The 57,671-nt window shown below is 46.9% G+C and carries 39 protein-coding genes and 1 pseudogene (2 of these 40 running past the window's edge); 10 read left to right on the forward strand and 30 right to left on the reverse strand.

Annotated elements, in window-relative coordinates:
• The 4 genes from FDP09_RS22910 to FDP09_RS22925 all read right to left on the reverse strand — a co-directional run.
• Positions 1-350, reverse strand: partial view of a sulfatase-like hydrolase/transferase gene (locus tag FDP09_RS22910; RefSeq protein WP_137404762.1) — the start only. Its footprint begins 1,333 nt before the window's first position; 350 of the gene's 1,683 nt are visible here — the first part of the coding sequence; it begins with the start codon at positions 348-350; its stop codon lies beyond the left edge, outside the window.
• A 113-nt stretch (positions 351-463) separates the two neighbouring features.
• Positions 464-2,839 carry an arylsulfatase gene (locus FDP09_RS22915; RefSeq protein WP_137404763.1) on the reverse strand — a complete coding sequence of 792 codons (2,376 nt, stop codon included), beginning with the start codon at positions 2,837-2,839 and terminating at the stop codon, positions 464-466.
• A gap of 27 nt (positions 2,840-2,866) precedes the next feature.
• The gene (locus tag FDP09_RS22920; RefSeq protein ID WP_137404764.1) at positions 2,867-4,441 is read right to left on the reverse strand and encodes an arylsulfatase; all 1,575 of its coding nucleotides are present in this window, start codon (positions 4,439-4,441) and stop codon (positions 2,867-2,869) included.
• Between the two features lie 44 nt (positions 4,442-4,485).
• Entirely contained in the window at positions 4,486-6,822 is a 2,337-nt protein-coding gene (locus FDP09_RS22925; RefSeq protein WP_137404765.1) for an arylsulfatase, read from the reverse strand.
• A gap of 1,188 nt (positions 6,823-8,010) precedes the next feature.
• Here FDP09_RS22925 and FDP09_RS22935 point away from each other — a divergent pair.
• From FDP09_RS22935 to FDP09_RS22960, 6 genes are all read left to right on the forward strand, one after another.
• Entirely contained in the window at positions 8,011-8,415 is a 405-nt protein-coding gene (locus FDP09_RS22935; protein WP_187328761.1) for a DUF1254 domain-containing protein, read from the forward strand.
• Positions 8,416-8,458: 43 nt separating this feature from the next.
• Positions 8,459-9,538, forward strand: a complete 1,080-nt coding sequence (locus FDP09_RS22940; RefSeq protein ID WP_222840312.1) for a DUF1254 domain-containing protein — start codon at positions 8,459-8,461, stop codon at positions 9,536-9,538.
• Positions 9,539-9,585: 47 nt separating this feature from the next.
• Entirely contained in the window at positions 9,586-10,758 is a 1,173-nt protein-coding gene (locus FDP09_RS22945) for a DUF1254 domain-containing protein (protein ID WP_137404769.1), read from the forward strand.
• A 302-nt stretch (positions 10,759-11,060) separates the two neighbouring features.
• The gene (locus FDP09_RS22950) at positions 11,061-12,704 is read left to right on the forward strand and encodes a tetratricopeptide repeat protein (protein WP_137404770.1); all 1,644 of its coding nucleotides are present in this window, start codon (positions 11,061-11,063) and stop codon (positions 12,702-12,704) included.
• A 192-nt stretch (positions 12,705-12,896) separates the two neighbouring features.
• Complete coding sequence (locus FDP09_RS22955; RefSeq protein WP_137404771.1) at positions 12,897-13,982, forward strand: phytase; 1,086 nt, start codon at positions 12,897-12,899, stop codon at positions 13,980-13,982.
• Between the two features lie 18 nt (positions 13,983-14,000).
• Positions 14,001-16,781 (forward strand): TonB-dependent receptor, encoded by a 2,781-nt coding sequence (locus tag FDP09_RS22960; protein WP_137404772.1) that lies wholly within the window; start codon positions 14,001-14,003, stop codon positions 16,779-16,781.
• A gap of 147 nt (positions 16,782-16,928) precedes the next feature.
• Here FDP09_RS22960 and FDP09_RS22965 read toward each other — a convergent pair whose 3' ends face one another.
• From FDP09_RS22965 to FDP09_RS23010, 10 genes are all read right to left on the reverse strand, one after another.
• Positions 16,929-17,924: an ABC transporter permease gene (locus FDP09_RS22965; protein WP_229683454.1), complete on the reverse strand. Its 996-nt coding sequence runs from the start codon at positions 17,922-17,924 to the stop codon at positions 16,929-16,931.
• A gap of 5 nt (positions 17,925-17,929) precedes the next feature.
• Positions 17,930-18,868 (reverse strand): ABC transporter ATP-binding protein, encoded by a 939-nt coding sequence (locus tag FDP09_RS22970; RefSeq protein WP_229683455.1) that lies wholly within the window; start codon positions 18,866-18,868, stop codon positions 17,930-17,932.
• Positions 18,869-18,906: 38 nt separating this feature from the next.
• Positions 18,907-19,761 carry a COG1470 family protein gene (locus FDP09_RS22975; RefSeq protein WP_137404775.1) on the reverse strand — a complete coding sequence of 285 codons (855 nt, stop codon included), beginning with the start codon at positions 19,759-19,761 and terminating at the stop codon, positions 18,907-18,909.
• A 282-nt stretch (positions 19,762-20,043) separates the two neighbouring features.
• On the reverse strand, positions 20,044-21,093 hold the full coding sequence (locus tag FDP09_RS22980; protein ID WP_137404776.1) for a hypothetical protein: 1,050 nt from the start codon (positions 21,091-21,093) through the stop codon (positions 20,044-20,046).
• A gap of 142 nt (positions 21,094-21,235) precedes the next feature.
• Positions 21,236-22,264 carry a PorP/SprF family type IX secretion system membrane protein gene (locus FDP09_RS22985; RefSeq protein ID WP_137404777.1) on the reverse strand — a complete coding sequence of 343 codons (1,029 nt, stop codon included), beginning with the start codon at positions 22,262-22,264 and terminating at the stop codon, positions 21,236-21,238.
• Entirely contained in the window at positions 22,261-28,851 is a 6,591-nt protein-coding gene (locus tag FDP09_RS22990; RefSeq protein WP_137404778.1) for an MBG domain-containing protein, read from the reverse strand. The genes FDP09_RS22985 and FDP09_RS22990 overlap by 4 nt, the downstream gene beginning before the upstream one ends.
• Positions 28,852-29,009: 158 nt before the next feature.
• Positions 29,010-29,564, reverse strand: a complete 555-nt coding sequence (locus tag FDP09_RS22995) for a phage tail protein (RefSeq protein ID WP_308421155.1) — start codon at positions 29,562-29,564, stop codon at positions 29,010-29,012.
• Between the two features lie 54 nt (positions 29,565-29,618).
• Complete coding sequence (locus FDP09_RS23000) at positions 29,619-30,062, reverse strand: hypothetical protein (protein ID WP_137404780.1); 444 nt, start codon at positions 30,060-30,062, stop codon at positions 29,619-29,621.
• A gap of 51 nt (positions 30,063-30,113) precedes the next feature.
• Complete coding sequence (locus FDP09_RS23005) at positions 30,114-31,016, reverse strand: type 1 periplasmic-binding domain-containing protein (protein WP_137404781.1); 903 nt, start codon at positions 31,014-31,016, stop codon at positions 30,114-30,116.
• Positions 31,017-31,213: 197 nt separating this feature from the next.
• Complete coding sequence (locus tag FDP09_RS23010; RefSeq protein WP_137404782.1) at positions 31,214-32,077, reverse strand: follicular epithelium yolk protein subunit; 864 nt, start codon at positions 32,075-32,077, stop codon at positions 31,214-31,216.
• A 90-nt stretch (positions 32,078-32,167) separates the two neighbouring features.
• Between FDP09_RS23010 and FDP09_RS23015 the strand changes: the two genes are divergently transcribed.
• The gene (locus FDP09_RS23015) at positions 32,168-32,602 is read left to right on the forward strand and encodes a hypothetical protein (RefSeq protein WP_137404783.1); all 435 of its coding nucleotides are present in this window, start codon (positions 32,168-32,170) and stop codon (positions 32,600-32,602) included.
• A 145-nt stretch (positions 32,603-32,747) separates the two neighbouring features.
• Here FDP09_RS23015 and FDP09_RS23020 read toward each other — a convergent pair whose 3' ends face one another.
• The 4 genes from FDP09_RS23020 to FDP09_RS23035 form a co-directional block, all read right to left on the reverse strand.
• A complete protein-coding gene (locus FDP09_RS23020) occupies positions 32,748-33,449 on the reverse strand; it encodes a response regulator transcription factor (RefSeq protein ID WP_137404784.1) in 702 nt (233 codons plus the stop codon).
• Entirely contained in the window at positions 33,415-34,212 is a 798-nt protein-coding gene (locus FDP09_RS23025; RefSeq protein WP_137404785.1) for a sensor histidine kinase, read from the reverse strand. Before FDP09_RS23025 ends, FDP09_RS23020 begins: the two co-directional genes overlap by 35 nt.
• On the reverse strand, positions 34,191-34,814 hold the full coding sequence (locus FDP09_RS23030) for a hypothetical protein (RefSeq protein ID WP_137404786.1): 624 nt from the start codon (positions 34,812-34,814) through the stop codon (positions 34,191-34,193). Before FDP09_RS23030 ends, FDP09_RS23025 begins: the two co-directional genes overlap by 22 nt.
• A gap of 188 nt (positions 34,815-35,002) precedes the next feature.
• Positions 35,003-35,332, reverse strand: a complete 330-nt coding sequence (locus FDP09_RS23035; protein WP_137404787.1) for a hypothetical protein — start codon at positions 35,330-35,332, stop codon at positions 35,003-35,005.
• Positions 35,333-35,834: 502 nt separating this feature from the next.
• Between FDP09_RS23035 and FDP09_RS23040 the strand changes: the two genes are divergently transcribed.
• Positions 35,835-38,888: a beta-L-arabinofuranosidase domain-containing protein gene (locus FDP09_RS23040; protein WP_137404788.1), complete on the forward strand. Its 3,054-nt coding sequence runs from the start codon at positions 35,835-35,837 to the stop codon at positions 38,886-38,888.
• A gap of 57 nt (positions 38,889-38,945) precedes the next feature.
• Here FDP09_RS23040 and FDP09_RS23045 read toward each other — a convergent pair whose 3' ends face one another.
• Both FDP09_RS23045 and FDP09_RS23055 read right to left on the reverse strand, forming a co-directional pair.
• Positions 38,946-39,410, reverse strand: a complete 465-nt coding sequence (locus FDP09_RS23045) for a DUF4625 domain-containing protein (protein ID WP_137404789.1) — start codon at positions 39,408-39,410, stop codon at positions 38,946-38,948.
• 18 nt (positions 39,411-39,428) lie between these two features.
• Positions 39,429-41,672: pseudogene (locus FDP09_RS23055) on the reverse strand (TonB-dependent receptor).
• A 344-nt stretch (positions 41,673-42,016) separates the two neighbouring features.
• On the opposite strand from FDP09_RS23055, the gene FDP09_RS23060 reads away from it, so the two are divergent.
• Positions 42,017-42,787 carry a DUF4625 domain-containing protein gene (locus FDP09_RS23060; protein ID WP_137404792.1) on the forward strand — a complete coding sequence of 257 codons (771 nt, stop codon included), beginning with the start codon at positions 42,017-42,019 and terminating at the stop codon, positions 42,785-42,787.
• A gap of 124 nt (positions 42,788-42,911) precedes the next feature.
• On the opposite strand, the gene FDP09_RS23065 is transcribed toward FDP09_RS23060, so the two are convergent.
• From FDP09_RS23065 to FDP09_RS23110, 10 genes are all read right to left on the reverse strand, one after another.
• On the reverse strand, positions 42,912-43,346 hold the full coding sequence (locus tag FDP09_RS23065; protein ID WP_137404793.1) for a DUF3299 domain-containing protein: 435 nt from the start codon (positions 43,344-43,346) through the stop codon (positions 42,912-42,914).
• The gene (locus FDP09_RS23070; RefSeq protein WP_137404794.1) at positions 43,339-44,676 is read right to left on the reverse strand and encodes an ABC transporter permease; all 1,338 of its coding nucleotides are present in this window, start codon (positions 44,674-44,676) and stop codon (positions 43,339-43,341) included. The genes FDP09_RS23065 and FDP09_RS23070 overlap by 8 nt, the downstream gene beginning before the upstream one ends.
• Positions 44,677-44,681: 5 nt before the next feature.
• A complete protein-coding gene (locus tag FDP09_RS23075; RefSeq protein ID WP_137404795.1) occupies positions 44,682-45,338 on the reverse strand; it encodes an ABC transporter ATP-binding protein in 657 nt (218 codons plus the stop codon).
• Between the two features lie 604 nt (positions 45,339-45,942).
• Positions 45,943-46,803, reverse strand: coding sequence for a hypothetical protein (locus tag FDP09_RS23080; protein WP_137404796.1), 861 nt, complete (start codon positions 46,801-46,803; stop codon positions 45,943-45,945).
• Between the two features lie 32 nt (positions 46,804-46,835).
• Positions 46,836-47,345, reverse strand: coding sequence for a hypothetical protein (locus tag FDP09_RS23085; RefSeq protein WP_137404797.1), 510 nt, complete (start codon positions 47,343-47,345; stop codon positions 46,836-46,838).
• A gap of 644 nt (positions 47,346-47,989) precedes the next feature.
• A complete protein-coding gene (locus FDP09_RS23090; protein WP_137404798.1) occupies positions 47,990-48,727 on the reverse strand; it encodes a class I SAM-dependent methyltransferase in 738 nt (245 codons plus the stop codon).
• A gap of 211 nt (positions 48,728-48,938) precedes the next feature.
• Positions 48,939-50,609 carry a RagB/SusD family nutrient uptake outer membrane protein gene (locus tag FDP09_RS23095; protein ID WP_137404799.1) on the reverse strand — a complete coding sequence of 557 codons (1,671 nt, stop codon included), beginning with the start codon at positions 50,607-50,609 and terminating at the stop codon, positions 48,939-48,941.
• A gap of 12 nt (positions 50,610-50,621) precedes the next feature.
• On the reverse strand, positions 50,622-54,041 hold the full coding sequence (locus FDP09_RS23100) for a SusC/RagA family TonB-linked outer membrane protein (RefSeq protein ID WP_137404800.1): 3,420 nt from the start codon (positions 54,039-54,041) through the stop codon (positions 50,622-50,624).
• 110 nt (positions 54,042-54,151) lie between these two features.
• Entirely contained in the window at positions 54,152-55,144 is a 993-nt protein-coding gene (locus FDP09_RS23105) for a FecR family protein (RefSeq protein ID WP_137404801.1), read from the reverse strand.
• 91 nt (positions 55,145-55,235) lie between these two features.
• Positions 55,236-55,799, reverse strand: a complete 564-nt coding sequence (locus FDP09_RS23110) for an RNA polymerase sigma factor (RefSeq protein ID WP_137404802.1) — start codon at positions 55,797-55,799, stop codon at positions 55,236-55,238.
• A gap of 343 nt (positions 55,800-56,142) precedes the next feature.
• On the opposite strand from FDP09_RS23110, the gene FDP09_RS23115 reads away from it, so the two are divergent.
• Positions 56,143-57,671, forward strand: partial view of a TonB-dependent receptor gene (locus tag FDP09_RS23115; protein WP_137404803.1) — the 5' portion only. 844 nt of this gene lie beyond the right edge of the window; the window shows 1,529 of its 2,373 coding nt (coding positions 1-1,529); its start codon is at positions 56,143-56,145; the stop codon falls past the right edge of the window.

Below are 57,671 nucleotides of genomic sequence, written 5' to 3' on the forward strand. Positions count from 1 at the left end.
TTGCCTACGGCAACACCACCACCATTGAAACCAAAGTCCATATAGCCGACATCATCGGTTAGGAAAAATAGGATATTTGGCTTTTCCCCCGTGCGTTTTTCAAATTCGGCAAGCTTTTTCCGTGCCTCATCAACCTCGTCTTGATGAATAATAACCGGCTCCATGTTGTCAGCAATCTGTGTGGCCTGAACATGGAGGTACTGGTTGGGGTGCGAAAAGCCAGGTGCCGTGGTCGCACCATCGGTTGACCCTCTCGGATTTGCAGGCTGATTGGCAAATTTGTTGTCCTGTGCCGTTACTGAAAGTGCCATACATCCCACCAAAGCTGTAAGCAAGTATGATTTTTTCATTTTGATCGTGTTTTTGGATTAAATCATGTTTATTTAAATGTCTTTTCTATTAAAAAGGACTTAACTAAAGAGGGAGGTGATTTCCTTCTTTAATTAAGTCTTCTACTATTCTATTAATTAAAATCTACCGCCACCTGTTGAATTTCCCCTGTGAATTTGAATGGCGTTTGGTAATCTTTGGATACCGGAGTACCCGTATCCATTCCTACATCCAGCGTTTCATCCAAAGAAAAGCGGTTAGGTACCGTTCTCGGTATGTTGCCTTGGGCTACCGAGTTTCCATCTACTAGAAGTTCTATCGCTGCTCCTTTGCCCATACCGCCACCTGAATAGTTGAATTTCAGTGTGATCGTGTGTTTTCCAGCTTTTAAAGTTTCGCCTTCTATTGAGGTGATATCTTCTTGCAGCCAGTTGTAAGTAAATTTAGGTTTACCTGCATCCATCATCAATCCCCATCCGGCATAAAGCCCGCCTTGGGTAATGATTATCCCTTCTGTATTGGCGTCGCCTATCTCTACGTCAGCAGTCAACGTGAAAGTTCTGTTCTTAAAGTTGGGCGCGCTTCCTTCCGGCAGGCGAATCATACCCGGATAGTACACAAAGTGGTCAACGCCTTCTGATGGGCCGGATGGTCTTCCCGTCAGTTGTGCACTAAAACGTTCTGCTCCCCTATCGTCCAAAGGAAGAACATCGTGGGCCTTGGCTTCTTTCATAAATAAGGCCTTCAGTTCTTCTACTTTTTCAGGATGTTCGGCAGCTATATCGTTGTTTTCTGTAAAGTCTTCACGGATGTTGTACAGTTCCCATACATCATTCTCAAAAGTCAAATTATCTGGTCGATCATCAGACCAAGGGGTAAGGCCATGGGCTGTAGCAGCTACCCATCCGTCATGGTACACCGCCCGACTTCCCCCCATCTCGAAGTACTGTGTTTTGTGCGTTTCCTCTGCATCGGGGTTATCGAAGGTGTACATCATACTGGTACCGGACATTGGGGTTTGTTTTACCCCCTTCACTACTTTGGGCTGAGGAATGCCACAAGCTTCCAAGATGGTAGGCACGATATCGGTACAATGCGAGAACTGCGAACGTATGGCCCCTTTGTCCTTTATTACTTTAGGCCAGGAAATCACCAATCCGTTTCGGGTTCCTCCGAAGTGGGAAGCCATACGTTTGGCAAACTTCATAGGGGAATTCATGGCCATCGCCCACCCAACGGGATAAAGATTATACGTATCGATCGTTCCGATTTCATCCATACGGCTTAATGCGTCCTTCACCACATCCGGACGGTAGCTGTTGAAGTCTGCTGCTATCTCGTTCAATGTTCCTGTAAAGCCACCTTCTGCAGAAGCGCCATTGTCGCCCACGGCATAAATAACCAAGGTATTTTCTTTCTGACCTAAATCTTCAACAGCACGTAGCATACGGCCAATTTCATAATCGGTATAAGCCAGAAAAGCAGCATACACTTCCATCATACGGGCATATACTTTCTGCTGGTCGGGGCTTAATGCGTCCCAAACCCCCACTTCTTCCGGTATTGGGTTGTATTGGGCATTTTCAGGAATAATGCCTTCCGCCTTCATGCGCTTAAAGGTGTTTTCACTTACCTTGTTCCAACCTTCGTCAAATTCACCTTTGAACTTGTCGCGCCATTCCTTCGGAGCATGATGAGGTGCATGGGTAGCCCCAGGAGCGAAGTACACAAAGAAAGGCTTGTTAGGAGCAGTGGACTTTTGGTTACGGATCCAGTTGATGGCACGGTCTGCCATGTCTTTGTTCAGGTGGTAATCCGGATCGTCCGTAGGCGGTAATATCGGTCTGGTATTTTCAATTAATGGTGGTGCATATTGATTACAGTCTCCACCGTTGAAACCAAAGAAATACTCAAAACCCATACCTGTCGGCCATTGATCGAAAGGCCCTGCTTGAGAGGTTTCGTAATCGGGCGTATTATGGTTTTTACCAAACCATGAGGTGTTATAACCATTGTCCTTAAGGATTTGTCCGATGGTAGCAGAGTTGTCTGGCATAATGGAGTTGTAGCCCGGGAATCCCGTAGCAATCTCTGAAATCACACCAAACCCAGCTTCGTGATGGTTTTTACCCGTTAAAATAGAGGCACGCGTAGGTGAACACAGTGCTGTGGTATGCCATTGGTTGTAACGCAAACCGTCCTCTGCCAAGGCATCTAAATGAGGCGTTGGTATGGGGCCACCAAAGGTGGACGATGCTCCAAACCCCACATCATCCAACATAATAAGAATGACGTTTGGAGCATCTTCTTTCGCCTTACGTGTAATAGGGAAATCAGCTTCTGAATTTTTATACGTTTCAGCGATTTTTCCATCAAACTCTCCCGGCCGCCGATCTGGAATGACTTCTCCAGGCTTCGCGGACTCATCAACTTGACGCTCTTCCTGAGGCTGGCAAGCGGCAACTAATACAGCTGCCGCTAGGGATAGGTTTAGAATGAGTTTCTTCATCGTCAATTAGCGATTATGGTCATGTTATTATTGTCCAGGTTTTTTCAACCCAATATCTTTCATAGGATACTTTTGATAAGTAGCCAAGTGGTCTCTTATATACCCTAACATCACCGGTAAACCCCACTCAAAATAGCGATGCCCTGTACTTACTTGCTCTTTGGGTGACACATATAGATTGTACACCCAAGGGGCCATACCTGTTTGCTGCACCACTGATTGATCGAGATTTTTACGAGGTGCAGAGGTTTCGAACACCTTCATATGCATTTTGTACTCCATCCATCGCGCAGCCATAAAGTTGGTCTCCGAATACATAAACACCGCATTCCTATTGGAATCACCTTCACCGGCCAATAAAAATGACGTTTGATCTACTCCATCGATGTAATTACTACTTGGAATTTTGTCATAAGCCCCCGCTAGGGCAATGGAAGTATTGAACAAATCACAAAGATCAAATAAGCCATCGCTTATGCGCCCAGGTTCGATCATCCCTTTCCAATATGCAATGCCTGGTACGCGCACGCCACCTTCCCAGGTCGTCCCTTTTCCACCTCTGAATGGTGTAAACCCACCATCAGGCCAAGTATCTTCATTTGGACCATTATCTGAAGTAAGGAAGACAAAAGTATTTTCATCAATATCCAACTCTTCCAGTAGTTGCGTGAGCCTGCCGACAATATCATCCACTTCCATAATCGCATCCTTATAAGGAAATGCAGCTGGACTTTTTCCCTTAAACTCCTCGGAAACATAATTGTCATTGTGGACTTTGGAAAAGGAGTGGATTAAATAAAAAGGTTGGTCCTCCTCTACAGCCCTTCTGATAAAATCCTCGCTATAATCAGCAAAAATCTGATCTACTTTAGACAACTCTTCAATTGTCGTAATCGGAGCGACTTCCTTGTTTTCTTCCCCTTTTTTGCCCTTAACTACTGCTTCATTAACCATAGCTTTTACGGCTGCCAACCTTTCCGGCTTATTGATCAAATCAGGATAAATCCATTCGTTTACAAACTGTGAATATTCGGATTGCACCGCTGCAAACCCCAACCATTCATCGTAGCCCACTTCATTGGGCATGCTTCCTTTGGTTTCTCCCAAGTGCCACTTTCCTGAAATAGCCGTTTTATAACCGTTTTCAGATAAAATTTTAGCGGCTGTATTTTCAGATTCCCAAGGATTTACTTTCGGGTTTTCTCCGGTCAATGTCGGCCGTGTAAGTCCTGAACGCGCAGGAATTCTTCCAGTCATCAGTGCGGCCCGAGTCGGGGTACAGGTTGGCTGGGCATAGGCTGAAGTGAGTCGCAAACCTTCATTTGCCAGCTTGTTCATATTAGGTGTAGGTGCCCCAATGGCCGTTCCGCCACCATAAACGCCAATATCTCCGTATCCCATATCATCGATCAGGATAATGAGGATGTTGGGCTTCTTGTTGAGCTTCTCTAACTTTGACTCAGCCTCCTTTTGTTGGTCTGGATGAGGAATCGCAGGTTCAAGGTACTCTTTGACCCGAACTGTCCTGTTAAAATAATCGTCTTGGCCTTGCACAGCCACACCGCCGAAAAGTAACAAGAATATGATGCTGATTTTTTTCATAATGCTATTTTTTTAAAAACTTAATGGTTGACTAAAGATGTAACTTAAGGTTTCAATTCAATATTCACTTCCGCTATTCGTCCCTGGAATTCATTGACAGAATAGTTCTTGATAACCGGCGAGCCGGTATCTACCCCCACGCCAAAAGTATCAATTCCGAAACGTGCCGGAACGGTAGCCTCCAATCGGCCTTCGGCTACTTTTTCATTGTTTATATAGAGAAGCACATTGGCTCCCTTTCCAGGACCACCGCCATCGTATTGAAAATCCACTTTTACGGCAGCTAGACCATCAGGAAGTTTTTTGCTTGATTTGATGTCTGTTACCTCCGCTTCAAAATAGTTATATGTAAAAGTTGGATAGCCATCTTTGACGTGCAGCGCATATCCGGCACTGGATCCACCGATGGCGTTGATTACTCCATCCTTATGTCCGGATGCCGTTTCCACCATGGCTTCCATATTCCAAGAAGTGTTTTTGGTATTGGGAGCCACCGTTTCGGGAAGACGTACCGCCCCTTCGTAGAACGTAAAAGAAGTCCTGTCTTCAATCAGCGAGGGTTTTGGCACGGTGAGCCGTTGGGCACCTCTGTCGTCCAATGGATAGACTTGATACTTTTGTGCCTCCTCTTCCCACAAGGCCTTTAGTTCTTCCAATTTCTCTGGATATTCATTGGCCACATTTTCTGCTTCTGAAAAATCCTCCTCTACATGATACAGCTCCCATGTCTCATGCTCAAATCCAGGCGCCAAATCCATCCTCCAGGGCTTGGTATGCTGATGAGCGGCTACCCACCCCTCATGATATAGTGCCCTGTTTGCCAAAATTTCAAAATACTGTGTCGTGCGAATCTCTGGGACATCAGCTTCGGTAAAAGTGGCCATGAAGGACTTACCGTCCATTGGCTTTTGTTTTACCCCATCAATGTATTCGGGAGCTTCCATGCCGGTGGCCTCCAATATCGTCGGCATCACGTCAATGACATGTAAAAACTGGGAGCGAATGCTCCCTTTGTCTTTAATGACTTTGGGCCAACTCACCACCATCGGATTTCTTGACCCCCCAAAGTGAGAGGCTACTTGTTTTGCCCAGGGAAATGGGGTATTCATCGCCAATCCCCACCCCACTGGCACGTGTGGCTCTGATCCTGGTTCACCTATTTCATCAGCTCTTTCCAAGTTTTCCTCCAAGGTACTCTGGATACCATTCAATGCCTTTATTTCATTTAACGTCCCTTCCAGGCCTCCTTCCGTACTGGCACCGTTGTCTCCCACAATATATATCACCAGGGTATTTTCTGCATCCGGCAACTCCCCTATTGCTTGTAACAAACGACCGATTTCATGATCTGTGTAGGCCATGTATCCCGCATAGTTTTCCTGTAACAGCGCATAAAATTTCTGCTCGTTGTCCGATAGAGATGCCCAAGGCTTTATGTTTTCATTACGTGGAGATAGCTTGGCATCTGCCGGAATGATGCCAATTTCTTTTTGACGGGCATAGGTGATCTCCCGTTCCTTGTCCCAGCCATGATCAAACTTCCCCTTAAACTTGTCGCGCCATTCTTTTGGCGTATGGTGGGGAGCATGGATGGCTCCCGGAGCAAAATACATGAACACGGGCTTGTCCGGAGAGATGGACTTTTGAAGCTTCATCCAGTCGATGGCTTTGTCCGTCATATCGGCCATAAAGTGATAGCCTTCCGCTGGAGTAGTCTCTGGCTCTACCGGCAAGGTATTTTCAAAAATCACCGGATTGTACTGGTCTGTTTCCCCCGCATTGAATCCATAGAAGTAGTCAAAGCCCATTCCTGTGGGCCATCTTTCAAAAGGCCCTGCAGGCGAAGTTTCCCAATCCGGCGTATTATGGTTCTTCCCAAACCATGCGGTGTTCATCCCATTGTACTTGATCACCTTACTGATGGGCGTGGTACTTCTCGGAATAAGTGATGTATAGCCTGGAAAACCTGTGGACCACTCGGGTAAAAAACCACTGGATGCATTATGGTGGTTTCTTCCGGTAAGAAATGCAGCGCGGGTGGCCGCACAAACCGCCGTGGTATGAAACCGGTTATATCGCAAACCTTCCCCGGCCAAGGAATCCAAATGTGGGGTCGGCACCGACCCTCCAAAAGTGCTCGTCATCCCAAAACCCACATCATCCAGCATGATAACCACTACATTGGGAGCGCCTTCCTTTGGCTCCACATATTCGGGCCAATCCATCTTGGAGTCCTTATAGGTTCGTCCTATTTCGCCGTGAAATTCAGGGTCATTATAAGGAAGTTTGTTTTGTTGGGGATTTCCAGTCTGCCCAAACACAAAATGGCTTCCGACCAAAAACAGCATCAATAATAAAAAACGGGGAATTGATTTTTCCATGATCAAAAGGGTTATTTTCTGGTCAAACAATAAACGCATAGCATGATTTCGCTACTTTAAAGTTACGTTTTTGCGTATCAAAGCCTTAAAAATCAATTTTGCAATTGCACAGTATTATAAATATTAACAAAGCTATGTAAAAAGCGGTTTTCGTTGAAAAGAAGATAATATTCCTCACTGGTCAAACCTATTCTGCCCCATATCGCTGCACGTCCTGATTAGGGATCAAGCGAAAAAGTTGGGGGGGGCTGCCAATTTACTTTATGTAAAAACAACCGAACCATAAAAATGCCACAAAGGCACCTAGTGCCGTCAAAAGGAAGCGACACCTTTTGTGGACTCAATAGGGTTCATAATCCTGGCTCAACCTTTTAGTTAAGAAATATGCCACTACATGGAACAATGAAATTAATTTATCCAAAAGAAACTTATTAATTGGATCCGCCTTGCAAGTATTGGGCGTTAAGAAATTTAAATGCGGGCGGGCAATAAGACAGGCTTGTTTGACGAAATGCTGCCCAAGGAAAAAATATAGAACTCGTATTTTCCAGATACACTAACTAAACGGCCTTGAAAGCGGGTTGAAAGATTACACTCGAAAGCTAGCCGCAGAGGAGCGACATGGTCATTACCATGGATGAAGCACGTGGTAAATTGCTTATACAACGTTTATTGAAGCAAAAGATTTTAGGATCGAAAAGCGATTTTGAGAGTACATTATTTGACAACTTTTATAATAATTGGCCAGAGGAGAGCCGATCATGCGCGAGGAGCACTTCCTTAATGTTAAATTGTAACTAAATAGCTTAGAGGATTTATGGCAAGGGCCAATACTACTGGAAAACAGTTTTTATGAAACAGCCTATTGGGTTCACTTCCTAATAGATGAAAACTACTTTACCGTAAAAGTCATCTTTGCCGGAGAGTCGGCCCCTTTGACACCAGAAGACCTCAATAGTGGAGAATATGTATATATCCTTGCCAGGACAAGGATTTCGGACGACTTAGAAGAAACCAAAAGGGCCCAAAAAAGCATGGTCATCGATGCCAAATCAGCTGTTCCCTACGAAGGAAAAGGCTATAAGCCAGAGGAGGTGGAAGCCTATCGAAATAAGCTGATCAAAGACGTCACCGAAGACCACTTGGAAATCGTTGGTGCCATAAGGATTTGGAGAAAAACCATCCGATGTGGACAAGGTAAATTACCTTCACTGCGCCGCGATGGGCTGGGGAGGCTTACCTCCAAAATACGCCCAATACACTGCTTTGATAAAAGGCCAAGGCGCTGGAGAGAAAAACCAAACGCTTACTTTTCCCAAACCCGATTTGGATTATGAGAAAGGAGGGTTCTTTTCCATTACCACCTATAATTCAGAATCGTGGATCGGCGAAGAAAACTTCTATATCAGTATGGACAGAATGAAGGACAACGGGGACGGTACCATGACCGTAGATTTTAATTCGGATACCCCTTATTCAGTCACGGTCTCTGAAGGCTGGAATGGAACATTACGGCTTTACCTTCCTGTGGACGCAGAGAAGACCATTGAGGAGATCAATCATTTTGTGAACATTCCAATCACTAAGAAATAATAATGGATTTAAGCAGCGCTAACCAATTGTAAACGACATCATGATGAAAAAAACATTATTGTTTTTGTATTGTACCACTGCATTGGTACTGACGAATTGCAATCAAAAGAAAAAAGAAAACAGTACTGGAGAAGCTTCAGAAAGCAAAACGGAGAACTCCTCTGTCAGCGTAACCAAAGAGAACTTTGCCCTGGCCATGTGTGATCTGGCCATGCAGAAGGAATTTGTCCAAGGTGCTGACAACACTTGGAACCACCACCGAAAGCCCATGCCATTAGATGAGCAACCAGCACCTTTAATGAACAGGGACACCAATTATTCCTTTGCGATCCTCGATGGAAGGGGTGATATCGCCATTACCTTGCCCGAGACGGATGGTCGCTACATGTCCTTGCACATCATGCAACACGACCATGTGACCTACAAGGTTTACTACGGGCCAGGAAGATACGTGATCCCAGCAAATGAGACCACTGACTTTTTCTATGCCAATGTACGTACCCAAATCGACGCCAGCGATCCTGAGGATGTCAAAAAAGTAAATGAATACCAAGACCAATTGAAAATTGAATTTCTGAACGGCTATGAACCTGAATCATTTCAGGTGACCAACTGGAACATGGACGAGTTCAAACAACAACTCAACCATTATGTAAAAATCGCTCAGAAAGAAGGGGTACTTGGAACAATGGGAACCGTGGAGAACCCTGTTTCCACAGAAGATAAAAACAGAGGTGTGGCCATCGCTACCGGCCTCCTGCCTGACAAAGATGCCGTTTATTTTACCGAGCAATACGATGTAGAAAGGGACAAAACCTACAAAGTGACCTATCAAGTCCCTGAAATGAGGGATCCTGATCTTGCATTTTATTCGATCACGATTTACGGTGCCGACCAACATCTGAAGACCGATAAGGGATCCATCATCAGCAATGACAAGATCACACTCAATCCAGATGGCAATAGCTTTGACCTGTATTATGTGCCGCAGGACCAGTTTGATGAAGCGGACTATGCCAATAAGGTACTGGTACCGTCCAAGCCATTTTGGATTTGCTTCCGGGTTTACATGCCCAAGGAGTCTGTCGTCAACGGAAGCTTTTCACTGCCGGATTTAAAATAACACAGCATTGGTCTTTAAATAAAAATCACTAAAGCGGTAATATTATCATGAAAAAATTAAGTCTCCTATTGATATTTTGTCTATCAACCTTATTGATAGCATGCAATGGAAAGAAAAAGAACGAAAAGGAATCAAGCAAAGAGAATACAGAGGTAACTGCCACTTCCAAAGCCAAAAATGATGTGGACACTGGAGTAGGTAAAAACGGAGAAGCCTCGTCAGTTAACCCTGCTTTTGTAGATCAAGGGGGAGAGGAGGTAAACATGGAGAATGTAATTCGAGCCGAAACAGCCAAGTACCTCGCTGCCGAAACCATGATCAGCGGACCAAACAAATTCCGCCACGAGCGAAATGGAATAGACCTGGATAATCAAACAGTCATCCGGTCAAACTTTGACGCCATTTATTCCTATGCGGTGTACGATGTGTCGGGAGGGTTGGAAATCTCGGTGCCTGAATATGACTTGTACCAAATTGTGCAGGTGCTGGATGAAAATTCTGTGACCATCGGTGTGGTGTATCCAGGAGAAACCAAATCGTTCACAAAGGATGACCTGAGCTATGGTGACCATGTGTACCTCTTTATGCGGACCAGACCAAGGACCTATGATGAAAAGGGCATGGAAGAAATGCGTAAGCGTCAAGATGCGGTAACAGTAGAGGCAGGCTCGGCCAATCCTTATGGATCGGAAGTGAAATACGATGTAGAATCCTTCAATAAACTCCGTGGCGAGCTGATCAAAAGGGCCATTACAGAAGGGGTGATCGAAGAAGGCTTTATTGATGATATCGATGATATCAAAACCCCTCAATATCAAATGATCAATACTGCTGGTTGGGCGGGGCTACCTGCCAAACACGCCTATTATTTTGTCGTTTTGCCTGGTGATGAAGGAGCGAAAAACGGCGAGCACAGTTCTGTGACATTTGAAAAGCCTGATTTGCAATATGACCGTTCTGCTTATTGGTCAATTACCATCTATAATGAGCAAGGCTGGGTGGTCACCAATCCGTTCAATACCAACTCAACAAAAGCAGTCCCCAATGAAGACGGAACCATCACCCTTAATTTTAACGGAGGGGAAGATGCCATTAACAACATTAAGGTTCCCAAAAACTGGAATGCATTATTCAGGTGTTACCTTCCGGCATCCGTACCGAGTATCATAGAATACAGGAAGGATTTTGTAAAGAATCATAAGGTACTGACGGTAAAATAATTAATAAAACCTGCTTTGTGCATTAGGCTATCGAAAAACCTGATGCATAAAGCGGGTCAACTCCCCTTTCTGAATAACATTGATCCATGATTTGCGAAATCATGTTGATCAAGTTGACCATGTTGCCACTGCACTTTTTTTAGGCACTCGTCCACCATCCCACCCCAGTCCAAGCCATTATCCAGCTTAACAGCACCACATTAAGCCACACTTTCCCTGGTCAGCCAAAAGGCAACAACATTAACAAAAAAGAAACTTTCCCTTAACCTGCTTCTTACCTATAACCCGGACATTTGTGGGTTATGGCATATTTGGTTCGAATCATACTATCTGTTTTTGTATTTATCGCGATCATGGGAAGGCCGGCGGTGGGCCAGACCGAAAAGGAACTCGTCAAAAAACTGGATACCGCCCGATCACTCACCAAAAGTGAACCAGAAAAGGCCTTTACGCTGGCAACAGCCGTAGTGGAGGAGAGTTCCCAACTGCAAGAGAAGCTACTTTTGGGCAAGGCACAATTGATCCGTGGAAAGATACTCTTACAATTTGGCCTCTTCCAGCCTGCCACTGAGGCGTTTTATGAAGCAGAGCACCTCTTCGAAGACCTAGGACAGCTATTATTACTGGCCCAGGCAAACAATGCATTGGGAGAAGTATATTATAAAATCAAAACACCGGAAGAAGCCCTCGCCCGTCATGAAAAAGCGCTCAAACTCTTCCAAAAAAAACATGACCGGGAAGGCGAGGCGGAGACAAAGGGCTTCATCGGGGGGATGTACGAGAAAATGGGCAATTACCCTAGGGCATTGGACTACCAGTGGGAAGCCCTGGAGCTCTTTGAAATCCTGGGGCTAAAAGGCCATTTGGCCTTTGTGAGGGAAAACATAGGGAGCATCCATGAAGACCTGGAGCGATTTGACTCCGCTTATTACAATTTTCACAAAGCCTATCTGCTCAATACTGAAATCGGGGACAGCCTCCGCTTGGTAGGCAATTTAAACAACTTGGGAGATGTGTTCCGCAAAACCCAGAGACCGGAAAAAGGCCTTGCCTATTCCAAGGAAGCCGCCGAACTGAGTGCCCGCCTCGGTTTTTTGGATGCCCAAAACAGTGCCTTGGTGGACATCTCAAAAGCCTATGCAGAAATGGGGGATCATGACAAGGCCTACCGGTACCTGGAACAAAGCCGCCAGCTTAGCGATGTGGTCTATTCAGAAGAATCGGCCAGACAGATTGCCATTCAGGAAGCCCAAAACAACCTATACACCAAAAACCAACAAATCAGTCAACTGGAACAAATGCGTGAATTTGACGCCATCGTAAAATGGCTACTGATTTCCTTGGTCGGGCTGCTGTGTGTGTTGGGCTGGGTGATCTTTAACCGGCAAAAACTCAAAATCAAAAACAACAAGGAAATGCTCCAGCAGCAACAAGAAATCCTACAGGTCAAGGAACGCCTGATCGCTACGGAAAAAGAAAACCGACAACTCCTGGAACTGAAAATCAAAACCGAGGACCAAGCCCATTCCAAATCCCTAACCGCCCAGACGCTTCACTTGATCGACAAAAACCAAATGCTCGAGGGCATCCAGGTCAAGCTTAAAAATATTCTCGAAGAAAACCCCAAGGACCAAAAGAAAAAAATCCGAAACCTGATCAAGGAGATCGACTTCAATTTTTCACATGACACCGACTGGGACGATTTCAAAAACAACTTTGAAAAAGTCCACCAAGACTTCTTCAAAAACCTCCAGCAGCGAACCGAAGGTCTCACACCCGCAGAAATGAAACTGGCCAGTCTCATGCGCCTAAACCTGAACTCCAAAGAGGTCGCCTCCACCCTAGGAATTTCCATGGACAGCCTGAGAATTTCACGCTATAGGCTCCGGAAAAAACTAAAGCTCGAAAAAGGAGACAGTTTACAGCAATTCATCCTTTGTATATAGTTCACGATTTGTTAACCCCTTTTTAACAAAACATAAAGTACTGAAAACCATTTATTTAAAAGATAAAAAATGATTTTTGTTTAGATTTTGTTAACGGTCATTTTTCCAATTGTTGCCTAAATGATTACAGTAAAAACTAGCCTGTAGGTGACTCCAAGGCTAACATTGCAGCATCAAAATTATTCAACACCTATGACAAAAAGTAAACTCATCTATGGGCTTTGTTCGCTGGGCATCCTCGCAGGATCATGCAACAATCAAAGCCAGCAAAAAGCAACAGAAACAGCCCAAAGTGCTGTCAAGCCACTTTACGTAACTGACCCTGTCGTCCACGACACCGACGATCCGGCGATATGGCTAAATCCCCACGATGCAGCCAAAAGCCTGATCGTAGGAACAGACAAAGACGCTGACGGCGCACTGTATGTTTTTGACCTGAAGGGCAAGGCAATTGATTCGCTGACCGTCCGAAATATCCAGCGTCCCAACAACGTGGACATCAGTTATGGACTGCCATTGGGCGACAGTTTGGTGGATTTTGCCGTTACAGGCGAGCGCCTGACTGCCAAGCTGAGGTTCTATGCACTGCCCTCCATGAAGGAAATCGTTCCTGATGGAATTGAAATCTATCAAGGTGAAACCGGACCTGAATACCGTGACCTAATGGGTGTGGCCGTGTACCGTAATCCTGAAAACGGGAAACAATACGTCATTGCCGGCAGGAAAAACGGCCCTCAGGACGGCACATACCTGTGGCAATATGAAATCAAGACCGATGGTGGCCAACTTGGCCTTGAGCTGGTACGGAAGTTTGGGCAGTTTAGCGGGAAGAAAGAAATAGAGGCCATCGCCGTGGACAATGAACTGGGCTACATTTACTATTCCGATGAAGGAGTCGGCGTCCGTAAATATTACGCAGACCCCGAAAAAGGCAATGAGCAACTGGCTCTCTTTGCCACCGATGGCTTTACCAAGGACCACGAAGGAATCAGCATTTACAAACTGGATGACAAAACGGGGTACCTCCTGGTGTCTGATCAAGAAGCCAACCAGTTCCATGTTTTTCCTCGGGAAGGTGCTGCCGACAATCCCCACGACCACCAGCTGATCACCAAAATAAAGACCAGTACCGTTTCCAGTGACGGATCCGAAGCACTTAGCACAGCGCTTGGGAAAGAATTCCGGCATGGGATCTTTGTGGCCATGTCCGATGACAGAACCTTCCAAATCTACAAATGGGAAGACCTGGCCGGAGATATCCTTAAATCAAAAAAATAATCCTTCAACCATACCGATATGAAAAATCAATTACAGAAAACTCTCACGTGGCTGGCGGCATTTTTGTGCCTGTCCTCCCAAGTGGTACTGGCACAGGGCGTCTTACGGGGGCGGGTCATCGATGCCCAAAACCTATCCATGCCGGGCGCAAATGTGGTTTTGCAAAACACCAGACTGGGTACTGTCACCAACCAGACAGGAGATTATTCGATTGTGGACCTTCCTGCCGGGGACTATGAAGTCTCCGTTTCGTACCTGGGCTATGGCTCAGTGATCCATACCGCTACCGTAACGGACGGTGAAACCACGATCTTGAATTTTAAACTGGACCAAAAGACCATCGAAAACCTTGAGTTTGTGGTCATGGGCGACCGTCTAAAAGGGCAGGCCAAGGCCCTGAGCCAGCAAAAGAACAATCCCAACATCACCAATATCGTTTCCTCAGACCAGATAGGCCGTTTTCCCGATGCCAATATCGGGGATGCTCTAAAGCGGATCCCGGGGATTACCATGCAAAACGACCAAGGTGAAGCCCGTGACATCATCATCCGCGGAATGGCACCACAGCTCAACTCCGTCACGCTAAATGGTGAAAGGATTCCTTCTGCGGAAGGGGACAACAGACAGGTACAGATGGACCTGATCCCTTCAGACATGATCCAGACCATCGAAGTGAACAAAGCGGTACTGCCCAGCATGGATGCCGATGCCATCGGTGGCTCGGTAAACCTGGTAACCCGCCAAGCACCTAATGAACTTCGTATTTCCGGTACGGCAGCTTCCGGCATCAACCTGCTATCGGACAAACCTATCTGGACAGGTGCCATGATCGTCGGCAACCGTTTTTTTGACGACAAACTGGGAGCCATCGTCTCAGCTTCTTATAACAACCATAACTTTGGATCGGAAAACATCGAATCGGTATGGTATAACAGTGACAATGGGGTCGGCCTAGAGGAATTTGAAATGCGAAAATACCTGGTCCAAAGGGTGCGCCGATCAGTATCCCTGGCCTTGGATTACGAAATCAATCCAAACCATACGCTGCTGCTTTCCAGCATGTACAATCACCGTGACGACTGGGAAAACCGCTTTGCCATGAAAGTGGACAATCTGGATGATGTATTTGATGACGGTAATTATGAAGAGGTATCCCCAGGAGTATTCACTTCATCTGGCGCAAGGGTGGAATATGAAACCAAAGGTGGCCTGGAGGCAGGCAGGAACAAACAGCCAAGACGATTGGAAGACCAGCGTGTAAAGAACTTCACCCTAGGTGGTGATCACCTGTTCGATAAACTGAAAATGGACTGGTCGGCCACTTATGCCAAAGCTTCCGAAGAACGTCCCCATGAACGGTATATTTCTTATCGGGAAGAGGACCAAAACGTCAACATCGACATCACCAATCCCCGAAAGCCTTATGCGGCCTTGGCCAACCTATCGGATAATTTGGGGTACGGCCTGGACAACCTTTCAGATGAATACCAGTACACCTTTGATGAAGACCTCAATGCCAAATTGGATTTCAAGCTTCCTTACAGTGACAAGGGGATCATGCAGTTTGGTGGCCGGTACAGGGGCAAATACAAAAACAGGAACAACAACTACTACGAATACTCCCCGCTGGATGGGGATGCCTTCGGCGCGACCTTGGGCGATGTACCCTACACCGATCAATCCGACGCCAACTTCCTACCGGGCAGCCAGTACCTTATCGGCAATTTTGCAGATGCGGATTTCCTGGGCAACCTGGACCTGAACGACCCTTCCCAATTTGAAGGAGAACCGGTGTACGAGGAATTTGTACCTGGCAACTATTCCGCCAATGAAACCATCACCGCTGCCTATGCCATGGCTGACCACCAGATCACCGAAAAACTGTCCACCATCGTCGGCCTTCGGTGGGAGCATACCAGCATTGACTACACGGGGAACCTGTATGATGTGGACAACGAAACCTTCAGCCAGACCACCCAAGACGACAGCTATTCCAATTTCATGCCCGGTGTGCATTTGAAATACGATGCGGATCCAAATACCATCCTAAGGTTTGCATGGACCAACACCATCGCCCGGCCAAATTATTACGACCTGGTTCCCTATGCTGAATTTGTCGCTGAAGACGATGAGCTTTCCCGGGGAAATCCAGACCTGTTGCCTACCACTGCCATGAACTTTGACTTGATGGCCGAGAAATACTACGACAACGTTGGACTGATTTCATTGGGTGGTTTTTACAAGGACATTGACCAGTTTATCTATGAAAAAACCGATCTGAACTATAACGATCCGGTATTCGGCGACAACTTGGAATATACCCGTCCGGAGAACGGGGGAACAGCCGCCGTTTACGGGCTGGAGGCCTCTATTCAGAAGCAAGTCTGGAAAGGCCTGGGGATCTACCTGAATTATACCTTCACCCAGTCGGAAACCACTGGTATAGAAGGACGTGAAGGGGATGACTTGGAGCTTCCGGGTACTGCACAGCATATGTTCAACGCCTCCCTTTCCTATGAAACCAATAAGTTGGTGATCCGGGCCTCCCTAAACTACGCCGGAGATTACCTGGACGAACTTGGAGGGGAGCAGTTTGAGGACCGGTATTACGACGAACAAATGTTCCTTGATGTAAATGCCTCCTACGCTTTCACGCCCAAATGGCGTTTGTTCTTCGAAGGCAATAACCTGACCAATCAGCCTTTACGTTACTATCAAGGCATTCGTGCCAGGACCATGCAGGAAGAGTATTACAACGCCCGGCTGAACTTCGGTGTGAAATTCGACCTGTTCGAATAATCCCTTTTCAGCCCTACATCTAAAAAGGCTGCCTCACTTGACCAATTGTCCGATAATAAACCGGGCCATTGGTACCAAAAGTGAGGTAGCCTTTTCTTATTTCAAGGGAATGCACCCTTTCACATCAACCCGTATTTTGGCATTTTTTCAGGATCTTACCTCCCTTCTCATAAACAGGTAATAGCCCAGGGCAAAACACAATAGCGTCGCAGCCACCAGACCACTTACTTGTGGCCATACGACCATTAGGCTGTCCTTGAGCGAAAGCGGTGAAGGTACTGCCCCGGCCATTTGCTCCATGGACACCGGTCCAAGGCTTCTGACCGACGGCATCAGCAAAGTAGTGGTGGCATCGGAAAACAATTGGCTTGGTGCCAGCCTCAGCAAGGAAAGTACCATGCCATTCAGTTGGATAGCCTCGGATTGGGACAGTCCCCTTACGTCAGGCCCCAACGCTCCCACTGCCAATTCAATGACAATACGATAAAACACCGTAAAGAAAAGCCAAATGCCAATTGCTGCCAATGCCGAGGTCGAGGGCTGCCGAAAAATGATCGAAAGCAAAATCGCCAATGCAAGCCAAAAGCCTACATAAAAGGTACACAACAGCGTAAAAGCCAAGATCCTTAGCACCTCCTCTGCTTCCACCATTATGCCGGTAAGCACCATTCCCCCACCGATCATCAGAAGTGAAAGGCATAAGAGCAACACCCCCACCAACAAGAGGGAACCGGTAAATTTTGACAATAGTAAATTGTCCCGATAAACCGGCTGCGCCATCACCCTGGTCAAAGTGCCGTTTTGCTGTTCCGAATTTATGGCATCAAAACCCAATCCTATCCCCAGCAGTGGCCCCAGAAAGTTCAGGAACACATGGAAGGGAGGAAGGACACCTTCAGTTGTCGTCAGCAGCTTCAAGTATAAAAACAAATCGTCAATGTCCTTAGCCTTGGCGACTACCTCCCGAAGATTGGTTATGGCCACAGCAGTAGTACCCCAAAAGGTCAGCACGATCAATCCCAGCAACACAATAAACCGCCAACTGCGCAGATGATCCGCTATTTCTTTTCTTACCATTGTCCAAAAAGGACTTCGCCACATCCCCTGTCCTTGGACAATCGGGGATTCCAATGATGTCGTCATGTTATTCATGATAGGTTATGATCACTGTTTTGGTGTTCAAAATACGTTTGGTAAATTTCCTCAAGGCCATATTCCCTTTTTTGGACTCCCGAGACAGCATAGTCCTTGCTCACCAAAAAACGGACAATATCAGGGGTAATATCAGCCGAACTGGCAATTTCCAGTGATGTACCGTTTACAGATACCTCTTGTACCTTTTCTAGTTCCAACAGGGCGGCTTCGTCCTCCCATGGTGATTGCAGCGCTTTTGCCAAGGTAATGTTTACCGTATGGGCATGCCTGGCAAACAATCGACGGGAAAGAGAATGGATACTGCCCTCTCCCTGTAAGGTCCCTTTTACAAAAATCCCCACACGGTCGCATACCTGCTGCACTTGGTGCAGGTGATGGCTGCAAAGCAATACCGTAAGGCCTCGCTCCTTGCTCAAGGAGGAGATCAAGGACAGAAATTCCTTTACCCCACTGGGATCGATCCCCAATGTGGGCTCGTCCAAGACCACCACCTGGGGATCTTTGACCAACACCTCTGCAAGCCCCAACCGTTGTTTCATGCCCCTTGAATAGGCGCGGGTCCTTTTGTGAACGGCATCTCCGGTAAGGCCTACGGTCTCCAGCATGGACAGGGCACGGTCTTTTACGATGCTTCGGGAAATGCCGTTCAGCTCACCGATGTACATCAGGTTTTCCAGGGCGGTCATATTGTCGTAAAACCCCACGCTGTCCGGCATGTACCCTACATATTTCTTTACGGCTAATGGATTGGTGGTCGCGTCAACCCCACACACCTCCGCCGTACCGTTAGTAGGTTCCGTCAATCCCATCATCATCAAGATCGTGGTCGTTTTCCCTGCTCCGTTTGGCCCCAGCAGGCCAAAGATCTCTCCTTGATGGATTTTCAGGTCCAGCCCATCTACCGCTTTGAACGAACCGTAGTATTTTGTCAAGTTGTTCAATTTAATAATTGGATCATCCATAAGCCTGCTTACCTCCTTCCAAATTTTCTGATCAAGTAATACACCAAACCGATGGCCACAAGGATCACCAAAATACCGACCCATCCTGAAAGCAAGGAAGTGGTGACGGTCATACGGTAAGACGCCTCGCTGTTGGTTTCAGCGGTCTTGGCGGTAAACTTGTTCACATAGTCTCCTGGCAAGGTTTTCTCTGGTACAGTGACAGTGGCCACCACATCAACAGATTTCCCGGGATCAAGTTGTTCGATGGTGGAAGGTGAAAAAGTGGCTTCCCACTTGGGCGGGGTGCGGGATGACAGGGAGACATCGCCAAGGGGTAGCGAACCTGTATTCTTAACCTGTAAATTCACCTGTTTGTTTTTTCCCTCGGTCACTTCTCCGCTTAACCTTCCAGAAGGAGTAGTAAGCATGATTTCATAGTCACCCTCCACCACGGCTTCCAGGTTAAGGGAAAGGGAATCCGACCCGACAGCATGTACAGGCACGTCATATTTACCCGGTGCTGCCCCATGGGCGGGGGTGACCTCAATGGCGATCGATTCAGATTTTTTGGGATCCACTTGGAGGGAAGTGACCTGCTTGCCACTTACTTTAAACCTTACCCGCCACCCATCAGGAGCCCGACCATCCAAAGTGTACTTTGCAGACGTGGAGGCTCCGTTTTTTAAGGTCGCTTGGTACCGAAAGGTCTCGCTCACCGGTGCTTCCAAATTGATCAGTCGGGCGGTAAGGGAGGAACCGCTCTCCGGGGCCTGTGCGGCAGTTTCCACTACCGACAGGCAAAACAAAACAGCCAATAAAACAAAGAAAAGGTGATTCGCGCCCATCATGGGCTTTCCATTGTTAAAACTATCTACTGACATAATTTAAATAAGTGAATGTTATTAATTGATTAATAATGACGCCTATCCAAATAATCCCTAGACAACCCTAAGAATAGCAACCCCAATTTTATTATAAGGAAAAAATTTATGCAAAAAATTAACGTTTTTTAACACACCTGAATAGTATAATACTTGGCTTAAAGGCAACGCCGCCAACAAACGTCCCGCCCAAGTCAAATAAGGGACATTCCCCGCGGCCGGGAAAGGGCAGCATCCACCCATCGGCGTAAATACTGCCCCAACATTCTGCGCCCCCGTGCTTTAGCGGGATTTGTCATCTTTACCAAACCATTTTTTCAGAAATTCGATCAACTCCTCAAAGTGTCTTTCAAGAAAATCCAACACCTCTTCAATGGCCTCGTCAAGTGCATTTTCTACTGGATCAAACGCCTCCCCATTGAAATACCGCGGCTTGGATCCGGGGCCGTCTGGAGAGCCATGATGTTCGTCAATGGACTTGCGCCATCGTTCGGCATGCGTGCGCCATTCATGTTGGTTGACCAATTCCGGAGCCTCGAACCAGACATTCCAGGACAGGATATTGCCCGGAGCCAGCATATTGCCCGATGCGATATTGAACGCCTTCATGACCAGCTCATTAAACTCGTCCACCTTCGGGTCATTGGTTTTGGTGATTTCACCAATTTCAACATCCAGATGACCAACAGCCCATGCCATTTCGTTATGGCGGCTAAATTCCGGACTTTTAAATGCCGTGGACTCCCCTGCCCTCAAGGGAAAAATCGGTTGGTCGGGCTTCTTTGGGCAATGCGTCGTCACCTTAATGGCATTGGCCTTGTCCAAAGGGAACGGATGATGGCTTTTTTCCAATATCGCCCACATCAATTGACCGAAAACCCCTTGCTTTGGACTAAACCATATCTTCCCTTCCACGGTCATGTCACCGGCCAACAACGGTCCCTCTGATGGGACATCGGGCGTTTCGTCCACCCATCCCCGCTGGCCTGTGACGGTCACCTCCACGTTAAGGCATACTTTATCAAAAATCCATACCCCTTGCTGAGGACAAATGATGGAATATACCCTGCCCGTATCCGTATAGCCCAATCTTGAAATATATGGGGCAAACATCTGGAAACACCGGGTGGACTCCTCCCCTCCCGGAACAGTTTTCCAACTAAATTCCGGCCATTTCACAGGCATCTGCCTTTGGAGCAGGTTGATATTGGCCAAATTATCCAACATGGGCAAAGCACTCAAATCAGGATCGGGGTAGGCGCATTTCGGGTGTTTTTTAAGAAAGCCTCCTTTCCAGCCCGGCACGGGCTTGGCGTTTTTTAAAGTGTACATGATTCTTTTGTTTTATGGTCAACATAACATTTGGCATTTTCGCCATGATCAATAAAAAAACCTACTCATGAAAACCGGTAAAAGCACCCATGCAAAAACAGATAAGGTCATTCCCGCTGCGGTGTGTCCCGGATCCTTTTGGTTACCATATCAGCACCTCATCGGGCTGCCTTCGTTCATTTTTCCTAAATAGGTTAAAGACCACCATAAACTCTTGGGTAGTGCCCGACAACAGGAAACTCCTATTTGTGGGAAATTCATACACATAACCTATTTTAAATTTGTCAAAGACCAGTCCTGCTTGGAGATTATTGGCATAATCGATCCGGTGTCCCCCGCCTATCCATAACCTGTCCATAAATAAGGCCTTAACATTGAATTCGATATTATCGGGCAAATCCTGCTGCGCCCTATAAAAGAAATTGGTGCTAATCGCCAAATTACTGCTCAGCGCTTCCCGGTATCCAGCCTGTACGATATAGTTGACAGGCCGACCTTCCATGAAATCATCACCACTGGAAATCCTTCCCCCATTTACTTGATGCATGGCATAGGAAAGGTAGTAGTTGGAATGCGTCAAGGCCAGCCCCAGGTTAAAATCAACAACCTGCATGTCAGAAAAGCCTCCTATATAGTGACTGAGCACATCATCGGCCTGCTGCTCCACCGTCATGGCCGTACCGTCCAACCTCACATTGGTATAACTTACCCCTGCTCCAAGTCTCAAATTATGCTTGGCCGTCAATCTCACCCGACTGGCATAGGACACCACCAGTCCCGTTTCCTTAAACGCCCCGTATTGATCAAACAACAAGTTCAGTCCCACTGCATTTTTTCCCATTAGCGCGGGATCATCGCTTCCCTTCATCTCGGCAAAGTCCAACTCCCCACTGAAGAACATGGTCTTGGGTGCCCCTTCATATCCACTCCATTGATTCCTTACAAACCCACGGAGGGTACTCCCCTCATAGCCTGTTAGGCCGGGATTATAATAACTCTGGAAAAAGCTGAACTGGCTGATGTACTTTCTGGACTGCCCCTGTACAGTCAACGCCCCAAACAACATTAAAAGCAAGATTAGAATAACTGTTTTGTTCATGTTGGCAACCTGATTATTGATTGGCACACTGCGTTGTCCTGGCTGGTCGATATATTTGCTGTTTTCTTTCATCTCCTCAATAAATTTAATGTACCCCTTCTCACTTCTCCGGTTTCTCCTACTTCTATCACCCAGAAATAGGTTCCTCCGGCCATTTCCTTCCCATTGAACGAACCGTCCCAATGCTCTTCAGGGTTTTCGGAATAGAACAGCCTGTTACCGCTGCGCTCAAAGACCATGATCCTCACTCCGGCGTAGAATTTCAATTCCTCCACTCCCCAGGTATCGTTGGCACCATCTTGGTTTGGAGTGAAGGTATTATAGATCACGACCTCATCCAATGGCTCCCTTAGACGGTTGATGACAAACGGCTTTTTCAATTGGTTGCCATCTGCGTCGGTCACTTCCAAAAGCACCTCAAATGCCCTTCTGCCCGGCAATGCTTCCGTGCTGCTCCAGTAGAGTGTGTTCCCGGACAAATTGAAATAGGCATTGTCCACGGCATCTCCCGCCATGGCCAGTGAATGCTGGTCATCCACGGGGTCGATTACCGTAAGCACACCAACCGCAATTTGTTGTCGGCCTACTTCAGCAGTAAAACTATCATTGTCCAAGGTGATATCTTCAGGAGCAGGCTTGGGCAGGACGACCACCTCCTGGAAAGGCCCGGCCGCACTATTGGTAACCCCTGGCGGGAGCGTGACAGCTCCCGCCACCGTATAGCTTCCCCTCTTCCTAGAGGCAATGGAAGTCCTGTCCCATACGACCGGTAAATTGATCATTTCATCATGACGTGTTCTTACCAGCACTTCCTCGGGAAGTGGGATTTGGCCTGGCACAATCCCCCAGTCAGTCTCCACCACAGGTTGTTCATAAAATTCCACTATCTCAATGGACGCAATGGTCAAGGTAGCCCCCTCAAACTGCAACAGGTAATTTTCACCCGCAGCCAGGTTCCCCCTGCCAATGGCATAGCTTCCCACGGATTCTCCAGCACTTCGATCCAATTTTCCTGTAAATACTTCATATCCGTCGCCATGGGCAAAGCCCGTCGCCTGATAGGTAAAGACAGGATCCTCGACGCCATAAATCCTGACATGATCATTCGCCGTAACCTTCAATACCGCCGGGCTGATCTCAAAACTGCCGTCAACGTAGCTGATGGTATAGTTTCCTGAAATCTGGCCTGAGGCCGTGATCACATAATCCCCAACATCTTCACCAGCCGTTCTCGAAATGGAAAGTGTTCCGCCAAGATCCCCTTCATCATCGCCATTGGCAAAGCCCGCATACGAAACCGTCAAGGCTGGATCGGCAGTGCCGTAAACCTTGGTCTTGTCCTCTGCTGTCACCGTCAGGGCCGCCGGGCTGATCTCAAAGTTGCCATCAACGTAGCTGATCGTATAGTTTCCTGAAGTCTGGCCTGAGCCCGTGATCACATAATCCCCAACATCTTCACCTGCTGCGCGCGAAACCGTCAAGCTGCCGCCAAGGTCCCCTTCATCATCACCATTGGCAAAGCCCGCATACGAAACCGTTAAGGCTGGATCGGCAGCGCCATAAACTTTGGTCTTGTCCTCCGCCGTCACCGTCAGAACTGCCGGGCTGATCTCAAAGTTGCCGTCAACGTAGCTGATCGTATAGTTTCCTGAAGTCTGGCCTGAGGCCGTGATCACATAATCTCCAACATCCTCGCCTGCTGCACGGGATATCGTTAAACTGCCGCCAAGGTCCCCTTCATCATCACCATTGGCAAAGCCCGCATAGGAAACCGTCAAGACTGGATCGGCAGTGCCGTAAACTTTGGTCTTGTCCTCAGCCGTCACCGTCAGGGCCGCCGGACTGATCTCAAAGTTGCCGTCAACGTAGCTGATCGTATAATTCGGGGAGGTGTAGCCAGAAGCCGTAACCGCATAATCTCCAACATCCTCGCCTGCTGCACGGGATATCGTCAAACTGCCGCCGAGATCACCTTCATCATCGCCATTGGCAAAGCCCGCATACGAAACCGTCAAGATTGGATCGGCAGCCCCGTAAACTTTGGTCCTGTCCTCAGCCGTCACCGTCAGGGCCGCCGGGCTGATCTCAAGGTTGCCGTCAACGTAGCTGATCGTATAATTCGGGGAGGTGTAGCCAGAAGCCGTAACCGCATAAGTGCCCACATTCTCACCTGCTGCACGGGAAATCGTCAAGCTGCCGCCAAGATCACCTTCATCATCACCATTGGCAAAGCCCGCATAGGAAACCGTCAAGGCTGGATCGGCAGTGCCGTAAACCTTGGTCTTGTCCTCTGCTGTCACCGTCAGGGCCGCCGGGCGGATCTCAAAGTTACCATCAACGTAGCTGATCGTATAATTCGGGGAGGTGTAGCCAGAAGCCGTGATCGCATAATCTCCAACATCTTCGCCTGCTGCACGGGATATCGTTAAACTGCCGCCAAGGTCCCCTTCATCATCACCATTGGCAAAGCCCGCATAGGAAACCGTTAAGGCTGGATCGGCTGCACCGTAAACTTTGGTCCTGTCCTCAGCCGTCACCGTCAGGGCCGCCGGGCTGATCTCAAAGTTGCCGTCAACGTAGCTGATCGTATAGTTTCCTGAAGTCTGGCCTAAGGCCGTAATCACATAATCTCCAACATCCTCGCCAGCCGTTCTCGAAATGGAAAGTGTTCCCCCAAGGTCCCCTTCATCATCGCCATTGGCAAAACCTGCATAGGAAACCGTCAAGGCTGGATCGGCAGTGCCGTAAACCTTGGTCTTGTCCTCCGCCGTCACCGTCAGGGCGGCCAGACTGATCTCAAGGTTGCCGTCAACGTAGCTGATCGTATAGTTTCCTGAAGTCTGGCCTGAGGCTGTGATCACATAATCTCCAACATCCTCGCCTACTGCTCGCGAAACCGTCAAGCTGCCGCCAAGATCACCTTCATCATCGCCATTGGCAAAACCGGCATAGGAAACCGTCAAGGCTGGATCGGCAGCGCCGTAAACCTTGGTCTTGTCCTCCGCCGTCACCGTCAGGGCCGCAGCAGTTACGGTTAAGGTTTGGTCAACCGAAGCAGCTGCATTGGTGGTTTGGTTGCCATTTTGGGAAGCGGTAATTTGTGTTGTACCCGCATTTAGGATCGTAGCCTGATTTCCACTAATGCTGACAACCGAAGGATCATCCGCCACATAGGTCACTTGCAATCCCTGATCTGTCTGTGCATCTCCCAAGGTAAACGTTGCATCGCCATATACTTTGGCCGCAATCGGTCCGAAATCAATGGTCTGATCCGCTTTCACAGGCCCTTCCAAGGTACTTTCAACTGTCGCACCAGCATCTTGTCCATCGCTAGGAGTCACCTCCACACTGAGAAACTTTCCCCGGTCTCCAGTTTTCAAGGTATATTGTTTATTGTTTGCCGTCGGAATGGCGGATTTGCCGGTTCCGGTATTGTCGTCAGATTGGTACCATTGATAAACGGTACCGCTTTCTGCATCTCCATCAGCATCATTAAAGGTATAGTCTGCCGACAAGGATTCTCCCACCGTCAATACGCCACTAATGGAAAGCCCACTGACCGTAGGTGCTGCATTGGTATCTTTGGTGCTGGTATCGCCCACGGAGGCTCCTTGGTTTCCGAACGAATCTGTCAGGGTCATTGACAAGGTAATGACCCCATCGTCAAGGGTAGAGATATCTATCCCAATCACCTGAGCACCTGGGGCAGAAACGGTGCCTGTACCGTTGATGGGAGTTCCTCCACCTGAACTTGAGAGTTCATATTCATACGTCGCACCCACTTCTGCCCCTGAAAAGGTAAAGCTGACCGCTGATTGGTTTGCCGCATTGATATTGCTTTGGTCTATTGTCGCACTATAGCCCGATGGAGCTGAAGTGTCCTTTGCCTTTGTGTCCGTAACGGCTGAGCCCGTATTTCCAAAACTGTCTGTCAGGGTAACGGACAGGGTAACGGTGCCGTCTCCCAAACTGCCAAGGTCGATCCCCGTGATTTGGGCAGTGGCCGTGGAAACGGTTCCTGATCCGGTTACATTTGTCCCTCCTCCTGCACTGGAGAAGGTATAATCATAGTCCGCGCCCACCTCAGCGCCGGCAAAGGTAAAGCTGACAGCTGATTCATTTGCCGCATTGATATTGCTTTGGTCTATTGTCGCACTATAGCCCGATGGAGCTGAAGTGTCCTTTGCCTTTGTGTCCGTAACGGCTGAGCCCGTATTTCCAAAACTGTCTGTCAGGGTAACGGACAGGGTAACGGTGCCGTCTCCCAAACTGCCAAGGTCGATCCCCGTGATTTGGGCAGTGGCCGTGGAAACGGTTCCTGATCCGGTTACATTTGTCCCTCCCCCTGCACTGGAGAAGGTATAATCATAGTCCGCGCCCAACTCTGCACCGGCAAAGGTGAAGCTGACAGCTGATTCATTTGCCCCGTTTATATTGCTTTGGTCTATTGTCGCACTATAGCCCGATGGAGCTGAAGTGTCCTTTGCCTTTGTGTCCGTAACGGCTGAGCCTGTATTTCCAAAACTGTCTGTCAGGGTCACGGACAGGGTAACGGTGCCGTCTCCCAAACTGCTAAGGTCGATCCCCGTGATTTGGTCAGTGGCCGTGGAAACGGTTCCTGATCCGGTTACATTTGTCCCTCCTCCTGCACTGGAGAAGGTATAATCATAGTCCGCGCCCACCTCTGCACCGGCAAAGGTAAAGCTGACTGCTGATTCGTTTGCCCCATTGATATTGTTTTGGTCGATTGTCGCACTATAGCCCGATGGAGCTGAAGTGTCCTTCGCCTTTGTGTCCGTAACGGCTGATCCCGTATTTCCAAAACTGTCTGTCAGGGTAACGGACAGGGTAAGGGTGCCGTCTCCCAAACTGCCAAGGTCGATCCCCGTGATTTGGGCAGTGGCCGTGGAAACGGTTCCTGATCCGGTTACATTTGTCCCTCCTCCTGCACTGGAGAAGGTATAATCATAGTCCGCGCCCACCTCTGCACCGGCAAAGGTAAAGCTGACAGCTGATTCGTTTGCCCCATTGATATTGCTTTGGTCTATTGTCGCACTATAGCCTGTCGGTGCGGCCAAATCGGCATCCTTGATCGTTAGGGTTACCTGCTGGCTACCACTCTCCACCGCATTGGTAGGGCTCTCCATATCGATAATGATCGTTTCATCGCCTTCCTCGACACCGTCAAAAAGCGATGTAACACGCACACTGTCCACCACCTCTCCTGGAGACAGGGTAATCGTACTTCCCGTGATACTATAATCGGTTCCTCCACCTATGGCCGTACCCGAAAAGGACAAGGGAATGGTCACCGATACTCCGGACACATTGTCTATTTTCCCTCTTACATAGGCCTGCCCTCCGGCTTCATTGGTAATGGGATTCCAAAAATCCACTATTTCCAAGGTCGCATTGGGTGGTGTATCATCATTCGCTATGGTATATGTCACTTGCTGAACTCCATCTTCAATGCCTCCCGTAACCGAACTTATGTCAATGATGACCGTTTCGTTATTTTCGTATATGTTGTCATTGATATTTTGCAAAGTGACCGATCCGGTGGTACTTCCCGCAGGAACATTGATCGTTGTGCCACTTAGGGTGTAATCCACCGCATTGGTAGCTGTGCCGCCAAAGGACAGGTTTACGGTTGTGTTCATACCGTAACTGTTGGAAAGCGTTGCGGTTAGGGTGGTCGCTGTAGTTATACTTTCGGTTTTGGAAGTGGAATTTATGCTGAGTGTCACCGTGGGTACCGGGGATACATTCAAAGTAGCGGTATAATTTCCCGTGCTATTGTCTGTGCCATCATTTACTTCAAATTGAAAGGAGGTGTTGGTGCTTCCGCTTTGGATATAATGCAAATGGCCCGCATCCAAGTTTGCCTTGCTGATCTGCTGGTTGGCACTTACTTCCTCGCCACCGTCATAAACATCATCATTGTCCGCATCCAAAAATAAGGTCCCAGCGCTGGGAATCGACTCGATCAGCACATGGTCCAAGGGATCTCCATCACCGTCCGAATAACCAAAATCCGAAGTGGAAAAAGTATAGACCAAATCTTCGAAAGGGCCATTTGAAGCAGTAAAGCCAGAGGCAGTTGGGGCGGTATTTGCCGCAGGAACACTATAAACGATATCATCCAAATCCACAACAATGTTCCCACCGGAAATGGTAAAGCTTGTGATATCGCTAAAACCAGGCTCAGATGAAAAATCATAATTTTGCTGAAGAAAATAGAGTCCATTGGAAGTAAAACTCTTATTCCCTCCCGCATTGGATGAAAAGGTGATGTCAGCATCTGCAAGAATATCAAAGGATAAGGAATGGAGACTAAAGCTACCCCCAGAGCTCAGACTTATGACAATACTACTAATATTAAAACTGCTATTTGAATCAAATTGAAGGGCATAGTCTGCAGCTCCTCCTTCAGACAAAGAATAGGTAGAATTTGAAGTAGCATGTGAATAATTCGAACTTGTTCCTGTGATCTGATACCTGATACCATCATTTGAAAAGTCTTTACTGGTAATTGCAAATCCAGAATCGTCATCAAAATTCTCTGTAAGTGTCTGCCCATTTACCTGAAAGCAGCAAAGCAGGCACAGAGCCACCAATAGGATCTCCTTAAAATATCGTATATCGTAAATATGTTTCATAGTTTCTGTTTCGTGGGCCAACTGCTATTGACCGGGTAATCAAATCATGACCGATTCCGAGAAAGCAATCGCTGAATGCGTAAAGCCAGTATGTTTACAAACGGGCTAGGGCAGGGAAAACCACTTCCCTGCCTTATTAGCAGCTAATTATTAACTGATCAATCCCGAGGAGGGAAGATTCCCTGCACACAAATGATAAAACTGATGCAGGAATAGGGCTGAACATTGTTCACTGGTAAATTACTTCCTGTCCTCCCCGTTTCCGAAACTGACTGGCTGCCAGCGTTCAGTGAGACACTGGGCGCTTCATTGTTAAACCCTTGTGCTGGCCTACCCGCTGCCACGGGTGCCGCTATAGTCGCTGCTCCATTGGTTCCCGGTATTTGCTCGGTAGCCTGTGCAGGGCTTGCCTTGATCGAGACCGGAGCCAACGAGTGACTGTGGGAAGGTAGGTTGGCTAAGGTAAGCGTATTAGTTTCTGCACCACCTTTTTGTCCCAATCTATGATCGGACAATCCCGGCCCATGGCCCGGTCCTACAGGGACTCTTCCCCTTAGGTCCGGCAGTGCAAAAGTAGTCCTCCCATCTCCACCATAGGTAGTCCCCAGCAGGGAAAAAAGTGCTGTATATTGTGCTATGGGAAGCAGCTGTCCCTCGCAGTACATCCACCCTCTCGGGGCAAAGGTTCCTGCAAACATTTTAATTGATGCCATGTACTCGTCCATTTTTTCGTTGTTTTAGGTTAAAAATTGATTTTCTTGTAATTGCTATTTGTCGTTAACTTGGTCTTGGTATGCCTTGGTGATCTTTTGGTAAATTGCTTTCATTTCTCCAATTACCTTATCGTACTGCTCTGAAAGGTGTTGAAGGTCTTGGCGAATATAAGGATTATTTATGTCATTTAGCTTTTTGGATTCCAACATGCCTTTTCGGTGATCGAGCTTGAATATTTGCGTTCTCAATACATCCATGCTCCCTAATAAAATCTGCACGCGATCCGATTGGTACTTTTCAGGATCCTGCTGCAGCTCCCTTAGAAAACCAAACCACGCCATGCTGTGTGCACAGCTTAGGCGGCTGTTCCGTACAGCCAGTGGACAAAAACCCCTTCGTTTCCAAGCATGATGCTGCGTCCCCTGTTCGTTGTCCGCAGGTGCATACGCTTCATGGGCAAGTCCACAATTACACACCTTGTACCTTAATAAGTCCATATCCTCATGCCTGACAACTCTCCTGTGCGTCGTTTTATTGATCCCTACACTTCATCCACTACATGCTTCCCAATATTCCTCTTTGAAAACAATTTCCCTTTTGGCTACGGTGTTTTTATGCTTTGTCCCGACTTTGGAAACATAGACCACACTGGATCGGGGGCTTCCTGTACGGAGATTGATCGCACCCCGCGGCCCGGTCACGTTTACCCGCTGTAAAGCCGGTAAAATGCCACTTGGTGAAGGGGAATGTCTTTTTTGGTTGGGATTTCTCAACAGCAAACCTATTTCGTAGGCTAGCAGGGCATAGGGGGATGGAATGGTAGCAAAATGCCGCTGAAAACGCTCCACAAATTCCATATTAGCCTCATTTTCGAGCTCTAGGAACCAAGTGGATGCCGAAAACAGGGACTTACTACTGACCTCCAGGACTTTGATCATATCCATGGCATCCTGACAATAATCCAACAGGTCTTCACCTACATGGCCTGTCTCCTTGTCGCTATCCAAAAGGCTTGTAGTACTGTCTATCTTACTGAGACAAACACAAGACTGCTGATCCAACAAGTCCTTTACAAAATTCGCCAGCACAAACTGACTGGAAGATAAATAAAGGCTGTTGACAAAAACATGTGGCAACTTTTGGTTCCACACATTTCCACTTTTGGCAATATTGATTACCACAACGGGACAGCGACAATTTTTCATGCTCTCCATGATACCCGGTTCCCGGTTCCCTCCCAGCACCGCCAATATCAGCGATACACCGGATACTGACTCAAGTTGCTGAAGGGACCGTTGAAAATCTCCCTTTCCATTGGATTGGTAATATTGGACTGCAAAGTCCACTTCATCGTGCCCATCGCTGGTTACACCGATTCTCAGGCCATTTTGGATTTCCTGTTCAACGCTGGAAACCTGGCCTGAGAACGGTATAAACAATCCTACTTTCATCACCTAAAAATTAACTTTTACTATCAATTTCTTTTTACTCATGTTGGTATGTGCAAATTTGCGCTTTTCCCAATCTCCCTGACAGCGCAAAAATCCCTATTCACCAAATCAAGTAGAAATACTTGGTTATGCCAACCGTAAAAGGAGCCTACCAAATGGAAGTGGCAGGAGAAAATCCCCTGCCACCCTGTAAAAAATCAAACGCCCACCTCATCGGCAAGCACCCTTTCACGTACCAACTTACCGTTGGTCTTATCCTTCAGCTCGATTTTTGAATTGGAATAATAGCCGATTTCGATGTCCTCTGTGGACTGGACGGAATTTTTTATCCCTCCCGAAGACATCACTCCTCCTATCCCAAGGCTGTAAAAGTGGTGCCCCTTGTAGGTCGGATTATAGTTGATTGCCGTGCTGCCTATCAGGTAGGCATTATAGCGCAACCTTACCTTCATCACTCCCCTGCTCGCCGAGAGTTCTGCGAGAATGGATTGTCCTGGATCCAGTTCGACACTGACGCCTGCCGTCGATCCCACGGTAATGGATTTGGACTCTTGGCCGCCTATCCCCCAGGATTGGCTGTAGGAAAGGGAGGTCTCCCCTCCACCACCGGCACCAAGAAACTTCACATCATAGCTAAACTTCTGGCCAATTGATAATGTCCCTCCTGTACTCCAATTGGAGCTGGTGGTATTGTTTACCGAATCCGAAATGGCTACGTTAAACGTTCCCTTTTTACTGCTTTCATTGGTAAACTCCTGCGTCTTTACAATCACCGGTTCTGATGTAATGCCTAATATCTCCGCACTTTGCACGACCAAGACCATCTGCACCTGGGGCCAGCTATAGGTCTTGTATAGATCGCCCCAAGGTGTCGGGCTGTGCAAATAGGTATCATTGGGGGATTTGCCAAAATACGCTTTGACAGCATCTTTGAGCTGCTTGCTCCCCAATTTAAAGGTTGTTCGTTCCTCGTCGGTGATGACATGCTGAACGGTTCCGCTTGCATTTACACTGGAAACGGACTCATCATGTCCTGCGATAATACTGATGTTGATTCCCATGATTTTAAGGATTTTATGGTTAAAAAAAACTTGGTGTTGCCTACTCTTTTATAGGGATTTTCAGCGCTCTCCCTGCTTAGAAAAATGCCCATGGCCAATGCTTGGCCACTAGCATTACAACAAAATGCCTGTTGTTGTCAAAAATACAGGCTTGCTAGCTTCACCTGTAACCGTTGGCGTAATCTGATTCCTTGGCACAAAATGTACGCTTGGCCGGAATTTGGTGTTTTCCGGAGCAAGCAAGGCCAAGTATTTTTTCTTTTCGTTATTTCAAAGTTCTATAAAACCCTACTTTTACAACAGCGCAGAAATCGCCATCTTTTCCTTCGGGTATTATTACCTACATCGGAAAATGTGCCAATAGCTTCTTCATTTATATCTGCCGTTCCTACGGAACTGGACCTTTTGTGGGTAATCATTTTTGGTGCAGGTGACAACCTGCACCTTCTATATGATCCTGCGCCAAATGCGGATGAGGCAGGATGCTCAGTTGCTAACGCATATTCAGCGTTCAATGCCGTTTAGTTAAGAAGATTTTCCAATACGGATCGTCCATTGAGAGCGTTATTATTTTAATCCATGGCCTTTTAAAATATGTACAAAATGGATCCGCCTTGCAGGTATGGGGCGTTAAGAAATTAAAAATCGGGGAATCATTGTCTCCACAAGGTCAATCCTTCAGGGGATCGGTCAGGTCAGAAACATCGATGATCTCATGCTGCAGGCCAAACACAATCAGGCCTACCACATTCTTAGAGTTGGTCTTACTTAGCAGGTTGTTCCGGTGTCCTTCCACCGTCCGTTCACTTAAAAAGAGCTTTTCTGCAATTTCCTGAGTCCTATATTGCTGACAGAGAAGCAATAAAATCTCCTTTTCACGCTTGGTGATAAAGTTGGCATCAAACTCCGACGTACTGTTTTTCTTATTCCTGTTATGAAAGTCCCCATTGATGATCTGCAGGACTTCATTACTGTAAAAAAATCCCTTGCTGGCCACTTCCCTGATCACTTCCAGCATGGTTTCCGGACTGCTATCCTTGGTGATATAACCAGAAGCACCGAGATTTAGCATATTGAGAATAAATGCCTTGCCCTTGTGTGTGGTCAGTGCCACCACATTGGTGTCAGGGTATTTTTTGGTAATCACCTTGGTCGCTTCCACGCCATTCATTTCGGGCATCTTCAGGTCCATCAGGATGATGTCCGGGAACTTGCTATCACCTCTGGCTGCTGCCAGGTTTTCCATCAGTTCAACACCATTCCCTACATCAAAGACCACTTCATAATTCTCGGTGTGCTCCAACAAGTGACGAAGTGCTGACCGAAATAGCCGTTCATCATCGGCTAAGGCTATCCGTATTTTTTGCTCCATTAAAGTCTTTTTTTATGGTCAATGTTATGCCATTTCCTGCGCTGGTAACCAAATCCATCTCTCCCTGCATCATGGCCACCCTGTTTTGGATATTCAGCATGCCAATACCTGCATTGGCCCTATGCCCATCAAATCCCTTTCCATTGTCCCTGTACAAATAGTCAATTCCATCGGGTCCTATCTGAATCTTGATAAGGACTTCCGAGGCCCCTGCATGTTTGACGGTATTGTTCAGGAGCTCCTGAGTGATCCGGTACAGGATCAACCTGCTCTCCTGATCCAATAGCTCCTCCTGCATGGAAGCCAGCAATTCACCGGAAAGTCCCTCTTCAGTACGGGGAAGGCCATCAAGCAATTCAGCAATCCCGGCTTCCAGTCCGAATTTTTCCAAGATCACTGGTGAATGGGCATGACTGAGTTCCCGGGTAATGCTGATCACTTTTTCTGAAAGGGCCAACACCTCAGGCAATAACCCATCTTTGTCTCCAGCGGACAATTGGTGCAGGCTTAATTTGATAGTCGTCAATTTCGAACCGATGTCATCATGCAGCGCATCCGATACCCGGCGACGCTCTTCTTCCTGAGACCTGATCACGGTATGTAATAAGTCGGTCTGATGCTTCAGCTTGAGCTCCGCATTCCGCATTTTTTCCTGGATGACCTTTTTCCTGAAAAGCTCCAAGGAAACGATCACCACTACCGCCAAGACCAAAACCAGGCCGATGGCCAAGGTGATATACCTTACGAACTCCGTACTCTCCATAGCTGTGCAAAATAAAATCCTTGGAAGACCAGAAACAGCAACAAGTTAATGAGCAATAGCGGCCTCCAGTCCAACTGGTTCAACTTATCTCCCAATAGAAATACGATAGAGCTCCCCCCTGCGTACACGATCATGCCATAGTTCAAAAGCTTATGGGCGATCTCTTTTTCTTTCAACACGCCATGGACCAAATAGAAAATGGACGTAAACACAAACACCAAGTTCATGACAAAGTAAGAATATCCACCAAACACCTGGGCCAAATTGTCCCATTTGGAACTGTACTCCCATACTATCAAGCCCAGACAAATGACAAGGAAAGCCAAAAACCCCTTTTTGGAAGGACTGGACGGTAAGATCAACCAATAGAAAAGGCCATAGCCTATCAGTTGGGCAGCAAAGTAAACGTGGAACAGCAGCAAGTTACTGATCGAAAACCTAGCAAGGGAAAAGCTTACCACCTGGACTATATAAACGATAAAGAAGGTGACCGTAAAGACCTTGGTAGGTAGATTGGATTTTTTGAAACAAACTCCTCCAAAAATTACCACCAATGATAATGAAATCAAATTCAGGTAATTCAATATACTATAGCCACTCATTATCGTTTGCTAATTCCAGGTGATATACTATTTATGATTGCCCGCACTCATGCCAGTAACAAGGGTTCCAACGGTTTTCTCGGATGATCACATGTAGCACATCAAAAACCTGTGCTATCCCGTGCAATCCATGCAACATTCTCCTTTAGCTAAAGCTTTACCGGCACAATGCGAACATGCATCTACCATTAAATGCTCAGCAAGCCATCGTCATCCATTTCTCCACAATCCGGAGGACACGGTCTGGTAAAATCATAAACAAACTGTCCCTGCGCTTCGTTGGTCATGTCATTTCCCTTCTCATCCACGCCGACAATCAGGAGTTTCTCCATATCACTGTCATCAATCCCCAAATAGGCACGGACATTAGCGGCACCCACCTCCGCAATCACCTCTTGAAGGTCAACCATGGGAACCAAAAAACCATTGACAGGGGTCTTTTTGTTGTAATCTTTTTCCATTTTTTTCCACCTTTTCATCCATTTTTTGGCGGTCGCTTTAGGAATAGTATTTTTCATAGTTTTTATTATTTTTGATTAAAAAGAATCAAACTTGGGTAGGGGGTGAATTATACTGCAAGCTAATCCTAAATAAAGGATAATCAAAGCATGTTTTGGTAATTATAAAATATTGCCGGATACTTTTTACAAACAATTATCTAACGTTAGTTTACTTTAATACTCGTTTTTGTTACAAAAGGCCAGTAATAAACATAAAAATATCAACTTGACAATAGATGGTGCATTTGGGTGAATATATAATAAAAAACAGATTTTATATTACCAAATACACAAGCTTACCAACAGGCAAAATTCTTCGTATCTGCTGACCGTGTAGCAACCACTCAGTCCACCATCCTCTGATAATGATAATATAGTGTCATACTCCGCCTATATGCCGCAATATGCCTTGGTTGATATTCGCTACTTTTATGCTTGGGATCTTGATCCCTCCATTATGTACAGTAAATTCCACTGCGGGAATTTGGTCCGTGGACAAAAAGACAAAACGATTGATAACATGAAAATAAATCTGTTACTCGCCTTCTCATTATTTACCTTTTGCTGTTTAAGCACAAGTGTACAGGCCCAAAGCGGCGACCAGATCCTGGACGGTATCGGGGAAACAGACCTGATTGCCCGATACCTATTCGATGAAGATGCCAAGGATTGGTCACGAAACAACTTACATGCCCTCGTCAAAGGCCCTGATGCTGCCTTTGTCAAGGATGAAAAATTCGGTAGCGTACTTACCCTTTCCGGAAAAGAAAACCCCTTCGTTTCCATCCCTGCGGAGACGCTGACCGGAGTGGAATCATTAAGCATATCGGGCTGGGTATTCCTTAGAAACACCCTAGCCGGACAAGTGCTGTTTGATATCGGCACGGGCAATAAAAGTCGGTTTTCTGTACTTCCTACAGGAAACGGGCACAAGAAAAACCTTATCACCACCATCAACAAACCATCAGGAGAACGCATTGAAATCCTCGCCTCTCCCCTTCCCATTGGCCAGTGGAACCATGTGACCGTTGTCCTGGACATTCCCTCCAAATCCGTCAGCTACTACATAAACGGAAAAAAAGCAGCCTCAAGTGATGATGTCGTCCTTGACCTGTCCGAGCTATTTGGAAACCAGGTGGGCAAAAACCACTTTTCCATTGGAAAACCCCTGACAGCAGATGCCCCTTATCTGGATGCCAAAGTGCACGACGTCAGAATATACAGGATACCGCTAAATCCGCGACAGGTAGCCAATATCTACGACAATGCTTCAAACAAAGGGGAAAACAGGGTCAACGAACGAAAAGGGCCTCAGGATGATTTCCAGGAATTTTCGCACAGCCACCTCCAGTTGTACAACGAATACCTCATGGAAGTGGCCGATGTGCAGGTGGAAACAAAAGTAGGACATCTTCCACGCCTCCCGCGCTACCTTAAAGGAACTTATCGTGATGGCATTAACGGCCCCATGGTCCGGGTCATCTGGCCGGCCCCTAAAGGCAACAGCGCGGTACTTGAACCCGGACAATACACTGTTATCGGAAAAATTGCAGGTTCGTCGATTGCCCCGAAGGCCATCGTCACCATCAAGGAAAGTAACGGAATAGCTGCACCGAAACAGAGCCTCGAAGCCTTTGGCTTGGACGAGGTCACCTTGGATGCCGATACGCACGGACATTCCTCCAAATTCATTGAAAACCGTGACAAATTCATCACCACCTTGGCCAAAACCAATCCGGATGATTTTCTGTATATGTTCCGAAATGCCTTTGGCCAAAAGCAACCTGAAGGTGCCAAACCGCTGGGCGTATGGGACAGTCAGGAAACCAAGTTGCGAGGGCATGCCACAGGCCACTACCTGACGGCCATTGCCCAAGCCTACGCCAGCACAGGCTATGACTTGTCACTTCAGGCCGATTTTGCCGATAAGATGGCGTACATGGTCAATACCCTCTTCGAACTGTCCCAATTATCGGGAAAGCCGGCGGCTTCAGGAAAGGGATATACCGCTGATCCATTAGCTGTCCCTGTGGGACCGGGGAAGGCTTCCTACGACTCTGACTTGAGCGAAAAAGGCATTCGTACCGATTGCTGGAATTGGGGAGAGGGCTATATCAGCGCCTACCCGCCGGACCAGTTTATCATGCTCGAAAAGGGCGCCAAGTATGGCGGCCAAAAAGACCAGGTATGGGCTCCCTACTACACCCTTCATAAGATCTTGGCAGGACTAATGGACATTTATGATGTCAGTGGCAACGAAAAGGCCTTGGAAGTAGCCAAAGGTATGGGAAATTGGGTAGCGGCACGCCTGGACAAACTGCCTACCGAAACCCTGATCAGTATGTGGAACACTTATATCGCCGGAGAGTTTGGCGGGATGAACGAGGCGATGGCACGGCTTTACAGAATGACAGGTGAACCCAATTATTTGGCTGCGGCAAAATTGTTTGACAACATCACTGTTTTTTATGGTAATGCCGACCATACCCACGGACTGGCAAAAAATGTGGACACCTTCAGGGGATTGCATGCCAACCAGCACATTCCCCAAATCATGGGTGCACTGGAAATGTACCGTGATACCGAAAATGCCCCATACTACCGTATTGCAGACAATTTTTGGCACATCGCGACCAATGATTACATGTACAGTATCGGAGGGGTAGCCGGAGCCCGCACCCCGGCCAATGCCGAATGCTTCACCACGGAACCCGCTACTTTATACGAAAACGGTTTTTCAGCAGGAGGACAAAATGAAACCTGCGCAACTTATAACATGCTCAAGCTGAGCCGAAACCTGTTCCTGTTCCAGCAAAACCCCGCTTACATGGATTACTATGAGCGCGGACTGTACAATCACATTCTAGCATCGGTGGCAGAAGACTCCCCTGCCAATACTTACCATGTTCCCTTGCGACCAGGATCCAGAAAGCAATTTGGCAACCCCGAAATGAAGGGCTTTACTTGCTGCAACGGAACGGCCATCGAAAGCAGTACCAAATTGCAAAACTCCATTTATTTTAAAAGTATCGACAATAACAGCTTATACGTCAACCTTTTTGTTCCCTCCACCCTCCATTGGAGAGATCGAAAGGTGACCATCGTCCAGTCCACTGCTTTCCCAAAAGAAGACCACAGTCGGCTTACCATTCAGGGAAAGGGTAAATTTGAGTTAAAAATCCGCGTTCCCAAATGGGCCAATAAAGGGATGACGGTCAAAATAAATGGCCAAGATCAGCAGATCGATGCCGCACCGGGAAGCTACGCCACGATCAGCCGTAAATGGAAAGATGGCGATACCATCGATATCCACATCCCGTTCCATTTCTATCTCGAACCTGTCATGGACCAACAGAACATCGCCAGCCTATTCTATGGGCCGATACTGCTGGCCGCCCAGGAAGACGAGCCCAGAAAGGAGTGGCGAAAAGTAACCCTTGATGCCAGGGACATTGGCCAATCGATCATCGGCAATCCGGAAAAACTGGAGTTCACCATTGACGGAGTGCCCTACAAACCTTTTTACGACACCTATGACAGGCACTCGGTTTACCTGGACGTGACCTTGGAGTAAGGTTAAGTTTGGGAGACTTTCCTTTCTCCCAAACTTAACTGCCCCCCTATCTACCACTTACTCTATCTTAATACTCAGTCCCTGGATGGTCTGCCACCCTTCCTTATCGGTCACGCGGATCATAAAATGATAATCCCCCGGATCGATGTCTGCCGGGATGTCAATTTCCGCAGTGCCTTCATATTCCTGTAGCCCGGAAGGAATGGTATAGGTCTGGATAAACAACATCGGCTCAACAGGGGACTTGATAGGATCCACATCACAGTCATTCACTTCGGTGCTGTGGGTATGGTGGTCAAAATTGTGATGAATATCCACGCTAAATCCTCCCAGCTCGACATTATCCCTAAACGTGGCATTGAACTGCACGGTAGATCCCCTTTCCAAGACACTGCACTGGAGAGGAAAGGACGATTCGGTCACGATGATCTCAGGATATTCGGTATCAATGACGGGCTTTTCATCGTCACCACAAGCCGAAAATAGCAGCGCCATCAACAAGATGTACCAGTTTTTTTTCATAATATATTGTCCTTTTGTTTAAAATTCATACTTCAATGAAAGGCTAATGTTCCTGCCCGCTTCGGGCAAACTGATCAACCGATAAAAGCTGGTGTGGTTCAGGTAGCGGGTATTTAAAAGGTTCTGTACCTGAAAGTCCGCTTGAATAGGTTGTTGAAACACCTTGACTTTTGCTCCTGCCCTGAGATGTACCAACTGATAGCCCTCCGTAATTTTTTCTGGTGGTACGATATTGGTCTGTTTGGCCGTCGCCCTTAAATCCACCGCAAAATAGGGACTGGTGAACATTTCCGATCCATCAGGTTGGTAGGTCACATTAAATATCCCGGAAGGTGGCGGGGAAAAGGGAAGCGTATAACCGCGCTTTGCCCCCGACTGCTGCTCACTGTACACATATTCTCCAATGAGCTCTGCACTCCACTGTGGGGTAAACCGGTAAACTGCATTGAACTCAGCCCCATAGCGCATTACTTCAGCCTGGGTATAGTCAAAAACCTGGTTTCCAGCTCCGTACAGAATATCCAGTTCAGCAGTGGGGTTCAGGTAAATATAATTGGAGAAATAATTGACAAAAGGGCTAAAGGCCACTTACCACTTTTCCTTTTTCAGCTCGGCACCAAAATCCAATTGGAGGGATTGTTCGGGATCTAGATCGGCATTGCCCTTTTCATACCGAAAATAATGGTAATTCACCCCATTGGCAGCCAACTCCTTGGCAATGGGCATGCGGAAGCTAGTCCCTAAATTGGCCTTTAAGCTCAAGTCACCCGGAGCAAAATTAACCCCCATTGCCCAAACCATATTATCAAACTCCCTCCTGAAATCTTCTGCCCGGTAGAGGTAATCTGCTGGTGTCGCCTCCGTGGCATCTATCACACTTGGAAACCAATCCCGGTATTCCTCAATGTCGATGGTACTTCGGTCATAGCGTAGGGCAGCGGTAAACCTCCATTCAGGATTGAGCTGGTATTTTTCAATGGCATACAGCCCAAAACTAAATTGGTCATATGCAGGAATCAAAAAACCCCATCCACCAATCTCATTGCGTTGGTATTCCCCAGTTAGTCCCACCATCAGCTCGTGCTTATCCAAAAACAATTCGTCTTTGAGGTTGATCGAAAACACCTCCTTGTCAAATGCCCGCTCCTGCGTGGCTGGATAGGGCATCTCTGCAGGATAAACGGGGGGCATATATCCGTGGTTGACATATTGGCTCCATTCCTTTCGGTCATTCCGCTGGTAAGCCAAGTCCAACTGGAGGAACTGTTTTCCTGCTGCATAACTGGCCTTATTGATTATTTTGGTATGGCTGACCTCCTGAAACGGCAAAAGGATATCCCTGCTGGATTTATCATGCAAAGCGGCATCCACCTGTCGGGGCTCCAATCCATGGGCATTGGCAAAAAAACCCGATTTGGTATAGACACGGCTTACGGATAAGGTATTGCGAAAATGCGCTCCCAAATAGCCGATCCGGCCTGAGAAGTTTTGCTCCTTGCCGGCTGTATTGCGCATCTGGCCTTCGTGCAATGCCACACCAAAATCATAGACAAATACCGAATCAGTGGGCACTTTAAAATCCCCATATTCGGCCATGGTAAAACGGCCCTCTGCAAACCAATTGTCCTTTCGGGCAACGACATTCGCAGAACCGCCCAGCCAGGCATTATTGGAACGCCCGCCCAGCTCAATGGATCCGTCCACTCCTTCCTTCGTGGGAGGAAGCTTCTCCCGGATGTCTACCACCCCTGCGATGGCGTCCGAACCGTACTTAAACGATGCAGGACCTTTGATGATCATTACTTGGTCGGCTGCGTACTGATCTACTTCCAGTCCATGGTCAGCCCCCCATTGTTGGCCTTCATGTTTGATGCCGTTTTCGACCACCATGACCTGATTGAAGCCAAGCCCTCGGATCAATGGCTTGGAAGCTCCTGAGCCTATTCCAATGGTACTGATCCCGGGAACGCGCTCCAATGACTTCATCAAGCTTCCGCCGCGGTTTTCCCGGATAAAATCCTGCTTGACCAGCTCAATGCTGTTAGAAGATTCCCGCTTGATCATCTCGGCCTGATCAATGACCACCACTTCGTCCAGCTCTCGGTATTCGGGAAAAGTATCCCGTTTGGCAAGAGTAGTCGTATCCAGCTTTACCAATGGATGCTCCAAGGATTTTGGGGATGATCCCACTGCCGGAAAAATCCCCAATGGCAAAACCGTGGCACTGAATATAGAAGAAACAAGAAATATCAAAAGGGGCATAAGACTATAAATGCAATGGAATTGCAAATATACAAACAATAACACATGAAACAACGTTGCATTTCAAAGTAGCGAATTAAAATTCATTTTGCACCCGTCCACTGTACCATTAGGAAGATTCCTTCTTTCCTTCTCTAAAACCATCACATCCCGGCACCTATTCCCCACACCATTCCCCTTGATCAAATAAATTAAGAGCATTAATGATTTCCCTGCTTGCTTTTGCAACTTTATTGCACAATATTTGCGCAATAAAGTTGCAAAGACACAAAATAACAGGGGGCAAATTGATCTTGCTTTCCATTCAGGACTAAATAAATCTTTACACCATAATTATTTACAAAATGAACAAACTGAAACGCACATTTCTAATTTCACTTTTGGGCTTGGCCTTGTTCTCTTGTCAGGACGACGAAGACCAAACGTTTGACGCGCCCATCATTTCCTCATTTGAATTTGGAGAGGGCAGTACTCATTCTACCGAACCCGTGGCCTACCGAGGTTCAGACCTTCATATGGAAGCCAGTATCCAAGCGGAGGTAAACGTCGCATCCATCACGGTATCCATCCATGGCCATGACCTGGAAGTGGGCGAAGGAGAAACCGAATGGGATTTTTCACAAACCTATACCGATGAAAAGTACATGGTCAAAAATCCAACCTTCCATGAACACATTGATATTCCGGCCACAGCTCCAGTTGGTGAATACCACGTGGTCTTGGAAGTAACGGACGAATTAGGAAACACCACTGAAGAAGAAGGACACTTAGAGATCATGTCTCCTGTGACCATCAGTGAATTCCACATGGATGAGACCGTTGTAAGGGGAACTGATTTCCACGTGGATTTCATGATTGAGGCGATCCACGGTATCCATGCTATCTCTGTGGATATCCACGCCCATGGCCTAACACCCGTGGAAGGAGAAACTGAATGGCATCTTGACCAAGTATATGAAGAAGGATACCATGGCCTTACCGAGGCTGAATTTCATGAGCATATCGATGTACCTTCCACTGCTCCTGCCGGAGAATACCACGTGGTGTTCAGTGTAGAAGACGAAGAGGGAAACATACAGGAATATGACACCCATCTTGATGTGACTGCCAATTGATCGTCACTACAAAAAAAGGCTGACCGAATATGGTCAGCCTTTTTCTTTTCCCCATGCATTAAGAAGAGTGCACGTTACGCAAACAACTTCATTGATCGGTGACCATCTGACGAAACTTGGGAAACTATTTATGGACGGTAGCGTCTTCGAGGATATAATTACATTGGTAAATGTCCGTTGCATTAAGCTTGAGCTTTCCTTTAAAGGTCAATATTTCATCCATTTTGAACCGTGGATGGTCCTTGGAAACTTTTAGTTCGATAATCGATTCTGGTCCGGCAGCCCCACAAAAAAAACAGGCAGAAAAGGGATTGGCTGAGAGAATATAGACGTCCTCGTCCGCATCGATCTCGAGCAAATACCCACGGATGACCACTTCCTTATCCGCCAGTTCCAAAACGGAAGGCCCAAATTTCGGGAAGTAATAATAGGCATCCACCTCCTCGCTATATTTATCTGTAAATGAAACATCTGCCAACGTTTCCCATGTAATCTTCGTCTGAGAATATCCGGTAAGGGAAATAATAAAAAGGAGTATTAATAAACTGGTCCTAAACATCTGATAGACTTTTTGAAATGTCGATTCTATAAACTGAAATCGCTGGAATGAGCGCTGAAAGAAACCCTATGGCCAAGGTCACCGCAAACAAGTAACCTTCTCCCAAAATTGGCCCTGATGGGTAAAATTCATAATGATATTCGGATTTCAGCAGCCATCCAACCACCCAGAGTCCCAGCCTACTGAAGACCAATCCCAGTAAGAATCCTGCAACAGCAATAAACACTCCTTCCTGAAAGACCAGTCCAAGCAATTGCCCCCTGGACGCGCCAAACGTCCTCAAAAGTGCCATCTCGTAAGAACGTTCCCGAAGTCCCAAGTACAAGCTGATGAAAACGCTGATGCCCGAGACCAAGATCACAATAAAAGCCACCATCTTAAGAGTGGAGGTCGCCATCCCCATCAGACTGAAGAGCTTTGCCAATTCGTATTTGGGCAAGGCTGCCTGCATATTGGTGTGCTCGTTGACCAATCTGGGAAGCTGGACCATACCTAGCGGATTTTTAAACTTGATCAGCAGAGCGGTGATCTCCTTGTCCGCTTCGTGGGAATGGGATGCACCTGCTTCCTCCTGTAGGTGATTTGCTTCGTCTCCGTGATGATGCCCTTCTTGATGTCCATGTGATTTATTTTCCTTGGGTTTATCCTCATGAGCATGATGGTCTTTTTCGTTTTCTCCTTCACGCACTTTATCTGCTACTTCATGCGCTCCATGATGGCTGTGGATATCCCATACACTTTGCAGATCGGTCAGGATCAATTGGTCCACCACGGTCCCTGAAGGTTCGAATATTCCGGTTATCAAATAGGCATGGTCATCGTGGACATGTCCACCCTCTCCAAGCCCATGGGAACCATGAAACCTGTCGCCTATCCCCAGTCCTGTTTTTCTGGCCACTGCTGCTCCGATGGTCACTTCCATGAATTCCCCCCATAACCGGCCTTCCTGGAGTTTCATCGCATAGTTTTCCGGATACCGGCCATCGGTGCCCACAATTCTGAATCCACCATAAGAATCCCCATATGAAAGTGGAATGCCATACTCGACCAACCTGTTTTTCAAAAGCCTATTGGCCTCGGAGAGCTGTATGTTTCCCGTCGGAACATCCACCTGAAAAACAGCTGAAAGGATCAGTTGCAGTGGACTGCCTTTTGCTCCCACCACCATGTCTATGCCACGGATATTGGAGTTCATCTGTGCCTTAAGGTGCTGATCGAGATGCAGCATCAATGAGATCAGTCCCACCCCGAGAGACAGCAACAACAAACTCAATCCTGTGGAAAGTGGCTTGGCAGTGATATTTTTGATACTTAAGCGGAAAATATTCATGGAATTCAATTTATAGAAGAGACTGACTGGATGGCAGGAAGTGTTACCGAAACGGGAAATTCGGACTTCAAGCGTTGATCATGCGTGATGATGATCAAGCTGGAATTGGTCTTGACAGTCTGCCTTTTCAGCAGCTCGATGACCCGAAAGCAATTTTTATCATCCAGTGCGGCTGTTGGTTCGTCGGCGAGGATCAGTTTGGGACGGTTGATAACGGCCAACGCAATGGACGCCCGCTGCTGCTCTCCCTGAGACAGCTGACGTGGGTAGCTTTTGAGCTTATCCAGCAATCCCAGACCATCCAGCACCTCCCTGATTTGATGGGAATCCTGCGGTTTGTTTGCCAAAAACCTGACCATCTCCAGGTTTTCCTCCAATGTAAGGGACTGGATAAAATGGGCACGCTGGAAAACGATCCCGACATGGCCGCCTCTAAAAGTATCCAATTGCTTTCCGCGCAATTGGGCAATATCTGTTTCTCCTATCTGGATGCTACCGTTTTTTGGCTTCAACAAGCCTGCTATCAGGTGTAAAAAGGTCGTCTTGCCGACACCGGACTCCCCAAGAATCAATAAATCTGTCCCTTCGGGAACGTTCAGGTCTGGAAATTCGAATTGGTTGTCCTTATTGTATTCAAATGAAACTGATTGGGTAATTAGCATATCTTCTGGATGTTGGACAATGCAAATCTAGCCATCAATTTTATCAAATGCAACAATATTGCATTTGATAAAATTGATAACATCTACATACACCCTGGATTTTACTGCTTGTCCCTTTGGATATGAAAAAATCAATAAAAAAGCCCATTCGAACTTGCATAGACCCAATGACCGGACCAAATGACCGGGGAAGTATATTGCTTAAACCCGCATTATGCATTAGCCTATCTATTGCGACCTGATCCGCCGCGGCGGACAAAATCAATCGCTTCGCTGCTGTTTTCGATTTCACCATAGCGATGCTATGATTCAATCTCCAAACAGCCTGATTTTCTTGTAGTTTCAGCTCTCATAACGATTCCTAATGCATAAATCGGGTTAAAAAGAAGATACTTCCCCATAAAAAATTTGTCTTTTGCCATCGGAATGTTAAATCGTGCCTTGTTCCACAGGAACATTTTCTGTCTCGTATTGCTCTCCGCTTGGAACTGAAAACACCTAGTGGACCAGGTTCGAACCTGCTGTGCAAAAGAATCTGAGCGATACTTTGATGGAGTTGATTTATCCTAAATGAACAACGATTGCTTTTGGACTATATCAGGTGTCATTTATGCTTCTTGCCCCATGGGGTCCTTTTGACCATATAGTTAAGTGAGTTCACATAAGAATTCGAGTCATTGCCAAATGCTTCCCTACTATCCGAATATACGCTACTCCCTTGGTCGCTGAAAATTTTCAGGGAAACACTGCAATCATAATTGATAGTGGTCGTAGCACTTCCCCCCGAATAGGTGGTCGTCTTGGTTTCCCTTCTGTTTTTTTCTTTTTCCTTTTCGGTGGAATAGGCACTTCCCGTGGTGATCGCCCCTTTGTTTTCGATATCAGTACTTCCAAACACGACATACTCCACGCCTAACAATACCGCTATTTCCTGGGGATTAGCGGCCGTCGCGAGGTGATGGCCATCAATGCCATTTTTCTCCAGAATTGAATTAGTGATCATGGGGTCCTGGACAGAAATCAAGGAAGTATTCTTGCGAAATGAATTGGCACACTCATTTTGGGCTTTGGTCTGCAGGGCATCCACCATCATGCCCTGATCGTTTGTAATGATCTGGAAAGGTAATACTGCGAGCTTGTTCCTTCTGTCCTCCGCCGTGGATGCAGGACGCTGGGAAGCCACAGGGGCCGCACTGGGCACCTTAGGTTCATTGACCACTTCGGTCCTTCCACTCGCAAACTCGATCTTGTTGATTTCATCTTTGCTCACTTCATACTCGAGGTCTTCCCCAGCATACTTGAATTTGATAGAACTGGAACCCATACTGGTCACTTTTCCTTCCATTTTCTTACCGTCCAACTTCACGATGACATCATGTTTTTCTTCTTGTGCAATGGCTTTGGGCTGAAAGGCAATCACCCCCATGATCAACACCACCATCAGCAGGTTACTTGATAGTTTCATAGCTTAGTATATTTTGTTAGGATCATTAATTGCTAAAATTTCAGGGCCAGGCCAAGGCCATGTCCTCCCATCTGCACGCGCAATCTTGGACGATAGGAATGAGCGGACTGATAGCCGGCATTATGAAAATCAATGGCTTCCTTGGCATTCTTGTCAAACCATTTGGTAAATGGAATCGATAACAGGGCACAGCCTGCCCCGATATAAGCGAGGTTCCAGTTTGGATCACTGTCCTTGCTAAAGGAATCCACTACGGGATAGCCCACCAATATCCCGGCAGTAGCAGCCAATAACTTGGACATTAATAAATTCACGCCCAAAGGCTTCACATAATCCTGCATGCCGGGATCATCCTTGAACAAGTTCAAGAGCTGAACTGGCTCCATTTCGATACCGCATTTCTTATAGACCTTTTTCTTGAACAAGCCCTTTTCGATTATTTCAATAGGTTCTACGCTACCACTTTGTGCCCTGACCTCTTCTACAGACATCCCCGTGAAGAGCACGAAAACGACAAGGAATACGTTAATTTCAGTTCTCATGATATTGGTTTATATAAACAGTTTGTTGGTGACACAGACATCAAAAAAGATTACATTATTCATCGTTCTCCAAACACTTAAGCCGTCCAAATACCTAATAAAAATAATATAATTTGGATAAAAAACACATTTTAAATTTGAAAAAAAACACTTTTTTTTGAAGTAATTGAAAAAGGGGAAGCATGAACCTTATTTCTTTTATAGCCTAAGTTCGGTTTAAAAACCGTCTCCGTACATTAGTAGGAACAAGCACTGCCACGGATTGGGCGTAATGTGCAGACAGAAACTGCTTCGGAAGGAATGACCAGATAGGGGCACTTGGTAATAGAAAGTGGATAAAGTATCCCACCAGTGTCGAGGTATTAAGTTAAAAACTCTATACTAGTGGTTCCGCAGCGCAGCTGTCGGAACAACCGGCGAGCTCTTGTGCTAAGGCATCGGAAATCGGAAGGACGATTAGCAAAATGACCAAAAGACTTTGTACTTTCATTGTAGTGGGGTTAGGTTTGGTTTACAAAAACAATTTGTGGGCGAAAGCTGCGCGAAAACCTAATAACACCTTATAAAAATGTTATTTATTAGAATAAAACATCACCAAAAAACAACTGCACACATTTTAAACTTTGTTCAATTTTTCATATTCCTTACCGGCTTAGCTTCTTGATAAACGCATGGGATGCAGGACCGCCAAACATGGTAATTACCTGCTCTGGCTTATCATCGAAAAATTCATCGACTGCCAAACGCGCGCCGGGATTTATTTTGTGTAGCTTATGGGCAAGGGTCAGTTTATCCCCATCTTCAGGATCAAAATAATCCATAAATACACAAATTCCATTTGGAGCCAACCGGGAATATATATGGTCCAGACAGTCCAACACCAATGCTTTGTGCAAAAGGGGATCGTCTCCACATCCACAATCGATATGAGCAAACGCGATCGTATCGGGAAGCTGATCAGGAAGAGTTTCCTGATAATACCCTTTGTGAACCACCGGGAGCTTAAGCCCAGCGGCCTCAAAGTTCGCCTTCAACAGGGATAGGATATCTCCCTTCTCTGTAAATTTGGTTTCAAAACTGTCAAATACGTGTAAGTGTTTAACAAGTCCAAATTGGCTGTTCACTTTCTGAAACAGCAATGCGCACTGACCGGTAAAAGTGCCCAACTCCACTATTTCTCCTTCCACATCATCTTGCAGTACCCGCGTCAACAGATGAAACAAATTGATCCGTTGTTCCACGCTGCACATGTCGCGCATGGTATCAAAATGATGATTCAGGCGAAGGCCGATCCTTTTGAGGATTTTATTGGGAAGTTCAAGAGACGGCGTCACTGCCTCCCTTCTGCTAAAAGGAGAATGATTGATAAACAGGTTATTCATGAAATCTTGGGTTTATTTCGATTAGCTACTGTTTGGGTGATGGTATCGAAAACCTGAGGAGTGTTAAATAAAAGGGCGTTCAATAATTTACCACTTAATTACAGTTTTCACAATCATATACCTTAAAAAAACAGGGCAACACCAAGATTGGCGATAACTTTTTGAGCTTAAAAAAAGAAAGCGAGGACAAAACGCCCCCGCTTTCCATGGATTAATAGTTGGGATTCTGTTCTGCCAAATCAGGCCCCATCATGTCCAAATAGGTTTGGGGGATGGGAAAGTATTCATGTTTTCCCGCCACAAAAGTGGCATTGATCAAGTGAGACCTGATCTGCTTCTCCTCTTCCAGGTAGTTGTTCATGGTTTCAGCGGCCACGCCCCAACGGACCAGGTCAAAGAACCGATGACCTTCCATGGCCAACTCCAGCCTTCTCTCCAACCTCACTAATGCTTGTGCCTGTGCAGCATCTGTCCAAGGCTCATCATACATGGCCACCCGGTAGTTATCAGCAGGCTGGTCACTGTCCAGCTGTGTCACCACTTGACTTTCGGCAGCCCGACCCCTGACTTCATTTACCGTCTGTCTAGCCCCTTCCAGATCGCCTAGGGCCACTTGCGCTTCGGCCTTCCAAAGCAACAGGTCGGCATAGCGGATGATATAGTAGTTCAGCGCACTAATGTAGGGCCAAGTAGGTGTCTGTAAATCCGATAGTGCGGATACGATTCGCTTTTTGGGCGCGAAAGGGCCATAAGTAGATAAATCACGAGCCCACGATGCCTCATATAGAATATTCAGATCCAGATAAGGAATTCCAGGCCTTCCCACCGTATGGTCGAGTCGTGGATCCAGGAAGTCACCATCTGCCAGCTGGTCCCCCACTACAGGCATCCCCTCGGCATTGGTTTCAAAAGCATTGATCAGGTTCTGGCTGGGACGGTGAAAACCATACTGGTTATAATACGGCCCACCCGGTGCAGAAAGACGGTCTCCGATGCTACCGTTATAATTGCTGGGCTCGCCATCGTTGACAGAATGTTGTACAGCAAAGATAATCTCTTCACTATTGTCATTCTCCGGTAAAAAAACATCTCGAAAGTGTGGCAAGAGTGCATATTTCCCAGAGGCGATCACCTCATTGGTTGCATCTAAGCAAGCCTGCCATTTCTCCTGAAAAGCGTAGGTTTTTGCCAAATAGGCCATAGCGGCATACTTTCCGGGACGGCCCGCATCGGTTTGGTCTGTCGGCAGCAGCTCATAGGCCGCACTGAAGTCCTCTTCTATCTTGCCCCACAGCTCTTCATCGGTCAGTGCGATGTTTCCCACGTAATAATCATCTACCGTCTCAGCCTGTTCATCGATGTAGGGAATATTATGGTATATTTTCTTCAACTCAAAATAGAAATGTCCCCTTAAAAACCGGAGCTCTCCCTCCCGGGACTGCTTGAGACCGGCATCAAACGATTCGCTGTTCTGAAGTAACCTTAAGGCATAATTGGCCCTTTTCACACCTTCATAAAGCGCCAGCCATTTCCGGTTGACATCCGTAATGGTCGGGTTGGTATTGAAGATTTCCATTTGATGGATCTGGTTCTGGTCCCCGGTACCGCCGCCACCTTTGTAAGCGTCATCTGAGATGGCGTCTCCAAAGCTCCAATTGGAGGCAGGGCTGTTAAAAGCACTGGATGCTCCATCAAACTGGCCGTTCAGGATACTATAAGACGCGATGATGGCACGCTCGATATTTTCCGGTTTGCTCATCTCATCGGGAGCCACTTCTCCGTAAGGCACTTCTTCCAAGTAACTGGAATCGCAGGCAAAAGACCCCAACATCGCAGATGCCAATGCCAGGTATGCTATATTTTTTATTGGTCTGAATTTCATAGTGTAGTCAAGTTAAAATTTCACATTAAACCCAAGTGTAAACGTTCTGGATGGTGGATATACGCCCCTATCCACACCAATATCCAAGTTTCGGTTATTGGAGGAATAATTCTGCAAGCCAATCTCCGGGGTCATCCCTGAATAACTGGTAATGGTAAACACATTGGAGGCTTGTCCGTAAACCCTCAGTTCCATTCCCCCCAGCATGCTTTGCGGAAAAGAATACCCCACTTGAAGGTTGTTCAATTTAAAATAACTGGCATTTTCGAGGTAATAAGACGATGGCCGGATATTCTCGTTTTCGTCATCGAGTGAAAGCCTTGGAATATCAGTGTCGGTATTTTCCGGGGTCCAGGCATTCAGTACCTCATTGGATTTGTTATAGGCTGATTGGTTAAAGAACAAGGTCTTATATTTGGTCAGGTTATAGATTTGCTGACCAAATGCCCCGTTAAAGAACAATGCAAGATCAAAGCCTTTGTAATAGAAATTGGTCGTAAAACCAATAATTGCCTTTGGGTGGGGCGAGCCAATGGCCGTTCGGTCATCGGCGTCCAATACACCATCGCCATTAATATCCTTGAACCGTAGATCTCCGGGCTGTGCCTCGGGCTGGATGCCGTGTGTGGCCACTTCCTCCTCAGACTGGAAGATCCCCATGGACTCATAGCCAAAAAAGGTGCCTATCGGCTGCCCCACCATGGTTCGGGAAATCTCTTGTCCAAAGTTCACACTGTGCAGGGACGAGCCTGGAATCCCCAGATAATCAATCCCGTCGGCCAGCTCCAAGAGCTCGTTTTGATAGAATGAATAATTCAATCCCACAGTGTAAAACACCTCTCCCGCACTGCCGTTATACTTGGCACCCAACTCGAAGCCCCTGTTGCGCATTTTTCCACCGTTGATCCAAGTACCGTCATTGGTACCGCCGTAAGTAGGGGGAATCGGTGCATAGATCAACAGGTCATCGGTTACCTTGTTGTAATAGTCTGCGCTGACCTGCAAGCGCTCGTCAAACATCGCCAAGTCCACGCCCACACCGCTTTGAGTGGTTACTTCCCAGTTTAGCGAAGGATTGGCCACCCGTGTCTCCACCAAGCCAATGGCCACACTTTCTTGGCTGCCATCAATGGCATAATTGGAATAGGTAATATTGTTCTGGAAGCTGGCCAAGGTCGAGTAAGAAGGCACCTGCTGGTTTCCTGTTTGCCCCCAACTCGCCCTTAACTTCAATTCATTGACATTGGATCCCAGGTTTACAAAATCTTCATTGCTGATCCTCCAGCCTGCGCTGAATGCCGGAAAAATATCCCAATTATTGTTATCCAGTCGTGATGTACCATCATTTCGCAAGGTGGCCGAAAACAGGTATTTATCTTTCCAGTTGTAATTTACCTTGCCAAAGAAGGAAAGCAGGTTCCATTTACTGGCATATCCTGAGTTTCGTTGGTTTTCGGTTCCATAGCTCAGGTAATGGAAATTGTCATCCTCGTATAGGAACTCCTGTCTAGAGGCGCTTTTGGACTCAAAGTAATTTTCGATTGATTCCTGGCCAAGCAGCACATCCAGGGTGCCTTCTCCAATTTTCCTCGAATAATTCAAGGTATTGGTCCAGGCCATTTGGTAATAAAAGGAGTTGTTATCGGACAGACTGTTTACCGCATTCAAGGATAAAATCTCATCATATACCGGCGAAAATGCCCGTTGGAAATAATTTTCATAGTCCATTCCCAAGTTGGTTCTGAAAGAGAGGCCTTCTGCGAGCTTTGCCTCGGCAAAAACGTTGCCCATCAGCTTTATACGGTTTTTGGTATTGTCCTTCCTGCGGTTCAAGTTACCCAGTGGATTGCCGATATCATTGATGGGATTCCCGCCAAAGTTGCCGTTGATATCCTTCACCGGGACAATAGAAGGAAATTGGAAGGCATCATAAACGATACTTCCCAAGGAGGTATTCACTCCTACGTCATTGGTCCTGGTCAGGGAGGCGTTAAAATTTTCTCCTACCTGAAGGAAATCCTTCACCTTATAATCGGAATTGAACCTGGCCGAAAACCGATCAAATCCGGTGTGTTTGATTACCCCCTCTTTATTAAAATAACCCAACGTCATGACATGGCTCCCTTGATCTCCTCCTTTGGAAAGGGTCAAGTTATAGGACTGCACAGGGGCTGTTTGGAAAATCTCGTTTACCCAATCCACATCCGCAGAAGGAATGGTCTGCTCCTCATCCAGCCACGCAGGGATTACCGGGCCACTGGGATCCGAACCGTACACATCACTAGCGGGGGCCTTTCCGTCGTTCTCCGATGCCCGCCACAGCATGTCTCCATATTCTTGGGCAGAAAGCATGCGGGGAAGGTTAAAAGCCTCTTGGATGCCTGTGTAGGCATCAAACGTGACTTGGGTTTCCTTCGATCGGCCTTTTTTGGTGGTGATGATCACCACGCCATTGGCAGCCCTGGAGCCATAAATAGAAGAAGCTGCGGCATCCTTCAAAACTTGGAAAGACTCGATATCCTGGGGATTGATGGTATTCAGGCCATTGGTCACGGGTGTGCCATCGATGATGTACAACGGATCATTGTTGTTTACCGTGCCAAATCCTCGGATCCTGACCGTGACATTGCCGCCAGGGCCATTATCGGAAAGCACCTGTACACCGGGTGCCCGTCCTGCAAGCATGTTTTCCACACTTGCAGAAGGCAAGGTTTTCATCTCTTCCACGTTGACCACAGATACCGCTCCGGTCAAATCCTTTTTCTTCTGGCTGTCATAACCGAGCACAACCACCTCTTCCAGCAGGCCTTCTTCCTCCCGCAGGTAAATGGTCAAGGTACTTTGGTTGCCCAAGACCACTGTTTTGGCTTCATAGCCCAAAAAGGACACCTGCAGTTCAACAGCTCCCTCAGGAACATCGATGGAAAAATTACCATCCAGATCGGTCACGGTTCCCTGTGAGGTCCCTTGCACGATTACCGTAGCCCCTACGATTGGCTCATTTCGCTGTGCATCTAGCACCTTTCCCTGGATTTCCTTGTCCTCCTTCTCCACCACGGCCTGCATGGGATAGGGAATATCCACGGCCGTGACATAGATGTTTTGTTCTACTCGTCTAAACTGAAAATCGCATTGTTGGGTAATGGCTTTCAGCACGGTACGCAAATCAGCATCCATGTATAAGGTGATCTGCTCCTTGGAACGATTGACAGCTTGATTATAGGCAAATTCAAAATCAGTCTGCTCTTCCAGCATCTGTAGTACTTCGGCCAGCGAGTGGCCTTGGGCCTTTAAGCTCACCTGGTAATCCGAAAGGTTTTGGCTATTGGACGGGTTGGCAAAGAGCACTTGCATAAAGAGCACCTGCACGAAAAAAACCCGAAATGTGTATTTTGTTAATTGCACAATTCGTTTGCGTAAATTAATTTTCATAGTTTTAGTTGTTAAATCCTAAAAACAGACCTGGAGATTTTCCCGGTCTCGGTCGGGCTGTTGGCGCAGTCCGACCTACTTTTGTGATCTTGTGATGTAAGCGTTGGATTTCACATAGGCATAGATGATTGGGATTTTTTACATGATTTATAGGTAATGACAATACGGTCATCAGCTTGTTTTTCATATTCAAAATCTACCAGCAACTGGAGCCCACTTAGTATAAAGGTCAGGCCATTGTTTTGGTAGGCCGCCTTGATCATGCAGCTTCCTTTCTGGTAGTTTTTCAGCGTGATGGGTACATGGTAATATTGCTCCAAGATGGCCAACACTTCATCAAAAGGCACCATATCAAAATCCAGCTTGCCAGACTTCCAGCCGATGACCTTATCCGCGTCATAAGGCTGCTTCAGCAGTGCTGTGGTCGAACCATCCATAACCGCTGCCTCATCTGGCAATAACAATAGCCGCTTTTCAGGTCGCTCGTGGGCTGACACTTGCACTTTACCGCTTTTCACGGTCACCATCTCTTCTTTTCCCTTGTAAGCATTGACGTTAAAGCTGGTGCCCAAAACCTTGGTTTCAAGTCCTGCGGAGCTCACCAAAAACGGGCGTTCCGTATCCCGCTGCACTTCAAAAAATGCCTCGCCTTCCAAGCTCACCCTTCGCAGGTCATCCTCAAACTCCTCAGGATACGTTAAAGAGGTATTGACGTTCAATTGGACCATACTGCCGTCAGGCAGGGTGATCTTGGCCCTTTGTGTAGCATCAGTGGACTTCACCACCAGCCTGACATCAGGGGACTGACTGGAAGACAGGTGCCATGCCGCACCCCCACCGGTCAACATCAACAATACCACTGCCGCCACCTTTACAAGGTTTGGCCAAAAGGGATATGAACGCAGCCCTTCCTTTTGGATGCGTGCTTGGGCCTTTTTCCGTATATTGCTTTTCACCTCACCTTCTGGGGTTTCCTGCCAATTGAAGGGGGCCTGCTCCGCATATATCTGCTCCCATATCCGAGCGATCAATCGATCCTTTTCCCTGCTGGTTTTTCCTTCCCGCTGTAATTGCAGCAATTTCCTGAAATCTTCCTTGTGCATGACGATCTTCGTGCTTTTACTGGACAGTAACACCAAGTCAAAAAAATACCTGCTCTAAAAACAGACTTAACGAAAGGTTAACTTTATCGATTTAGTGGTAAAGAAAAATTAACACCAAGATATACATATGCTCTAGGTCTGCCTTGAGGGATTTCAATGCTCTTTGCAAATGTCCTTCCACTGTCCTTGGGGAAATATTTAGATTGGCGGCTATTTCCTTAGCGGTGTAGCCATGCTTTTTGTTCAGGTAAAAAACCTCCCTGCACTTGGGAGGAAGCTGCTCGATCCGCTCCTCCACTACCTTCAGTAACATCACATTATGGCCTACTTCCGGTTCATCAGTCACCACGGTATCTTCGAGTTGGACAGTGTTCCAGTCAAGATGCCATTTTTGGTTTCGAATGACATTGGCCACTTGGTATTTCACGGCCCGAAAAAAATACCCCGAGAGATGCTGAATTTCCCTTTTGGGAGCATTTTCCCACAATTGTACGAACACCTCTTGTACCACATCTTCGGCCTGCTCCCGGTCTTGGAGCATCTTAAAGGCATATTCAAACAAACGCTTCCAAAACCTATCGAACAGCTGATCAAAGGCTTCGTGATCGGCCTGTCTCACTTTTTGGTACAATTGTTCATCGCTGTGCAGCTTCATACGGGAGAATAAGTATATACCAAAACAAGTCAAACGGTTGATAAGAAGCGAAAAAACGAGGTTAAGGTTTGATTAAATTAAAGGGGAGATTTTACAATAAATAGTAGGTAAAAAGCCCTTTGATTGTCATTTACACAACTACCGACCCATGTTTTAACATGAAATTTATTTTTTCATTGACAAAATCTATCAAGATTGTTGACGAATGGCTAGTTGAATTTAATCTTTTACAATACCTTTGCCTTAATTTAAACTTAATCTAAATAAGTAAAAAAGGAAGCCGCGCAGCTGCCACTGCACGGCTTTTCAAAATACTACTTCTTAATTCTCCAATTAAAAAGCTATGCAATATAAAAAAATATTGTTGACAGGCTGTTTCTTTGCCTTTATATGCTGCTTACTACAAGCGCAACAACAGGTAAAAATCACCGGTAAAATCACCGACACATCTGGGAATCCCCTTCCGGGAGTACTCATAAAGGAAACGTCCACGGGAAAGGGAACAGTCACCAATGAAGACGGCGCATTCACTTTTCCTGGACAGCCCAACCAATCCTACATTTTTCATTTTACATTTCTGGGTTTTAAACCCCATCAAGAAACCGTTAATACTGAAAATGTTAGTCCCCACCTGGACATCGTCCTTACCGAATCAGAGCATAACCTTTCGGAAGTGACCGTCACCGGCAAGTCCATCATTCAGGAGATTGAAGAAAAGGCATTTAACGTCGATGTCATTGATGCCAAAAAACTCTACAATACTAATCTCGACCTTGGCCACGCCCTGGACAGGGTTTCTGGCATTCGTGTCAGGGAATCGGGTGGCGTAGGATCCAATATGAACCTTTCACTGAACGGTTTTACGGGCCGACAAGTAAAGGTATTCATTGACGGAATACCCATGGACAATTTCGGCTCATCCTTTCAGCTCAACAATATCCCCATCAACCTGGCCGAAAGGATCGAAGTATATAAAGGGGTGGTTCCCGTAAGCCTTGGCGCGGACGCCCTCGGTGGGGCCATTAACATCGTCACCCGAAAATCGGTCAAAAGCTATCTGGATGCCTCCTATTCCTATGGTTCCTTCAATACCCACAGGACGGCCATCAATGCCGGTTATGTGGCACCATCAGGCTTTACCATCGAGATGAATGCCTTCCAAAACTACTCGGACAATGACTATAAGGTCACCGTGGATGTGGCCGACATCAACACTGGCCAGTATTATCCCCAGCAAACCGTAAAACGCTTCAATGACCAGTACCATAATGAAACCCTGATCACCCAGGTAGGTGTCCAAAACAAATCCTACGCAGACCGACTGCTATTTGGAATTACGCTGGGCAAAATGTACAAGGAAATCCAAACTGGAGCACGGCTGGTGAGTGTCTTTGGGGACTGGCACCGCAAAGGGGACATTATCATGCCTACGCTTAAATACCAAAAAACAGACCTCTTTACCAAAGGCCTTAGCGTAACCCTGAATGCCAATTATAACTTGGGCACAGAACAAAACATCGACACGGTACACCGTAGGTACAACTGGTTTCAGCAATATCGGGAGTACGACACACCTGGAGGGGAAAGGAGTTACTCCATGTACAAATACCAAAACAACAATGCGGTAGGGTCTTTTGCGGCAGATTATAGCATCAATGAAGCACATACCCTTTCGCTAAGCAACACCTTCAACTCCTTTAGCAGACAGGGAAGCGACCCGCTTTTCCCCGACCAAGACCGCTACCAACAGCCTCGGGAGACCATGAAAAATATCCTGGGCTTGGGCTATCGCTATCAGCCAAACACCAGTACAAGCATTTCTGTTTTCGGGAAACAGTACCATCAATCCAACTACTACGCCAAGGCCTATAA

The organism is Echinicola rosea, assembly GCF_005281475.1.
GTDB classification, from domain to species: domain Bacteria; phylum Bacteroidota; class Bacteroidia; order Cytophagales; family Cyclobacteriaceae; genus Echinicola; species Echinicola rosea.

Coding starts and splice junctions, on each gene's coding strand:
- FDP09_RS22940 (WP_222840312.1), top strand. CDS start 8,459: ATGAAAAAAACATTATTGTTTTTGTATTGTACCACTGCATTGGTACTG.
- FDP09_RS22965 (WP_229683454.1), bottom strand. CDS start 17,924: ATGACGACATCATTGGAATCCCCGATTGTCCAAGGACAGGGGATGTGG.
- FDP09_RS22980 (WP_137404776.1), bottom strand. CDS start 21,093: ATGTACACTTTAAAAAACGCCAAGCCCGTGCCGGGCTGGAAAGGAGGC.
- FDP09_RS23110 (WP_137404802.1), bottom strand. CDS start 55,799: ATGAAGCTGCACAGCGATGAACAATTGTACCAAAAAGTGAGACAGGCC.
- FDP09_RS22925 (WP_137404765.1), bottom strand. CDS start 6,822: ATGGAAAAATCAATTCCCCGTTTTTTATTATTGATGCTGTTTTTGGTC.
- FDP09_RS23035 (WP_137404787.1), bottom strand. CDS start 35,332: ATGAAAAATACTATTCCTAAAGCGACCGCCAAAAAATGGATGAAAAGG.
- FDP09_RS22950 (WP_137404770.1), top strand. CDS start 11,061: ATGGCATATTTGGTTCGAATCATACTATCTGTTTTTGTATTTATCGCG.
- FDP09_RS22920 (WP_137404764.1), bottom strand. CDS start 4,441: ATGAAAAAAATCAGCATCATATTCTTGTTACTTTTCGGCGGTGTGGCT.
- FDP09_RS23015 (WP_137404783.1), top strand. CDS start 32,168: ATGGCCAATGCTTGGCCACTAGCATTACAACAAAATGCCTGTTGTTGT.
- FDP09_RS22990 (WP_137404778.1), bottom strand. CDS start 28,851: ATGAAACATATTTACGATATACGATATTTTAAGGAGATCCTATTGGTG.
- FDP09_RS23100 (WP_137404800.1), bottom strand. CDS start 54,041: ATGAAAATTAATTTACGCAAACGAATTGTGCAATTAACAAAATACACA.
- FDP09_RS23020 (WP_137404784.1), bottom strand. CDS start 33,449: ATGGAGCAAAAAATACGGATAGCCTTAGCCGATGATGAACGGCTATTT.
- FDP09_RS23070 (WP_137404794.1), bottom strand. CDS start 44,676: ATGAATATTTTCCGCTTAAGTATCAAAAATATCACTGCCAAGCCACTT.
- FDP09_RS23080 (WP_137404796.1), bottom strand. CDS start 46,803: ATGAAACTATCAAGTAACCTGCTGATGGTGGTGTTGATCATGGGGGTG.
- FDP09_RS23105 (WP_137404801.1), bottom strand. CDS start 55,144: ATGCACAAGGAAGATTTCAGGAAATTGCTGCAATTACAGCGGGAAGGA.
- FDP09_RS23045 (WP_137404789.1), bottom strand. CDS start 39,410: ATGAAAAAAAACTGGTACATCTTGTTGATGGCGCTGCTATTTTCGGCT.
- FDP09_RS23010 (WP_137404782.1), bottom strand. CDS start 32,077: ATGGGAATCAACATCAGTATTATCGCAGGACATGATGAGTCCGTTTCC.
- FDP09_RS23065 (WP_137404793.1), bottom strand. CDS start 43,346: ATGTTTAGGACCAGTTTATTAATACTCCTTTTTATTATTTCCCTTACC.
- FDP09_RS23030 (WP_137404786.1), bottom strand. CDS start 34,814: ATGAGTGGCTATAGTATATTGAATTACCTGAATTTGATTTCATTATCA.
- FDP09_RS23005 (WP_137404781.1), bottom strand. CDS start 31,016: ATGAAAGTAGGATTGTTTATACCGTTCTCAGGCCAGGTTTCCAGCGTT.
- FDP09_RS22975 (WP_137404775.1), bottom strand. CDS start 19,761: ATGTCAGTAGATAGTTTTAACAATGGAAAGCCCATGATGGGCGCGAAT.
- FDP09_RS22985 (WP_137404777.1), bottom strand. CDS start 22,264: ATGAAAGAAAACAGCAAATATATCGACCAGCCAGGACAACGCAGTGTG.
- FDP09_RS22945 (WP_137404769.1), top strand. CDS start 9,586: ATGAAAAAATTAAGTCTCCTATTGATATTTTGTCTATCAACCTTATTG.
- FDP09_RS23040 (WP_137404788.1), top strand. CDS start 35,835: ATGAAAATAAATCTGTTACTCGCCTTCTCATTATTTACCTTTTGCTGT.
- FDP09_RS22915 (WP_137404763.1), bottom strand. CDS start 2,839: ATGAAGAAACTCATTCTAAACCTATCCCTAGCGGCAGCTGTATTAGTT.
- FDP09_RS22995 (WP_308421155.1), bottom strand. CDS start 29,564: ATGGCATCAATTAAAATGTTTGCAGGAACCTTTGCCCCGAGAGGGTGG.
- FDP09_RS23060 (WP_137404792.1), top strand. CDS start 42,017: ATGAACAAACTGAAACGCACATTTCTAATTTCACTTTTGGGCTTGGCC.
- FDP09_RS23085 (WP_137404797.1), bottom strand. CDS start 47,345: ATGAGAACTGAAATTAACGTATTCCTTGTCGTTTTCGTGCTCTTCACG.
- FDP09_RS22955 (WP_137404771.1), top strand. CDS start 12,897: ATGACAAAAAGTAAACTCATCTATGGGCTTTGTTCGCTGGGCATCCTC.
- FDP09_RS23090 (WP_137404798.1), bottom strand. CDS start 48,727: ATGAATAACCTGTTTATCAATCATTCTCCTTTTAGCAGAAGGGAGGCA.
- FDP09_RS22960 (WP_137404772.1), top strand. CDS start 14,001: ATGAAAAATCAATTACAGAAAACTCTCACGTGGCTGGCGGCATTTTTG.
- FDP09_RS23000 (WP_137404780.1), bottom strand. CDS start 30,062: ATGGACTTATTAAGGTACAAGGTGTGTAATTGTGGACTTGCCCATGAA.
- FDP09_RS23095 (WP_137404799.1), bottom strand. CDS start 50,609: ATGAAATTCAGACCAATAAAAAATATAGCATACCTGGCATTGGCATCT.
- FDP09_RS23025 (WP_137404785.1), bottom strand. CDS start 34,212: ATGGAGAGTACGGAGTTCGTAAGGTATATCACCTTGGCCATCGGCCTG.
- FDP09_RS23075 (WP_137404795.1), bottom strand. CDS start 45,338: ATGCTAATTACCCAATCAGTTTCATTTGAATACAATAAGGACAACCAA.